Source organism: Haemophilus sp. HMSC61B11, assembly GCF_001838615.1.
In the GTDB taxonomy this organism is placed as follows: Bacteria; Pseudomonadota; Gammaproteobacteria; order Enterobacterales; family Pasteurellaceae; genus Haemophilus_D; species Haemophilus_D parainfluenzae_AD.
The window spans coordinates 328,045-385,715 of sequence record NZ_KV837957.1 but is presented as its reverse complement, the minus strand read 5'-3'; the positions used below and the strand labels follow the sequence as shown (position 1 = coordinate 385,715).

At 40.2% G+C, this 57,671-nt stretch carries 51 protein-coding genes (2 of these 51 only partly in view); 32 read left to right on the top strand and 19 right to left on the bottom strand.

The annotated features are described in order from the left end of the window. Together lepA and grcA are read right to left on the bottom strand one after the other, a co-directional pair. On the bottom strand, positions 1–1,711 hold the 5' portion of the coding sequence (gene lepA / locus HMPREF3263_RS03620; RefSeq protein WP_070852987.1) for a translation elongation factor 4. The gene continues 86 nt to the left of window position 1, outside the view; the window shows 1,711 of its 1,797 coding nt (coding positions 1–1,711); the start codon lies at positions 1,709–1,711; its stop codon lies beyond the left edge, outside the window. Between the two features lie 168 nt (positions 1,712–1,879). Further along, entirely contained in the window at positions 1,880–2,263 is a 384-nt protein-coding gene (gene grcA / locus HMPREF3263_RS03615) for an autonomous glycyl radical cofactor GrcA (protein WP_005697846.1), read from the bottom strand. A gap of 250 nt (positions 2,264–2,513) precedes the next feature. Between grcA and ung the strand changes: the two genes are divergently transcribed. Next, a complete protein-coding gene (ung, locus tag HMPREF3263_RS03610; protein ID WP_256337386.1) occupies positions 2,514–3,188 on the top strand; it encodes a uracil-DNA glycosylase in 675 nt (224 codons plus the stop codon). On the opposite strand, the gene tadA is transcribed toward ung, so the two are convergent. The 6 genes from tadA to ampD all read right to left on the bottom strand — a co-directional run bounded on the left by tadA (position 3,185) and on the right by ampD (position 7,827). Next, positions 3,185–3,703, bottom strand: coding sequence for a tRNA adenosine(34) deaminase TadA (gene tadA, locus HMPREF3263_RS03605; protein ID WP_111304820.1), 519 nt, complete (start codon positions 3,701–3,703; stop codon positions 3,185–3,187). The genes ung and tadA overlap by 4 nt on opposite strands. 9 nt (positions 3,704–3,712) lie before the next feature. Then, a complete protein-coding gene (locus HMPREF3263_RS03600; protein ID WP_005697830.1) occupies positions 3,713–4,564 on the bottom strand; it encodes a thymidylate synthase in 852 nt (283 codons plus the stop codon). A gap of 10 nt (positions 4,565–4,574) precedes the next feature. Next, positions 4,575–5,384, bottom strand: a complete 810-nt coding sequence (gene lgt / locus HMPREF3263_RS03595) for a prolipoprotein diacylglyceryl transferase (protein ID WP_005697817.1) — start codon at positions 5,382–5,384, stop codon at positions 4,575–4,577. Positions 5,385–5,392: 8 nt separating this feature from the next. After that, on the bottom strand, positions 5,393–6,187 hold the full coding sequence (locus HMPREF3263_RS03590; protein WP_005697877.1) for a sulfite exporter TauE/SafE family protein: 795 nt from the start codon (positions 6,185–6,187) through the stop codon (positions 5,393–5,395). Beyond that, entirely contained in the window at positions 6,187–6,780 is a 594-nt protein-coding gene (gene rppH, locus HMPREF3263_RS03585; RefSeq protein WP_005697825.1) for an RNA pyrophosphohydrolase, read from the bottom strand. Before rppH ends, HMPREF3263_RS03590 begins: the two co-directional genes overlap by 1 nt. A gap of 483 nt (positions 6,781–7,263) precedes the next feature. Continuing rightward, positions 7,264–7,827: a 1,6-anhydro-N-acetylmuramyl-L-alanine amidase AmpD gene (ampD, locus tag HMPREF3263_RS03580; protein ID WP_005695512.1), complete on the bottom strand. Its 564-nt coding sequence runs from the start codon at positions 7,825–7,827 to the stop codon at positions 7,264–7,266. A 142-nt stretch (positions 7,828–7,969) separates the two neighbouring features. Between ampD and ppdD the strand changes: the two genes are divergently transcribed. The 8 genes from ppdD (at position 7,970) to rhlB (ending at position 14,238) form a co-directional block, all read left to right on the top strand. Continuing rightward, the gene (gene ppdD / locus HMPREF3263_RS03575) at positions 7,970–8,413 is read left to right on the top strand and encodes a prepilin peptidase-dependent pilin (RefSeq protein WP_005697917.1); all 444 of its coding nucleotides are present in this window, start codon (positions 7,970–7,972) and stop codon (positions 8,411–8,413) included. A 6-nt stretch (positions 8,414–8,419) separates the two neighbouring features. After that, positions 8,420–9,799 (top strand): GspE/PulE family protein, encoded by a 1,380-nt coding sequence (locus HMPREF3263_RS03570; RefSeq protein ID WP_005697930.1) that lies wholly within the window; start codon positions 8,420–8,422, stop codon positions 9,797–9,799. A gap of 8 nt (positions 9,800–9,807) precedes the next feature. Further along, positions 9,808–11,031 carry a type II secretion system F family protein gene (locus HMPREF3263_RS03565; protein WP_005697852.1) on the top strand — a complete coding sequence of 408 codons (1,224 nt, stop codon included), beginning with the start codon at positions 9,808–9,810 and terminating at the stop codon, positions 11,029–11,031. Continuing rightward, positions 11,028–11,705 carry a prepilin peptidase gene (locus HMPREF3263_RS03560; RefSeq protein WP_049367123.1) on the top strand — a complete coding sequence of 226 codons (678 nt, stop codon included), beginning with the start codon at positions 11,028–11,030 and terminating at the stop codon, positions 11,703–11,705. The genes HMPREF3263_RS03565 and HMPREF3263_RS03560 overlap by 4 nt, the downstream gene beginning before the upstream one ends. Positions 11,706–11,791: 86 nt before the next feature. Further along, a complete protein-coding gene (gene coaE, locus HMPREF3263_RS03555; RefSeq protein WP_070852974.1) occupies positions 11,792–12,412 on the top strand; it encodes a dephospho-CoA kinase in 621 nt (206 codons plus the stop codon). Continuing rightward, positions 12,405–12,611 carry a DNA gyrase inhibitor YacG gene (yacG, locus tag HMPREF3263_RS03550; RefSeq protein ID WP_005697875.1) on the top strand — a complete coding sequence of 69 codons (207 nt, stop codon included), beginning with the start codon at positions 12,405–12,407 and terminating at the stop codon, positions 12,609–12,611. The genes coaE and yacG overlap by 8 nt, the downstream gene beginning before the upstream one ends. Beyond that, entirely contained in the window at positions 12,608–12,889 is a 282-nt protein-coding gene (locus HMPREF3263_RS03545) for a GNAT family N-acetyltransferase (protein WP_005697815.1), read from the top strand. The genes yacG and HMPREF3263_RS03545 overlap by 4 nt, the downstream gene beginning before the upstream one ends. Positions 12,890–12,978: 89 nt before the next feature. Then, the gene (gene rhlB / locus HMPREF3263_RS03540) at positions 12,979–14,238 is read left to right on the top strand and encodes an ATP-dependent RNA helicase RhlB (protein WP_005697880.1); all 1,260 of its coding nucleotides are present in this window, start codon (positions 12,979–12,981) and stop codon (positions 14,236–14,238) included. Positions 14,239–14,278: 40 nt separating this feature from the next. On the opposite strand, the gene mreD is transcribed toward rhlB, so the two are convergent. From mreD to HMPREF3263_RS03520, 4 genes are all read right to left on the bottom strand, one after another. Beyond that, entirely contained in the window at positions 14,279–14,767 is a 489-nt protein-coding gene (gene mreD / locus HMPREF3263_RS03535) for a rod shape-determining protein MreD (RefSeq protein ID WP_005697811.1), read from the bottom strand. Beyond that, positions 14,767–15,831, bottom strand: coding sequence for a rod shape-determining protein MreC (gene mreC, locus HMPREF3263_RS03530; RefSeq protein ID WP_005697884.1), 1,065 nt, complete (start codon positions 15,829–15,831; stop codon positions 14,767–14,769). Before mreC ends, mreD begins: the two co-directional genes overlap by 1 nt. An 85-nt stretch (positions 15,832–15,916) precedes the next feature. After that, positions 15,917–16,972 (bottom strand): rod shape-determining protein, encoded by a 1,056-nt coding sequence (locus HMPREF3263_RS03525; protein ID WP_005695498.1) that lies wholly within the window; start codon positions 16,970–16,972, stop codon positions 15,917–15,919. A gap of 171 nt (positions 16,973–17,143) precedes the next feature. After that, entirely contained in the window at positions 17,144–18,934 is a 1,791-nt protein-coding gene (locus HMPREF3263_RS03520) for an ABC transporter ATP-binding protein/permease (RefSeq protein WP_070852973.1), read from the bottom strand. A gap of 165 nt (positions 18,935–19,099) precedes the next feature. Between HMPREF3263_RS03520 and HMPREF3263_RS03515 the strand changes: the two genes are divergently transcribed. The 10 genes from HMPREF3263_RS03515 (at position 19,100) to lipA (ending at position 28,998) form a co-directional block, all read left to right on the top strand. Continuing rightward, the gene (locus HMPREF3263_RS03515) at positions 19,100–20,752 is read left to right on the top strand and encodes a putative transporter (RefSeq protein ID WP_070852972.1); all 1,653 of its coding nucleotides are present in this window, start codon (positions 19,100–19,102) and stop codon (positions 20,750–20,752) included. A 150-nt stretch (positions 20,753–20,902) separates the two neighbouring features. After that, positions 20,903–21,211, top strand: a complete 309-nt coding sequence (rsfS, locus tag HMPREF3263_RS03510) for a ribosome silencing factor (protein ID WP_005695495.1) — start codon at positions 20,903–20,905, stop codon at positions 21,209–21,211. A 39-nt stretch (positions 21,212–21,250) separates the two neighbouring features. Next, positions 21,251–21,718, top strand: coding sequence for a 23S rRNA (pseudouridine(1915)-N(3))-methyltransferase RlmH (rlmH, locus tag HMPREF3263_RS03505; protein ID WP_065243032.1), 468 nt, complete (start codon positions 21,251–21,253; stop codon positions 21,716–21,718). 15 nt (positions 21,719–21,733) lie between these two features. After that, the gene (mrdA, locus tag HMPREF3263_RS03500; RefSeq protein WP_070852971.1) at positions 21,734–23,710 is read left to right on the top strand and encodes a penicillin-binding protein 2; all 1,977 of its coding nucleotides are present in this window, start codon (positions 21,734–21,736) and stop codon (positions 23,708–23,710) included. Further along, the gene (gene rodA, locus HMPREF3263_RS03495; RefSeq protein WP_005697821.1) at positions 23,710–24,825 is read left to right on the top strand and encodes a rod shape-determining protein RodA; all 1,116 of its coding nucleotides are present in this window, start codon (positions 23,710–23,712) and stop codon (positions 24,823–24,825) included. Before mrdA ends, rodA begins: the two co-directional genes overlap by 1 nt. Positions 24,826–24,878: 53 nt before the next feature. Further along, complete coding sequence (locus HMPREF3263_RS03490; RefSeq protein ID WP_070852970.1) at positions 24,879–25,739, top strand: septal ring lytic transglycosylase RlpA family protein; 861 nt, start codon at positions 24,879–24,881, stop codon at positions 25,737–25,739. A gap of 18 nt (positions 25,740–25,757) precedes the next feature. Then, positions 25,758–26,945 carry a D-alanyl-D-alanine carboxypeptidase family protein gene (locus HMPREF3263_RS03485; protein ID WP_005697865.1) on the top strand — a complete coding sequence of 396 codons (1,188 nt, stop codon included), beginning with the start codon at positions 25,758–25,760 and terminating at the stop codon, positions 26,943–26,945. A 107-nt stretch (positions 26,946–27,052) separates the two neighbouring features. Beyond that, on the top strand, positions 27,053–27,331 hold the full coding sequence (ybeD, locus tag HMPREF3263_RS03480; RefSeq protein ID WP_005697916.1) for a DUF493 family protein YbeD: 279 nt from the start codon (positions 27,053–27,055) through the stop codon (positions 27,329–27,331). Position 27,332: 1 nt separating this feature from the next. Next, on the top strand, positions 27,333–27,974 hold the full coding sequence (gene lipB / locus HMPREF3263_RS03475; protein WP_005697810.1) for a lipoyl(octanoyl) transferase LipB: 642 nt from the start codon (positions 27,333–27,335) through the stop codon (positions 27,972–27,974). A 61-nt stretch (positions 27,975–28,035) separates the two neighbouring features. Continuing rightward, positions 28,036–28,998: a lipoyl synthase gene (gene lipA / locus HMPREF3263_RS03470; RefSeq protein ID WP_005697928.1), complete on the top strand. Its 963-nt coding sequence runs from the start codon at positions 28,036–28,038 to the stop codon at positions 28,996–28,998. A 70-nt stretch (positions 28,999–29,068) separates the two neighbouring features. Here lipA and HMPREF3263_RS03465 read toward each other — a convergent pair whose 3' ends face one another. The 4 genes from HMPREF3263_RS03465 to galE form a co-directional block, all read right to left on the bottom strand. Then, the gene (locus HMPREF3263_RS03465) at positions 29,069–31,093 is read right to left on the bottom strand and encodes a hypothetical protein (protein WP_070852969.1); all 2,025 of its coding nucleotides are present in this window, start codon (positions 31,091–31,093) and stop codon (positions 29,069–29,071) included. 97 nt (positions 31,094–31,190) lie between these two features. Then, positions 31,191–31,835 carry an adenylate kinase gene (gene adk / locus HMPREF3263_RS03460; RefSeq protein WP_005695482.1) on the bottom strand — a complete coding sequence of 215 codons (645 nt, stop codon included), beginning with the start codon at positions 31,833–31,835 and terminating at the stop codon, positions 31,191–31,193. 98 nt (positions 31,836–31,933) lie between these two features. Next, entirely contained in the window at positions 31,934–33,208 is a 1,275-nt protein-coding gene (locus tag HMPREF3263_RS03455) for an MFS transporter (RefSeq protein WP_070852968.1), read from the bottom strand. Positions 33,209–33,288: 80 nt separating this feature from the next. Beyond that, complete coding sequence (gene galE / locus HMPREF3263_RS03450; protein WP_070852967.1) at positions 33,289–34,305, bottom strand: UDP-glucose 4-epimerase GalE; 1,017 nt, start codon at positions 34,303–34,305, stop codon at positions 33,289–33,291. A 205-nt stretch (positions 34,306–34,510) separates the two neighbouring features. Here galE and HMPREF3263_RS03445 point away from each other — a divergent pair, with 205 nt between their 5' ends. Then, positions 34,511–37,744: a S8 family serine peptidase gene (locus HMPREF3263_RS03445; protein ID WP_070852966.1), complete on the top strand. Its 3,234-nt coding sequence runs from the start codon at positions 34,511–34,513 to the stop codon at positions 37,742–37,744. Positions 37,745–37,910: 166 nt separating this feature from the next. Here HMPREF3263_RS03445 and HMPREF3263_RS03440 read toward each other — a convergent pair whose 3' ends face one another. Together HMPREF3263_RS03440 and HMPREF3263_RS03435 are read right to left on the bottom strand one after the other, a co-directional pair. Then, a complete protein-coding gene (locus HMPREF3263_RS03440; protein ID WP_070852965.1) occupies positions 37,911–38,384 on the bottom strand; it encodes a hypothetical protein in 474 nt (157 codons plus the stop codon). Between the two features lie 231 nt (positions 38,385–38,615). Beyond that, positions 38,616–39,146, bottom strand: a complete 531-nt coding sequence (locus tag HMPREF3263_RS03435) for an inorganic diphosphatase (protein ID WP_005695476.1) — start codon at positions 39,144–39,146, stop codon at positions 38,616–38,618. 204 nt (positions 39,147–39,350) lie between these two features. Here HMPREF3263_RS03435 and HMPREF3263_RS03430 point away from each other — a divergent pair, with 204 nt between their 5' ends. The 7 genes from HMPREF3263_RS03430 (at position 39,351) to queA (ending at position 52,995) form a co-directional block, all read left to right on the top strand. Continuing rightward, positions 39,351–40,667, top strand: coding sequence for an NCS2 family permease (locus HMPREF3263_RS03430; protein WP_005700018.1), 1,317 nt, complete (start codon positions 39,351–39,353; stop codon positions 40,665–40,667). A 180-nt stretch (positions 40,668–40,847) separates the two neighbouring features. Continuing rightward, positions 40,848–42,227 (top strand): prephenate-dependent tRNA uridine(34) hydroxylase TrhP, encoded by a 1,380-nt coding sequence (gene yegQ, locus HMPREF3263_RS03425; RefSeq protein WP_005695474.1) that lies wholly within the window; start codon positions 40,848–40,850, stop codon positions 42,225–42,227. A 414-nt stretch (positions 42,228–42,641) separates the two neighbouring features. Further along, positions 42,642–45,518: an SNF2-related protein gene (locus tag HMPREF3263_RS03420; protein WP_005697818.1), complete on the top strand. Its 2,877-nt coding sequence runs from the start codon at positions 42,642–42,644 to the stop codon at positions 45,516–45,518. Further along, entirely contained in the window at positions 45,519–47,117 is a 1,599-nt protein-coding gene (locus HMPREF3263_RS03415) for a TIGR04141 family sporadically distributed protein (RefSeq protein ID WP_005697858.1), read from the top strand. After that, a complete protein-coding gene (locus tag HMPREF3263_RS03410) occupies positions 47,117–48,838 on the top strand; it encodes a site-specific DNA-methyltransferase (protein WP_005697934.1) in 1,722 nt (573 codons plus the stop codon). The genes HMPREF3263_RS03415 and HMPREF3263_RS03410 overlap by 1 nt, the downstream gene beginning before the upstream one ends. Positions 48,839–48,990: 152 nt before the next feature. After that, positions 48,991–51,702: a DEAD/DEAH box helicase family protein gene (locus HMPREF3263_RS03405; protein ID WP_005697868.1), complete on the top strand. Its 2,712-nt coding sequence runs from the start codon at positions 48,991–48,993 to the stop codon at positions 51,700–51,702. 201 nt (positions 51,703–51,903) lie between these two features. Further along, positions 51,904–52,995, top strand: coding sequence for a tRNA preQ1(34) S-adenosylmethionine ribosyltransferase-isomerase QueA (gene queA / locus HMPREF3263_RS03400; RefSeq protein ID WP_070852964.1), 1,092 nt, complete (start codon positions 51,904–51,906; stop codon positions 52,993–52,995). Between the two features lie 32 nt (positions 52,996–53,027). On the opposite strand, the gene HMPREF3263_RS03395 is transcribed toward queA, so the two are convergent. Then, positions 53,028–54,167 (bottom strand): pyridoxal phosphate-dependent aminotransferase, encoded by a 1,140-nt coding sequence (locus HMPREF3263_RS03395; protein WP_005697906.1) that lies wholly within the window; start codon positions 54,165–54,167, stop codon positions 53,028–53,030. Positions 54,168–54,375: 208 nt separating this feature from the next. Between HMPREF3263_RS03395 and tgt the strand changes: the two genes are divergently transcribed. The 5 genes from tgt to secD form a co-directional block, all read left to right on the top strand. Beyond that, on the top strand, positions 54,376–55,524 hold the full coding sequence (tgt, locus tag HMPREF3263_RS03390; RefSeq protein WP_070776101.1) for a tRNA guanosine(34) transglycosylase Tgt: 1,149 nt from the start codon (positions 54,376–54,378) through the stop codon (positions 55,522–55,524). Positions 55,525–55,588: 64 nt separating this feature from the next. Beyond that, complete coding sequence (locus tag HMPREF3263_RS03385; protein WP_070852963.1) at positions 55,589–56,101, top strand: hemerythrin domain-containing protein; 513 nt, start codon at positions 55,589–55,591, stop codon at positions 56,099–56,101. 3 nt (positions 56,102–56,104) lie between these two features. Further along, positions 56,105–56,332, top strand: a complete 228-nt coding sequence (locus HMPREF3263_RS03380; protein ID WP_070852962.1) for a sulfurtransferase TusA family protein — start codon at positions 56,105–56,107, stop codon at positions 56,330–56,332. Positions 56,333–56,434: 102 nt separating this feature from the next. After that, positions 56,435–56,725 (top strand): preprotein translocase subunit YajC, encoded by a 291-nt coding sequence (gene yajC / locus HMPREF3263_RS03375; RefSeq protein ID WP_005695468.1) that lies wholly within the window; start codon positions 56,435–56,437, stop codon positions 56,723–56,725. A 23-nt stretch (positions 56,726–56,748) separates the two neighbouring features. Further along, positions 56,749–57,671, top strand: the beginning of a protein-coding gene (secD, locus tag HMPREF3263_RS03370) for a protein translocase subunit SecD (RefSeq protein WP_070852961.1). 928 nt of this gene lie beyond the right edge of the window; the window shows 923 of its 1,851 coding nt (coding positions 1–923); its start codon is at positions 56,749–56,751; its stop codon lies beyond the right edge, outside the window.

Below are 57,671 nucleotides of genomic sequence, written 5' to 3'. Positions count from 1 at the left end.
CTTCTTTCTGTTTCTGTAAGAGTTTTTTCTTACGGCTCACGTCACCACCATAACATTTTGCTAATACGTTTTTACGCAATTGTTTTACGGTTGAACGCGCAATAATGTGGTTACCAATCGCGGCTTGAATCGCGATATCAAATTGTTGACGTGGAATCAGTTCACGCATTTTTTCAACTAATTCACGACCACGGTAAGGTGCATTATCTTTATGAACAATTAACGCTAACGCATCAACACGATCACCATTGATCATGATATCCACGCGTACCATGTCTGCTGCTTGGAAACGTTTGAAACCATAATCCAAAGACGCATAACCACGCGATGTTGATTTTAAGCGATCGAAGAAATCTAATACTACTTCACCCATTGGAATTTCATAAGTCAACGCAATTTGGTTACCGTGATACACCATATTGGTTTGTACGCCACGTTTTTCCACGCAAAGGGTAATGACATTTCCTAAGAATTCTTGTGGCACGAGCATATTACACTCTGCAATTGGCTCACGAATTTCCGCAATATTATTTAACGGTGGCAGTTTCGATGGGCTATCAACATAAACGACTTCACCATTGGTCATTTCGACTTCATAAATTACAGTTGGTGCGGTGGTAATCAAATCAAGATCATATTCACGCTCTAAACGCTCTTGAATGATCTCCATGTGTAAAAGCCCCAAGAAGCCACAGCGGAAACCAAAACCTAAAGCCGTCGAATTTTCTGGCTCATAGAAAAGCGACGCATCGTTTAAGCTTAATTTACCTAACGCATCACGGAAAGCTTCATAATCGTCTGAACTAACTGGGAATAAACCAGCATAAACCTGCGGTTTTACTTTCTTAAAGCCTGGCAATATATGGCTTGCAGGATTGTGTTGATGGGTTAAGGTATCCCCTACTGGTGCACCTAAAATATCTTTAATCGCACAAACAACCCAACCTACTTCTCCAGTATTTAATACCGTCGTATCCACTTGTTTTGGCGTGAAAATCCCTAAACGATCAACGTTGTAAGCCTGTCCAGTAGACATTACTTTGATTTTATCGCCTTTACGCAATACGCCATTTTTAATACGAACTAATGACACCACGCCTAAATAATTATCGAACCAGGAGTCAATAATCAAGGCTTGTAACGGTGCTTCAGGATCACCTTCTGGCGCAGGAATTTTCGCAACAATTTCTTCTAATACATCTTCAATACCCACACCGGTTTTCGCCGAACAACGTACCGCTTCCATCGCATCAATACCCACGATGTCTTCAATTTCTTCTGCAACACGTTCAGGATCCGCTGCCGGTAAGTCGATTTTATTCAAAATCGGCACGACTTCTAAATCCATTTCAATGGCCGTATAGCAGTTTGCCAAGGTTTGGGCTTCTACGCCCTGTCCTGCATCCACAACTAACAATGCCCCTTCACAAGCCGCAAGAGAACGCGATACTTCATAAGAGAAGTCCACGTGTCCTGGTGTATCGATAAAGTTTAATTGGTAAGTTTCACCGTCTTTCGCTTGATAATTTAAGGTTACACTTTGCGCTTTAATGGTAATGCCACGCTCGCGCTCAAGATCCATGGAATCCAACACTTGCGCTTCCATTTCACGATCCGAAAGTCCCCCACAGGTCTGAATTAATCGGTCAGAAAGGGTCGATTTACCGTGGTCAATATGGGCAATAATAGAAAAGTTGCGAATATTCTTCATAAATAGATTAGTTTTCTCAAAAATCATTAAATTTAACTGGCGGATTGTACCTGAAAAGCGCGGAAATCGCTAGGGATGAAAGGGAAAAGTGCGGTCAAATTTTCAAACCTTTTAGATAAAACAAAACCCCGAATTACTTCGGGGTTTCTTTTTTCATTCAAACTGAAATTATAGACTTTCAGTGAAAGTACGAGTAATAACGTCGCGTTGTTGTTCTGGCGTTAAAGAGTTGAAACGTACTGCGTAACCAGAAACACGGATAGTTAATTGTGGGTATTTATCCGGGTTGTTTACTGCATCTTCTAATGTTTCACGACGTAATACGTTCACGTTTAAGTGTTGACCACCTTCAACTTTAACAGTTGGTGCTACGTTTACCGGTAATTCACGGTATTCGATTTGGCCTAATTCGCTTACTGCTACTACTTGGTCTTCTGCGAATTCAGCTTTTGCACATAAACAACGAGCTTCATTTTTTTCGCTGTCTAATAACCAGAATGAGTTTAAAAGATTGTCATTTGCTGCTTGAGTAATTTGAATACCTTTGATCATAAAGTGCCTCCTAATTTGGCGGTTGTATATTTATTAAACTGTGCAAATTTTATCAAACTATTTGAAGAATTCAATTAATTTTGACCTAAAACAGGTTCTTTTTTCTGACTAATTTTTAAAAATTGATCTAGATTAATATTTCTCTCGAAATAAGGCCTCAATACACCTTCTAATTTAACAAGATATTAACATCACTCTTAGGTAAAGCCTTTCTAAGCAATTTCATTTATAATATGTCAAAGCTTATCCAATAAGGAAATACAGAATGAAAACCTGGACAGATGTGATCGGTCAAGAGAAAGAAAAACCTTACTTTAAACATATTCTACAACAAGTTCATCAAGAGAGACTCGCGAGGAAAACCATTTACCCACCGCAAGACGAAGTGTTTAATGCCTTTAAATATACGGCATTTGATGAGGTGAAAGTCGTCATTTTAGGGCAAGATCCCTATCATGGCCCAAATCAAGCGCACGGTTTAGCTTTTTCGGTAAAACCCGAAGTGGCCATTCCGCCCTCTCTGCTGAATATGTATAAAGAATTGACTAATGATATTCCTGGTTTTCAAATGCCAAATCATGGCTACTTGGTGAAATGGGCGGAGCAAGGTGTACTACTGCTTAACACCGTACTAACTGTAGAGCGCGGCATGGCACATTCGCACGCTAAATTTGGTTGGGAAGTTTTTACAGACCAAGTAATTGCAGCACTTAATGAACACCGTGAAAAAGTAGTATTTTTACTTTGGGGAAGTCATGCACAGAAAAAAGGGCAATTTATTGATCGCAATCGTCATTATGTTTTAACTGCCCCGCACCCTTCCCCACTTTCTGCACATCGTGGTTTTTTAGGATGTCATCATTTTTCTAAAACTAACGAATATTTAAAACAACATGGTTTAACTGAAATTGATTGGCAAGTTTAAGATTGTGGCTCTACATCAAGCGGGAGATTCTTTTCCCGCTTTTCTTCCTTTTTCTGCTCTCGTCTTTTCTTGAAAAAATCACTCAATTTCTGACCGCACTTTTCTGCCAACACGCCAGACGTAATTTCTAACGTGTGATTCATTTTATAATCATCAAAGAAGTGAAAGCGAGAACCTACAGCCCCCGTTTTATAATCTGATGCACCGAAGACTAAACGTTTAATTCGACTATGCAAAATCGCGCCCGCACACATAGTACAAGGCTCAAGGGTGACATAGAGTGTGGTATTGAGAAGGCGATAATTTTGAATATTTTGCGCTGCGTTACGCAATGCGACAATTTCAGCATGAGCGGTCGGATCATTTTCAATGATAGATAAATTCCAGCCTTCACCGAGAATATTTCCTTCATCGTCCACTAACACCGCCCCGACAGGAATCTCGCCGAGTGCTTCTGCACGATCGGCAAGCATCAGGGCGTGTTGCATAAATTTCTCGTCTAAATCTGACCGCACGTTGAATGCCTAAACTGAGAAAGGATATTTGATTGGTTCGTGAGATTGATAACCCACCACCTTGAAATCATCCATCGTCACCCAAGTTTCAAGATCTTCAAGGGTTTTAATATCAGGATTAATTTCTAATTGTGGTGAATGGAATGGTTCACGTTTTAATTGCACATCACGCATTAACTCTAGTTGGTCTTCATAAATATGCGCATTTACAATTTTATGATATGCCTTACCCGGTTTATTGCCGGTAATTTGCGCCATCAAAGCAAGGAAAGTAAAGACCTGAATTTGATTGAAGTTTAAGCCAAGTGGCACATCACAAGAACGCTGATAGCTGGTTAAGTGCAATGTATCGCCCACTAAGGAAAATGTGTGAGTGTGCATACAAGGACGCAAACAGCCTAGGTCAAATTCGCCAGGATTGAAGAAAGTCAGAATTTCACCGCGATCATCAATACCTCGACTTAAATTGTTTACAATTTTACGAAGTTGATCGATGGTTTCGCCATTCGGTTTACGCCATGCTCTGCCTTGCACACCATAAACACGGCCCATGTCATCGGTGCCTTTACGATGTGGATTGGCAAGCCAAGCTGCATTTTCATTAGCATTTGCATCCCATGTTTTGGTGCCAAGCTTGCGGAAATCCGCGGCGTTATCATAACCACGGATATAACCTAAAAACTCCGCAATTGCCGCTTTCCAATAACTTTTTCGCGTGGTAATTAAGGGGAATTGATTATTAGCAACATCATATTCTAAATCCGCATTAATCACTGTAAGGCAACGCTTGCCAGTACGCTCGTTAGCAACCCACTCACCTTCATTTACAATGCGTCGACAAAGATCTAAGTATTGTTTCATAAAAAACTCCTTACTGATAAACCGCACTTTTCGCGCGATTGTATGCCCATGCTATAATTAATCCACCGCCAATAATCATAGGTAAGCAAAGAGCCTGGCCACGTGTCATGATGCCTAAGAAAGATTCCACTTCAGGCTCACGAACATATTCAACGATAAAACGGAAAATCCCGTAACCAACCAGGAATAATCCAGCCACTGAGCCCACAGGACGAGGCTTTTTAATGAAGACATTCAGAATAATAAACAACACGAAACCTTCTAAGAACGCCTCATAAAGCTGTGAAGGATGGCGAGGTAATAACAATGGATCATTCGGGAAAATCATAGCCCAAGGGACATCCGTTTCTCGTCCCCAAAGTTCTAAATTGATGAAGTTACCAATTCGTCCCATCCCTAAACCAAATGGAATCAAGGGCGCCACGAAATCTGCTGTTTGCCAAAAACTTCTTTTTTGAGAATAAGAGGTCCAAATCATTGAGATAATCACCCCAATTAATCCACCATGGAATGACATTCCTCCTTCCCAAACACGGAATAAATACAACGGATCTTGAACAAAATGATCGAAGTTATAGAAAAAGACATCACCAATGCGACCACCTAAGAATACGCCCATAAAGCCATTAAAAAGTAACGTATCCACTTGATCCACAGTCCAACCACTATTAGGTTGATTGGCACGACGAACAGCTAACCAGCGGGCAAAAATAAAGCCTAATAGATACATTAAGCCATACCAACGCAGCCCAATATTACTATCACCGAAAGTGAAAATAGTCGGATCAAAATGTGGAAGCATCAAAAATTCTGAATTCATAACATTCCTTATTTCATAAACATATCAACTGCGATCGCAACTAATAGTAAGGCAAAGCCTTTTTTCAAGGTTGGGACTGGGAGTTTCGAGGTCGCGGTTGCCCCTAATTTAGAAGTGAAAAATGAAGTACCTGTAATACCAAGCACGGCAGGCAAATAAACATAGCCTAGGGAATAATCTGGCATGGAAGGATTGCCCCAGCCACTCACCATAAAACTCAACATGCCTGATAAACCAAGAAGCGCCCCACAAAAAGCGGAAGAACCGATGGCTTTTTTCATATCAATACCGCGGGAATTTAAAAATGGCACGATAAAACCACCGCCACCTACGCCCGCTGCGCTAGATGCCATCCCAATTAAAATACCCCCAATAACAGAAGCTTGCGTTGTTAAAGGTTTGGTTTTCCCTGTGTTTTTCTTAATAGAAATCACCATTTTTACCGCTAAATATACGACTAAACAGGCAAAGATTTTGGCTGATACATCACGATCAAGCTTGCCAATAAACAAACCAGAGATAAAGACCGAAATCATGACCATCGGTGCCAATACTTTCACTGCACTCCACTCTATATTGCCTAGTTTATGATGACGCTGTGCAGAAGAGAAGCCGGTAATGACAATGGTCGCAAATGAAGTTCCTAATGCCGTGGACATCAGCAAGGGTTCAGGTACGCCTACCATCGGCAATAAATAAACCAAGGTAGGGACGATTATTAACCCACCACCAATGCCAAATAATCCGGCAAGAAAACCAACAACAGACCCGACAAGTAAACAAAGTAGAATAAAAGTGAGCATTATTGCCCCCTTGATTTATAAGATGAACGTTTTTGATATTTAGAAAAACCATTTTTACGCGGCGCATGATAAGGTTTATTTGTCTCATGCTCTTGCGTATTTTCAAGCAATGTTTTTTCGTTGCCAAATATCACTTGAGCAAACTCTTTCATCGCTTTGCGATAAACATCTTTCTTAAAGGACACAACCTGACGTACGGGATACCAAAAACTCACCCAACGCCAACCATCAAATTCCGGTGATTTTGTTGTGTTCATATTAATATTTTTTTCATCACCCACTAATTGCAACAAAAACCAACGTTGTTTTTGCCCAATACACACGGGTTTGCTGTCATAACGCAGCAATCTTTTTGGCAGCTTGTAACGCAACCAATGTTTAGACGCGTAAAGCACCTTTACATCTTTGGGTTGCAAACCAACCTCTTCATATAATTCACGATACATGGCTTGTTCGGCACTTTCGTTATCATTGATTCCGCCTTGCGGGAATTGCCACGAATTCTGCCCGTATCGTTTAGCCCAAAGCACCTGCCCTTTGCGATTACAAATGACAATGCCTACATTTGGACGGTAGCCATCAAAATCGATCACTATCGTTCACCTTAAATTCTATACAAAAATAATTTGCAGATTGTTTCATAAATTCGCTTTTTTATCAACCGAATGGGCATATTTACCCTGTTGTGGATAAGTTTGTGGGTAACACTTGGATAGTCTAAATTTAACTGTGTATAAAGATCAAAAACTGCTTTTCATTCTTCACTTTTTTCATTTTTGCATAACATTTAATCAAAAATTTCTCGAAAAAATGACCGCACTTTTTCTCATCAAAGTGCGGTCAAAAATTCAGCCATTTTTTAATTTAAACATCTCTTGTTTGATGAAAAAATAACAGCTGTGAGTTATTCAATATTTCTGTGGATAAAATTGTGATTGAGCAAATGGCGAGTTTTGTATAACTCTTCTTAGCATTTTACCATCAATTTGTGAGAAGAAATTTTATCTTTAATTTCATTAAGATAACGCTTATTCACAGAAATCCTCTTATTCACATTCAAGTAAAAATTTTAGTGGTTATTTTTCATCCAAGCCTTTTTTGACTAACGCTAAATAGCGTTCCCATTCAAAATATTGACCAGGATCGATCTTACGACCAGGCGAAATATCGCAATGCCCAACGATACGATCGAGCGTTATTTTCGGGTACGCCTGCATGATATCTCGTGTTAATTCAGCAAGTGCTTGATATTGCTCCGCTGTAAAAGGTTGTTCATTACTGCCCTCTAGCTCAATCCCAATCGCAAAATCATTACATTTATCGCGTCCTTCAAAGCAAGAAAGCCCTGCATGCCATGCTCTGTCATCGAAACTGACATATTGTGTCACCTTACCATCCCGTTCAATTAAACAATGGGCAGACACGCGAAATTGATAAATTTCCTCAAAATAGGGATGGATGGTTGGATCGAGTTTACCTTGGAAAAAATCATCTACATATCCCCCACCAAATTGTTCTGGCGGCAAACTGATGTAATGAATGACGAGTAATGAAATATCCTCTACATCAGGACGTTCATCAAAATGTGGTGAAATCACTTTTCTTGCCTGGCTTAACCAGCCATTTTTTATCTTATTCATCTGTTTTTCTGCGATTAAATTTTATTTTTGCGATCGAGATCGCAAAAGAAGTGCGGTCAGTTTCACTTTCATTTTTCCCTTTTACACAATGTTGCAGCCAATCCTGGCATTTTTTTATTCAACCAAAAGGAAATTTAATTTAATGAAACTGACTTTTTCTAAACCTTTACATAAAGGTTTTACGTTAATTGAATTGATGATCGTGATTGCGATTATTGCTATTCTCGCGACGATCGCCATTCCGTCTTATCAAAATTATACCAAAAAAGCGGCTATCTCCGAATTGTTACAAGCTTCGGCACCTTATAAATCTGATGTGGAGTTATGTGTCTATAGCACCAATGCCCCGACAAACTGTTCTGGTGGTTCAAATGGCATTGCAGCAGACATCACTACTGCAAAAGGTTATGTTAAATCCATTACCACGAAATCGGGTGTGATTACGGTAACAGGAAATGGTGCATTAGATGGGATCAGTTATTCTTTAACGGCGACAGGCTCAACCTCATCAGGTGTTACCTGGACAACCGCTTGCCCAAGCAATGCGGATTTATTCCCTGCGGGTTTCTGCTCTCCTACCAAATAGCGAAACATGGCCTATCAAGCAATCGCAAAAAATGGCGAGATTTATCATATCTCGCCACAATATTGGCAACAAAACCAACAGCAACAAGCTTTACTGTTGCGTTACTTTGCTCTCCCTCTTAAAGAAGACGAACACCATTTATGGCTTGCGGTGGATTCGCTAAATAATCTTGCCGCTTGTGAAACCTTTGCTTTTTTAAGTGGAAAATTAGTTGAACCGATTTTATTTGAAACGACTCAACTCAAACAACTTTTACAATCCCTTGCCCCTAAAGCCAATCAAATAGAAGACCAAACAACGTTTTATCATCATTCTGAAGACGAAAACGCTGCTAATTTATCTAATGAAGATGAACCCGTTATTCAATTATTAAATAGTATTTTTGAAACAGCCCTACAAAAAAATGCCTCCGATATTCATTTAGAAACTCAGCCAAGTGGACTCTTAATTCGTTTACGTATTGATGGCGTACTACAGCCACAGCCGGTAATCAGTAAAGCGTTCGCCAATCGTGTGATTTCTCGTTTAAAACTCTTAGCTAAACTGGATATCAGTGAAACTCGGCTACCACAAGATGGCCGCTTTCAATTCAAAACCACGTTCTCCGATATTTTAGATTTCCGCCTTTCTACCTTGCCCACACATTGGGGAGAAAAAGCGGTATTACGATTACAACAAAATAAACCAGTTCAGTTAAGTTTTGCTGAACTTGGCATGACACAAAAGCAACAAATCCAATTTCAACACGCGCTCAGCCAACCTCAAGGTTTAATTCTTGTAACTGGACCAACAGGAAGTGGAAAAAGTATCTCGCTTTATACCGCACTTCAATGGCTCAACACATCAGATAAACACATTATGACGGCAGAGGATCCTGTTGAAATTGAATTAGAAGGCATCATTCAAACTCAAGTAAATCCGCAAATCGGTTTAGATTTTAGTCGATTACTTCGTACATTTTTACGACAAGACCCCGACATTATAATGCTTGGTGAAATTCGAGACGAAGAAAGTGCATTAATGGCATTAAGAGCCGCTCAAACCGGCCATCTAGTACTTTCTACCTTACATACCAACGATGCCATCTCAGCCATTTCACGCTTACAACAATTAGGCATTCAATCTCACGAAATTGAAAATAGTCTCTTATTAGTTATCGCACAGCGATTGGTACGTAAACATTGCTTAAAGTGCGGTCAACATTTTAATGATTCTTGTGATTGTCATCAGGGATACCGAGGTCGAATTGGGGTATATCAATTTTTACAATGCGAAGACAACCGTTACCAAACCGATTTTGACTCACTTTATCAAAGTGCGTTAGAAAAAGTAAAAGATAACATTACTGATCTCGCCGAAATTCAACGTGTGTTAGGTAAAAAATAGGTATCACCATGGCAAAGCAAAAACTCTTTTATTTCCAAGCCTATGATCAGCGACAACAATGGCAAAAAGGCAGTCTTGTTGCACAATCTAAACAAGCCGCGCAATTTCTGTTAATTGCGAAAGGTTTTAGTCGAATTCGCTTGCAACAAGATTGGCAACTTAATCAAAAACCTAAAAATGCAGAAATCAGTGCTTTATTGAATCAATTGGCTACTCTGCTCAGCTCTGCCATTCCATTAAAAAATGCATTGCACATTTTGCAAGATAACTGCACGCAATTGGGATTGCATCAGTGGCTTGCCGCCTTAATTGAATTAATTGAAAGTGGTCTTCCGTTTTCACAAAGCTTGGAAATACAAGGAAAGTATTTAAATTTTCAAGAAATTCAGCTCATTCAAGTGGGAGAAATGACAGGAAAACTGGCGGAGGTATGCACTAAAATCGCAGAACGTCGAACGCAATCATTAACGCTTCAACGCAAATTACAAAAAATTATGCTTTATCCTGCCATAGTATTAGGTATTTCACTATCACTTACGTTGATTTTACTACTTTTCGTTGTACCGCAGTTTGCGGAAATGTATGGCGAAAATTCAGCTGAGTTACCTACATTAACCGCCGTATTATTAGCAATGTCTCAATTCTTACAACATCATTTTATCGCCTTGATGATTGCCTGCATTTTCGCTCTTTTTATGCTGAAGATGGCATTAAAACATTCTCTTTGGCTGAATCAAAAAAAGAATGCACTGATTAATCGCATGCCAATTTGGGGCAATATCATTTGCCTTTCTCGCCTAATCAGTTTTAGCCATAACCTGCAATTAATGCTTCAATCCGGTGTAGCCTTAACGCCTGCGTTAAATAGTTTTCTTCCCAAACAGCAAACTTGGCAAACACAACGTACCTTAAAAGGCGATATTCTGCTACAACAAGAAGTGCGGTCAATTTTACAGTGGGTTTCTCAAGGTTATCCATTTTCAGAAAGTGTCAGTAGCCATCTTTTCCCAATGGAAGCGCAGCAAATGCTACAAATTGGCGAAAAAAGTGGAAAACTTGCGTTGATGTTGCGCCATATTGCTGACAACTATCAAGAAAAGCTTAATCATCAAATTGATTTACTTTCCCAACTTTTAGAGCCATTAATGATGCTCATTATTGGTAGTTTAATTGGTATCATAATGATGGGGATGTATCTGCCAATTTTTAATATGGGTTCGGTAATCCAATGATGACATTCGCCTTTTTCTTATTGGGTGGTTTAGCGGGCATCTTTGCTTGGTTTTATATTGATCGTTTTATTCCTAACCTTCAACAAGAAATTTATCAGAACTATGTCGAACTTTATCCCGAAAACAGGCCTATTTTCCATAGCGAAAAAGCATTGATTCAATCTCAAAAGTGTGGTCATATTTTTCGTTATTTTTTAGGATTCGGACTCTGTTTTGCTGTACTCGATTATTTTCTTCAGGATGAATTGTTTACTTTATGGCTCGCGATTACGCTTAGTCTCATCTTTGTTATCAGTTGGCTAGACTGGCATTATCAACTGATTTCACCAACACCTTGCCTATTTTTATTTTTCCTGGGGCTATTCGGCGCACATCAAGAATTTTCAATTCTGACGCTTTCTCAAAGTTTAGAAAGTGCGGTTAGTTTTTTCAGTGTTTTTTATATCATCTATCATTTGTCTAAATGGTTTTATAAGAAGGAAGCGTTAGGTCGTGGGGATTATTGGCTCGCTTTGGGAATCGGCACTTATCTCACCATCGAATACTTACCACTTTTCTTATTCATTGCCTGTCTATTAGGCATAATAGTCTATTGGATTTCTCGTAAACCTGTTTTACCTTTTGCGCCCTTTCTTTGCATATCGTTAATCGTCACCAGTGCAATAACCTTATAAATGTAATATATTGGCAACATTGGAAAATATTATATTTAAAGGATAGATGCGAAACATCCCCTCTAAATCAAGTAGCAAGGAATCTTATGACTTATATTGTGGGCCTCACTGGCGGCATCGGTAGTGGAAAAAGCACAATTGCAAATCTTTTTGTTGAACTTGGTGTCCCTATTGTTGATGCCGATATTGTGGCAAGAGAAGTGGTTGAAAAAGGCTCGCCGCTACTTGCTCAAATTGCTGAGCACTTTGGAAAATCGATTTTGACTGAAGAAGGCGAATTAAATCGAGCTGAGCTACGAAAAAAAGTATTTGCAGACGAAAATGAGAAAAACTGGCTCAATCATTTATTACATCCTGCTATTCGAGAAAGAATGTTAGCACAGTTAAATGCTCAGACCGCTCCTTATACCTTGTTTGTCGTTCCACTGCTTATTGAAAACAAGCTCACCACGCTTTGCGATCGCATACTTGTTATCGATGTTAAACCTGAAACTCAACTCGCTCGTGCGTCGTCAAGAGATCATAATAATCTTCAGCAAATTCAAGCTATTATGAATGCACAAGTCAGCCGTGAAGAAAGATTAAAATGGGCGGATGATATCATTTCCAATGATGCAAAATTGCCTGAAAACTTACCGCACTTGAAACAAAAAGTGCTAGAATTACATCAATTTTATTTAAATGAATCGAGAAAGAAAAATGTCTGATGAAATTTTTGAAGTCCCTTGCCCTAAATGCCAAAAGCCCGTACCTTGGACACAGGAAAGTCAATTTCGCCCTTTTTGCAGCAAACGTTGCCAACTTATTGATTTAGGGGAATGGGCTGAAGAGGAAAAAGCCATTCCAAGTGACACAGCAGATTTCACCATGGATCCCAATCTCAGTGATGAATGGAGTATCAAATGAGTCTTCAGCATCACGATAATGGTAAACAGGGCGAGTTTTTCTTACTCGATGATCAAGGCAAGAAAATCGCGAAACTCACCTATTTTTGTGAAACACCCGATACCATTAATGCCAATCACACATTTGTTGATGATTCTCTTCGTGGACAAGGTGTAGCGGACAAACTCTATCAAGCCTTAATTCATTTTATCCAAGCTAAAAAGCTGACACTGCTCCCAACTTGTAGCTATATTGCAAGAAAATGGGAGCGAACCCAATCAGCTCAATCACAAGCTTAATCTTATTAATAAGCTCGTCATTTTTAAGGATATTTTTCCGACTTCGTGCTATCCTTAGTCCCATTTATTTCTGAGAACCATTATTTATCATGCAAGAAAATTATTTAAGTCAGCAGCAGTTTGCTGATCTTCCATTACATCCTATCGTAAAAAAAGCCTTACAAGACAAGGGGTTTGAATACTGTACCCCTATTCAAGCGTTATCATTGCCTATTACCTTGCAAGGAAAAGATGTTGCCGGCCAAGCACAAACCGGCACGGGTAAAACCATGGCATTTTTAACGGCAACTTTTCACCACTTATTAACGCATCAACCTGATTTTGCCACCAATCAACCTCGCGCATTAATTCTTGCACCAACCCGTGAACTGGCTGTGCAAATTAATCATGATGCTGAGTTATTAGCGAAAACAAGTGGATTACGAACCGCACTTGCTTATGGTGGTGATGGCTATGATAAACAGCTCAAAGCTATCGAGGCCGGTGTAGATATTTTAATTGGTACCACGGGCCGTGTGATTGACTACGTGAAACAAGGGATTATCCGTTTAGATGATATCCAAGTCGTAGTATTGGACGAAGCGGATCGTATGTTCGATTTAGGTTTCATTCGTGATATTCGTTATTTATTACGTAAATGCCCTTCTCCACAAGAACGCCTCACAATGTTATTTTCTGCAACGCTCTCTTACAAAGTGCGAGAACTTGCCTTTGAAGATATGAACTCACCGGAATATATTGAAATTGAACCAGAACAAAAAACGGGGCATCGAATTAAAGAGGAACTGTTCTATCCCTCAAATGAAGACAAAATCCCCCTCTTACTAACGTTAATGGAGGAGGAATGGCCAGAGCGTTGTATTGTTTTTGCGAACACTAAACATAAATGTGAAGAAATTTGGGGCTATTTAGCAGCAGATGGCCATCGTGTTGGATTACTCACGGGGGATGTGGCACAGAAAAAACGTCTTTCATTGCTTAAACAATTTACAGATGGTGAGCTCGATATTCTCGTGGCAACTGATGTTGCAGCGCGTGGATTGCATATTTCAGACGTGACTCATGTCTTTAACTTTGATTTACCCGATGATCGAGAAGATTACGTTCACCGTATTGGTCGTACTGGTCGAGCTGGTGAAAGTGGTGTGTCTATCAGCTTTGCTTGTGAAGAATATGCGATGAATTTACCGGCAATTGAAGAATACATTGGTCATTCTATTCCCGTCAGTCAATATGACCCGAATTCATTGATTTGTGATATTCCAAAACCTTATCGTTTAAAGCACCATTCTACGCCCCAAACGAGAAATACTTCGACGAGAAAAACAAACTATCGTCGTAAAAACTAAAAAGAAAAGCTGATGAACTTCTTCATCAGCTTTTTTATGATTAATGCAATCCAACTCTTCGACGCGCAGTACGCATTAATAAGAATACCCAAGGCCATAATACGCCAGATGCAACAGCACCAAAGATTTCCTGCCAATTAAAAAATGCACCATGCAAAGAAAATTCGACTAAGAAAATAGCCACTCGAATGACAAAAACGAAAAGAAGCACTAATAAGCTTTGAAACCACAAGGAAAGGTTACGCAACATTAAGTAATATTTAGAAACAAAATAGAAGGTAATAGAAAGTACCAGCGCATGCACGCCTAAAATAGAGCCTAGCACAATATCCCATAAAACTCCGAGTAAAAATGCCAAACCAATGCTTACTCTATCAGGTAAAGCAAGGGTCCAGTAAAGCAAGACTAAAATCAACCAAGAAGGTTTAAAGGCTTGAAAGCCAGCTGGCCATGGCGCTAACTCCATCACTAATGCCACAACAAAAAAGCATAAAATGGCCGCCCATTGAAAAATAAAACGCCCTTGCATTAGTCTTCATCCCTATGTTCTTGTTGATCTGGAGAAACCGGTTCCTCTTGTTGAGGCATTGTGGTCGGAATTTCAGGATCCACTATTTCTTTTCCTGTATGTGGTTGAGAGCTATCCGATTGCTCATCCATAATTTTGGTTTTTCTCACAGAATGTTTTGCTTCATGAGCTTGGCTTTCCAAACGCTGCTGTACAAGACGACGCACTTCTTCCGGTGACATAGATTTGACTTTCGACATATCAAGATTGCTCGGCCAAAGTAAAAGCAGATAACGTAAACGATCTAACTCAGCCAAAGGTTTAGCCTTCACCGTTGCAAAGTAATTTGAGCCATCACGAGACACACTTTGTACGACTGCCACAGGATAGCCTTCTACAAAACGTCCGCCCAAACCCGAAGTTACTAATAAATCGCCTTTTTCAATATCTACGGAACGAGGCACATTATCTAAGGTAAGCTCATCAGAGTGTCCTGTACCACTCGCAATCACACGAACATCATTACGTAAAACTTGTACTGGAATTGAATGAGTCACATCCGTTAAAAGCAATACTCGGCTCGTATTTTCGCCCACAGATATAATCTGTCCAATCATCCCTTTTTCATCAATCACTGGTTGACCGACATAAGCGCCATCACGTTCCCCTTGATTGATCACCACTTGCTGACGATAAACGTCAGTTTCAGCGGTAAGCACTTCTGCAATCTTTTTATATTCATCCGTGCGTAAAGGCGAATTAAGAAGTAAACGAAGACGTTGGTTTTCTACCTTGAGTTGATCCAATAATAAAAGATCGGCATTTTTCTCACGCAACTGCTCACGCAATACTTTATTTTCAATAAGCAGTTTATTGGTATCCACCAAGTTGCTTGATACACCATCTAGAACTGTTCTTGGCCCATTCGCAAGGTAATATAAGCCTCCGACAGCCGTCTCCATGACACTACGCGCCTTCGTCATTGATGAGGTTTGCCCATCAACTAAAATGAGTGTCATCGAAGCAATCACCGCTAATGTGAGTCGGATACCTAATGGTGGTGCTTTACCAAAAATGGGTTTCATTCACTGTCCTAGGGTTGAAAGGAAAAGTGCGGTCAAAAAATTAGACGAATTAAAACGCCGATTTTTCTAACCGCACTTTTAGAGATTAAATTTCGTCGCTAAAAATATCGCCACCGTGCATATCGATCATTTCGATTGCTTCACCACCACCACGAGCTACGCAAGTTAATGGTTCTTCTGCGATGATTGCCGGTACGCCACATTCTTTTGATAACAATACATCAATATTGCGTAATAAAGCACCACCACCAGTTAATACCATGCCGCGTTCGAAAATATCTGCGGCGTGTTCCGGTTGGCATTCTTCAAGCGCTGTACGCACCGCTGCAACAATGCCATTTAATGGTTGTTGAAGGGCTTCTTGTACATCACGAGAGGTTAATTTGAACGAACGAGGCGCACCTTCAGCAAGATTGTGACCGTGCACTTCCATTTCTAAAATTTCATCGCCTTCTTGAATGTAGGCTGTACCAATTTCGTGTTTGATACGCTCTGCAGTTGGCTCACCAATCACAGAGCCAAAAGTGCGACGAACATAAGAGATGATCGCTTCATCAAAACGGTCACCACCAATACGTACAGAAGATGAATACACAATACCGTTTAAAGAAATCACCGCCACTTCAGTGGTACCACCACCGATATCAATCACCATTGAACCGATCGCTGTAGAAACAGGCAAGTTCGCACCGATTGCAGCCGCCATTGGCTCTTCAATTAAATACACTTCACGAGCACCAGCACCTAATGCAGATTCTTTGATCGCACGACGTTCAACTTGAGTCGCACCAGCCGGTACACAAACAAGCACGCGCGGGCTAGGACGCATAAAGTTACCGCTATGTACTTGTTTAATAAAATATTGCAACATTTTTTCAGTCACAGAGAAATCGGCAATTACACCATCTTTCATCGGACGAATTGCCACAATGCTTTTTGGTGTACGGCCAAGCATTTGTTTTGCTTCTTTACCTACTGCTGCAATGCTTTTATATGCGCCCATACGATCTTGACGAATTGCCACCACTGAAGGCTCATCAAGTACGATACCTTGGCCTTTCACGTAAATTAATGTATTTGCTGTACCTAGATCGATAGAAAGATCGTTTGAAAATAAACCACGAATTTTTTTGAATAACATAAGAATTCCGTCATTAGTTTGGTGAAAAATTACTCATTTCTGAGCATAGAAAAAAATTGTGCTAAATGTACCAAAAAATCGAGCTTGATAACAGGATTTTTTGCCTTGATCCTCTACACTTACCTCGCTATTTTTTCTAACAAGGTAAGTGCGGTCAATTTTAGTGGCGTTTTATGCCTGATTTCGGTCAGTGAATTGCCACTTACCGTTACCTAAAATCATCAGTTGTTGCTGATGGAAAGCCTGCAAGGTTGAACGATGTCCCACGCTAATAACGGTTGTATAAGGTAAGCGTTCTTTTAATAGACGATACATCGTATCTTCTAAGCCTTCATCCATACTCGCTGTGGCTTCGTCCAGGAATGCGACGTTCGGTTTGTGTAATAGCAAACGAGCAAAAGCCAAACGTTGTTGCTCACCAAGTGATAGAATACGTGTCCAATCTTGCTCTTGCTCTAAACGATCTTGTAAATGCCCTAAAGACACTTGTTTTAACACCTCAATCATCTCATCACGATTAAAGTCCTTTTCTTCATTCGGATAAGCCAACGCAGTCAATAAACTACCCTGTGGTAAATAAGGTTTTTGCGATAAGAAAAGTTGGTGAGTTGGACAATACACATCCCCTTCAGAATACGCCCAAAGCCCTGCTACTGTTCTCAATAACGTGGTTTTACCCACGCCTGAATTACCTTGAATTAATAAGGTTGAACCTTGTGGCAGCATCAAATTTAAATTCTCAATTAAGGTTTTTCCAAATGGATTACTGATGCTTAAATCCTTAAAGATCACGTCAGTTTCATGTTCGTGTAAATAGGAGGTAGATTGACGATTAGCCATATCAATCGCATAACCAAAGCCGGTCAAACGATCCAATGTGGCTTTGTATCCGGCAAAACCATCGTAAGAATTACGGAAGAATGAAAGATTGGAATGCAACTTACCAAATACTTGTAGCGTTTGCATAAGATCACCAAGTTTAATTTGCTTCTCAAAATAGCGACCGACTTGAATAAGCAAAGGAAACACAACAGAAACTTGGCTAACCACTAGGTTAAAACCAGAGAATTTTAAAGTTCGATAAACAATATCCCACATATTATTGATCACCGAGCCGAATTGTTTATAAAGTTGGCTACTCTCGACTTTCTCCCCCGCATAAAAGGCCACACTTTCCGCATATTCCTTGATACGAATTAAAGAATAACGATAGTTAGCGTTTAAACGTTCGTTGACGAAATTCAACATAATTAACGGACGTCCCAAACGGAATGCTATCGCGGTAGTAATAATCACATAAGCGAAGACCAAGAACACCATCATGCGTGGAATTTCAGTACCCAATACCATCATTGGTCCCGCTAATCCCCACAATAAGATCGTATAAGAAATCATCGAGGTGACAGCATCAATCACACCTGTGCTTAAGGAAAGTGAGGTTCTCACATAAGATTGCACATCTTGTTGAATACGTTGATCGGGGTTATCTAAGTTAGCGGAAACATACTGTGTTTTATAATACGCACGATTATCCATCCATTTATCGACTAACTGACTATTCAACCATTCAATCCAATTAATAGAAAAGCGTTGTTCTAAATAATAGCTAAGTAATGCCGTCATGACAGAGCTTGTCGCAATCACACAAAACAGCACCATTTGATCCCAAAACACCGGTTCATTAAATTCCTGTAAGGACGTGTACATATTGTTGTACCATTCGGAATGCACCAAGCTAATACGCACACTGACCAATGTCATCGCCACAATTAACAAGAAAAATAGCAAAGGTTTAATACTTCGGCGTGGTGAAAGATAACCACCAGCAAATTGCCAAAATTGTTTCCCCCAGTGGGTAAAACGGACTAATAAGAAAATACCAAAGCTAAACACGACAGCCGTCATCGCTAATGTTTTTGCTATCCATAAAAGCGAATTAATGGCCTCTTGAGCGTAATCCATAATCAACCTATAAAATCAAAAAAGTGCGGTCATTTTAGGCGGTGTTTATTTTTAAGCAAGAAAAAATGTGATGGAGATAACATTTTTTGACTTTGTCACAAGCGGGTAAGAAATCTAATTGATATAATCCAAAATAGTTAAATTTTTAATAAATTAGAGGTCGGTATGAGTGAAACTGCGATTACCATTAGTTTGCTTGCCCTCGTTGCCGTGATTGGCCTATGGATCGGGCATTTTAAAATTAAAGGTGTAGGTCTGGGTATTGGGGGCGTGCTATTTGGTGGGATTTTAGTTGCCCATTTTACCACCCAATATGGCATTAAATTAGATAGCCATACATTACATTTCGTGCAAGAGTTCGGCTTAATTCTGTTTGTTTATACGATTGGTATTCAAGTGGGGCCGGGCTTTTTTGCTTCCTTACGAAAATCAGGCTTAACCTTAAATGGGTTAGGCATTTTAATCGTTGCACTTGGTGCAGTGGTGACAATTCTCATTTATAAGCTGGCGGATATTCCTCTTGATGTCGCGCTTGGTATTTACTCTGGTGCTGTCACCAATACGCCATCTCTCGGTGCGGGTCAGCAAATTCTTTCTGAATTAGGGATGTCGCAAACGACGTCTAATATGGGGATGGCCTATGCGATGGCCTATCCTTTTGGGATTTGTGGCATTTTGCTTTCTATGTGGCTTATTCGTCTTTTCTTTAAAATTAAAGTGGATGAAGAAGCAGCAAATTTTGAAAAAGAAACAGGTAACGATAAAGAAGCGCTCAAAAGCCTATCTCTAAGAGTCACCAATACCAATCTCAACGGCATCCATTTGATTGAAATTCCAGGTTTTGATGATGAAGATGTCGTCTGCTCTCGATTGAAACGAGGTGAGCTTGTTATTGTGCCAAAAGCGGATACCAATGTTCAGCTTGATGATATTTTACATTTAGTTGGTAACCCTGAAGGCTTGAAAAAAATGCATCTGATTATCGGGGAAGAAGTTGATGTTCCAGTCGCAAGCTTAAGTGGAGAAATTCGTTCTGAGCGAGTGGTCGTGACAAATGAAAAAGTGCTCGGAAAACAAATTCGTCATCTCGGCATTCATCAAAAATACGGTGTAGTCATTTCACGTTTAAACCGAGCAGGTGTCGAATTAGTACCAACTGCACATACTACCCTTCAATTTGGTGATGTATTACACATGGTGGGTAAAACTGATATTCTCAACCAAGCCATTTCAGTGATCGGGAACGCCAAACAGAAACTGTTACAAGTACAAATGTTGCCAGTATTTATTGGGATTGGCTTAGGGGTATTACTCGGTTCCATTCCTTTCTATATTCCAGGCTTCCCTGTGGCATTGAAATTAGGGCTAGCGGGCGGGCCATTAGTCGTCGCATTGATCTTGGCTCGAATTGGCTCTATCGGAAAACTCTACTGGTTTATGCCGCCAAGTGCTAACTTGGCGTTGCGCGAAATTGGTATTGTGCTCTTCCTTGCTGTAGTTGGTTTAAAATCTGGTGGTAGCTTTGTTGACACACTCACTCATGGTTCTGGTCTTGAATGGATGGGATATGGTATTTTTATTACGCTTATTCCATTAATCATTGTCGGTGTAATTGCTCGATTATATGCGAAATTAAATTATCTTTCTCTTTGTGGTCTGTTGGCGGGTTCGATGACGGATCCTCCAGCACTCGCTTTCGCCAATGAACTGAAAGAAGGAAGCGGCGCTGCCGCACTCTCCTATGCGACAGTCTATCCGCTCACAATGTTCTTGCGAATTATTTCACCGCAATTATTAGCCATTCTATTATGGGTTTAACTCCTTCAAACTTGGGGCAGAATGGCTGCCCCAATATTTACGTTAAGCACCATGAAAACCATAAAACAATTCAAATAAAATCTGCCCTAAGCCTATCCCTTTCCCTCATTCAATGATAGAATTCATCGCTTTATTTAGATAGGAAAAGAAATGTCATTAGTTGAATTTGTAATTGATAAACTCGATGATTTAAAAGGCACTGAAATTGTGCATTTTGATGTAAAAGGCAAATCATCGATTACTGAAAATATGATTATTTGTACCGGTACATCTAGCCGCCAAGTCTCTGCGATGGCCGATAACCTTATTGCGGAATGTAAAAAAGCCGGTTATGAAACCTTTGGTGAAGAAGGTCGTAATACAGCGGATTGGATCGTGGTTGATCTCGGTCAAACCATCGTTCACATTATGCAGCGCGATGCACGTGAAATGTATCAATTAGAAAAACTTTGGGCATAAAGTGCGGTCAATTTTGACGGTCTTTTAAAAGGGAAAAGGATGAAAATCACATTAATTGCAGTGGGCACCAAAATGCCGGCCTGGGTTACCACCGGATTTGAAGAATACCAACGTCGTTTTCCTAAAGACATGCCTTTTGAACTCATTGAAATCCCTGCAGGAAAGCGTGGAAAAAATGCAGATATTAAACGCATCTTAGAGCAAGAAGGCAAAGCGATGCTCGTTGCTTGCGGAAAAGGCAAAGTGGTCACATTAGATATCCCAGGCAAACCTTGGACAACACCACAACTTGCTGAGCAATTAGAAGGTTGGAAAAATGATGGTCGTGATGTGTGCTTGCTTATTGGTGGACCCGAGGGCTTATCTCCTGAATGCAAAGCAGCAGCAGAACAAAGTTGGTCACTTTCACCACTTACACTGCCCCATCCATTAGTGCGTGTTGTCGTGGCAGAAAGTTTATACCGCGCGTGGTCACTGACGACAAACCACCCTTATCACAGAGAATAACGTATTACATTACCGATGAATTTAAAAAAATTCTTTTCTGCACCAACCAATGAACCGATCCGCGATAAAAAAGCGGAGCGGAACTTGTTTGCGCGTCGAACATTGGTCGCGTTCATCGGTATTTTAGCCCTAAGTGGTGTGCTATTTGCTAATATTTACCATCTCCAAGTGGTGAATTACGACATGTACCAAACTCGCTCAAATGGTAACCGTATTAAATTACTTCCGCTTCCTCCTACTCGAGGATTAATTTACGACCGTTACGGCGAGTTACTGGCAGAAAACCTCACTTTTTTCGGTTTATATATCGTGCCGGAAAAAACAGAAAATTTAGACCGCACTTTTGAAGAATTGCGCAATGTTGTGGGACTCACTGATGAAGACATTGAGCATTTCAAAAAAGAGCGTCGTCGTGGTACACGCTATACGCCGATTTTACTCAAACCAAGCTTAACGGAAGAACAAATTGCCCGTTTTGCAGTAAACCAGTATAAATATCCAAGCCTTGATGTACGTCCTTATTTCAAACGAAATTACCTGTATGGCGAAGCCATGACTCATATTTTGGGTTATGTTGGACGCATTAATGACCGAGATGTTGAGCGCCTAAAAAAAGAAGAAAAATTTGCTAACTATTCCGGTTCTACGGACATGGGGAAACTGGGTATTGAACGTTATTACGAAGAACAACTCCATGGTACAACTGGTTTCGAAGAGGTTGAAATTAATAACCGTGGTAAAGTTATTCGTAAACTACGTGAACAACCCGCCACCGCGGGGAAAAGTATTCATCTGACTATCGATTTTACTCTTCAACGCTACATTATGTCGCTCCTTTCAGGTCAAAAAGGCGCTGTTGTTGTGCTTGATCCGAAAGATAATAGTGTATTAGCGATGGTTTCAACACCAAGCTACGATAATAATTTATTCGTCGATGGTATTTCTTCTAGTGATTATAAACGTTTACTCGAAGACCCTACTCGACCGCTTTATAGTCGTGCGACACAAGGTGTCTATCCACCAGCCTCTACGGTAAAACCATTCGTTGCTGTTGCGGCATTAACTGAAGGGGTGATTACACCTAACACCACGATTTTTGACCCAGGCTACTGGACATTGCCAAACTCAACAAAACGTTTCCGAGATTGGAAAAAAACGGGGCATGGTTATACGGATTTAAACAAAGCTATTACTGAATCATCGGATACCTTCTTCTATCAAACCGCCTTTAATTTAGGGATTGATCGTTTCTCCATGTGGATGAAACGTTTTGGGTTTGGTATGCCGACAGGGATCGAAATTCAAGAAGAAGCCACGGCTAATATGCCGAGTAAAGAATGGAAACAAAAACGTTATAAAAAACCTTGGGTACAAGGCGATACAATCTCAGTGGGTATTGGGCAGGGGTATTGGACAGCGACACCATTACAAGTGGCAAAAGCCACCTCGATAGTGGTCAATAACGGTAAAATTCATACGCCACATTTAATGAAATCAATTGAAGGTGCCACCATTGAGCCGTATCAAGACCCACTTTTATATGAAGATATTACCGATCCGAAACAAGCTTATTGGGATGCGGCTAAGCGCGGTATGTTCAATGTGGTAAATTCAGGTGCAGGAACTGGACGAAAAGCCTTTATCGGCACGAATTATCATGTAGCCGGGAAATCTGGTACGGCACAAGTGTTTAGCTTAAAGGAAAACCAAAAATATAATGCGGCTGGGTTGAAAAAAGAACTACATGACCATGCTTGGTTCACGGCTTATGCACCTTATGAAGATCCGAAATTAGTTGTGACGATTATTTTAGAAAACGCGGGGGGAGGGTCAAGTAATGCAGCACCAATTGCACGTCAAATTATGGATTTCTATTTGAATAAACGTTTGCCACAAATTGAACGTCAAGAAAATACTGAAAAAGAGAAAAAGACAGACCAAACTGATTTAGATGCGCCCGCACTAGAATCTCAACCAAGTGAGAATGAATAATGGAAGAAAAAGTGCCTTTATGCTTGCGATTATGGCAACGCTTACATATTGATTTTTTATTATTTATTGGATTAGTCGCTATTACAGCTTATGGCATGCTTGTGCTTTATAGCGCATCTGGCGCCAGTGAGGTGATGTTCCAAAATCGTATTATTCAGGTCATATTAGGTTTTGCCGTGATGATGATTATGGCGCAACTTCCCCCTAAATTTTATCAGCGACTCGCCCCTTACTTATATTTGGTGGGTTTTATCATGCTGATTTTAGTTGATGCTATCGGTACAACCAGTAAAGGGGCTCAACGTTGGCTAGATCTGGGATTTATTCGCTTTCAGCCTTCTGAAATTGTGAAACTCGCAGTACCATTAATGGTGGCGGTATATTTAGGTAACCGTCCATTACCACCGAAAATGAGCGAAACCTTTATTGCTATCGCCATGATTATTGTGCCAACTTTACTTGTAGCTATTCAACCAGACTTAGGCACGTCAATTCTGGTTAGTGCATCAGGCCTATTCGTGGTATTCTTAGCCGGGATGAGTTGGTGGCTAATTCTTGCTGCAGTAGTTGGCTTAGCGGCATTTATTCCGATCATGTGGATGTATTTAATGCATGACTACCAACGCATGCGTGTATTAACCTTACTTGACCCCGAAAAAGATCCTTTGGGGGCAGGTTATCACATTTTGCAATCCAAAATTGCCATCGGTTCAGGCGGTATATCTGGCAAGGGATGGATGCAAGGGACACAATCCCAATTAGAATTTTTGCCTGAACCACACACTGATTTTATTTTTGCCGTGATGAGTGAAGAACATGGAATGGTCGGTTTTCTTATTCTCATGGCAATTTATTTGTTTATTATTATCCGTGGCTTAATAATTGCGGTAAATGCAGAAACCTCTTTCGGGCGTATTCTTGCTGGCGCGACCACACTGATATTCTTCGTTTATGTCTTCGTGAATATTGGTATGGTGAGCGGCATTTTGCCTGTTGTAGGGGTACCTTTACCTCTCTTTAGCTACGGCGGTACTTCATATGTGGCCATTATGGCGAGCTTTGGTTTGGTGATGTCTATTCATACTCATAAACCTCGCTTTATGAAAGGGAACTAATTTCCCTTTTGGCTTTCTTATGAAGAGCACCGATAATCTAGAAAGTAATAAGTATGACATTAAAAAACATCTTAAAAACGACCGCACTTTTCACCTTGATAAGCAGCTCAAGTTTCTCTGCTTTTGCCGATACTCAAAAAATGTATGGTATTCAAGGGGATTCGCTATCGATTACCACGACCGTTCAAGCCCCACAAAGCTATGAGGTGAATGGTAAAACATACACTACACAAGGTGATGAGGCGAAGCCCTATTCAAAAGAAGGGACAGCCAGCTATTACCACCATAAATTTAATGGTCGTAAAACAGCTAATGGTGAACGCTATAATTCGGCACTTTTCACCGCTGCACATAAAACGTTACCTTTAAACTCTTATGCAGTTGTCACAAACTTGCATAACAATCGTAAAGTGATTGTACGAATTAATGATCGTGGTCCGTTTAGTGAGAAACGTATCATTGATTTATCCCATTCTGCGGCAAAAGAACTAGGTCTTATTGCTCGTGGTACAGGACAAGTAAGAATTGAAGCGTTACATGTGGATCATAAAGGTCAAATTTCAGGTGCAGGAGCAAAAACACTCGCCAAGCATGCTAAAACGCAAGAAGCCAGTGACCGTTTAGTTATCAATAAAAATAACGAAAAAAAAAATCAAAACTTAGAAAACACAAATGATGCAAAAACTGTCTTCAAGCTAAAACTACTCGCTCTGTCGTCAAAAAATCAAGCAGAAAGCATCATCACAAAACTCGCACTAGACGACATAAAAACTGAAATTAATCAAAATGGGCAAAACTACGAAATCCATTTTGGTCCATTAACGGAGCAAGCGGATATTAATCAATTAAAAACAAAACTACAAAAAACGATCAATGGACAACCCGTAATCGTTTATACTTATAAAAACCAATAAGCTATTAAAGGAAATGCTATGTTAAAACAATCTGCAAAATTGAAAAAAATTGTACTATGCTCGGGATTAATGGCAGCATCAACATTTGCTGCATCTGAAGACATTCAATATGGTATCGCAGTACCGGAAGTGAATGCGCAAACTTATGTTTTAATGGATTACAATTCTGGTGCGGTACTGGCATCACTTAACCCTGATCAGCGCCAATACCCTGCTTCATTAACGAAAATGATGACCAGCTATGTGGTTGGTGCGGCATTAAAACAAGGTAAAATCCATAATGAAGATATGGTGACGATTAGTGAAAGCGCTTGGGGGAGAAATTTCCCTGATTCCTCAAAAATGTTCTTAAATTTAAATCAACAAGTATCTGTAGGTGATTTAAACAAAGGTATTATTATTGTTTCAGGCAATGATGCTTGTGTAGCTGTAGCTGAACATATTTCAGGTACAGTGGCTAACTTCGTTGATACCATGAATAAATACGTTCAACAATTTGGCTTAAAAAATACCAACTTCACTACGCCACACGGTTTAGATGATCCAAACCAATATTCAACTGCACGTGATATGGCCATTATTGGTGCGCACATTATTCGTGATTTACCGGAAGAATATAAAATCTACGCGGAAAAAGACTTTACTTTCAACAAAATCAAACAACCTAATCGCAATGGTTTATTATGGGATAAAACCATTAACGTTGATGGTATGAAAACTGGTCACACAAGCCAAGCAGGTTATAACCTTGTCGCATCAGCAACAAGTCCAAACAATATGCGTTTGATTTCTGTTGTCATGGGCGTGCCTACTTATAAAGGCCGTGAAGTTGAAAGTAAAAAACTCTTACAATGGGGTTTTGCTAACTTTGAAACCTTAAAAACCTACAAAGCCAATGAAGAAATTTCAAAACAATCGGTTTACTACGGTGATAAAGGTGAGGTAAAAGTTGGTGTATTACAAGATGGATTTATTACCGTGCCAAAAGGTAAACAAGCTGACTTAAAAGCACGTTACGAATTAGATAACAAATACTTACAAGCACCTCTAGCAAAAGGCCAAGTGGTGGGTAAAATCGTTTATCAATTAGACGGTAAAGATGTCGCTACCGTGAATCTTCAAGCATTAGAAGATGTACAAGAAGGCGGCTTCTTAGGTAAAGGTTGGGACTGGTTAGTGTTAACGGTTAAAGGATTATTTGACTAAACACCTTGAAAATTAACCGCACTTCCCCATTTATATCACATCAATAAATTCGTAAGGTGTGTGAATTTAACTGATTCACGCACCTTACTCTTAAATAAGGATGCAAAATGACAACCGAAAATGATTATGAAAAACTAAAAGAATTAATGGAGTTTCCTGCTGCAATGACATTTAAAGTGGCTGGCGTTAACCGTGAAAATTTGGCTCAAGATCTAATCGCTGTGGTACAAAAATACTTACCGGGTGATTATATTCCAAAGGAAAAACGTAGCAGCAAAGGTACCTATAATTCTGTATCAATTGATATTGTGGCGCAAAACTTTGAGCAAGTAGAAACCCTTTACAAAGAACTCGCAAAAGTTGAAGGCGTCAAAATGGTTATCTAAGATGAGCAATACTGATTTAGTTGTCTGTCAATTAGGATTACAAGATTATCAAGAAATCTGGCATAAAATGCAGGAGTTCACGGATAATCGAAATGCAGAAACCACCGATGAAATTTGGTTAGTTGAGCATCATCCTGTCTTCACGCAAGGCCAAGCTGGCAAACCGGAACACTTATTACAACACACTAATATTCCTGTTGTACAATCGGATCGTGGTGGTCAAATTACCTATCATGGTCCTGGTCAGCAGGTCATGTATGTGCTCATTGATATTAAACGTCATGAACATTTAAATGTTCGCCAATTAGTGACCGCACTTGAACAATCCGTTGTAAAAACCCTAGCAGACTATGGCATTGAAGGTTATCCCAAACCTGATGCACCAGGCGTATATATCGACGGCAAAAAAATCTGTTCATTAGGTTTACGTATCCGCAAAGGCTGTTCTTTCCATGGTTTAGCGTTTAATATCAATATGGATCTCAATCCCTTCCATTGCATTAATCCTTGTGGCTATGCAGGACTTGAAATGTGTCAACTTGCTGACTTTATCGGTAAAGAAGAGGCGACACTTGACAAGGTTTCCCCCAAATTAATTAAACACTTTGCCGAACTTTTGGGCTATAATGTTACAAATTTATAACATTCACTTTTATAACACATAAAAAATGCCTGAATCAGGCATTTTTCTTTAGGAAAGAACAATGTCAACGCCTTTTAAAATGGAACGCGGCGTAAAATACCGCGATGCAGCCAAAACATCAATCATCCCTGTTAAAAACATCGATCCTAATCAAGAATTATTGAAAAAGCCGGAATGGATGAAAATCAAATTGCCATCTAGCTCATTAAAGATCGAGACCATCAAAAACGGGATGCGTCGTCATGGCCTACATTCTGTCTGCGAAGAAGCGTCTTGTCCAAATTTACACGAGTGCTTTAACCATGGTACGGCAACCTTTATGATTCTGGGGGCAATTTGTACTCGTCGTTGCCCTTTCTGTGACGTTGCACATGGTAAACCATTACCGCCCGATCCGGATGAACCACGTAAATTAGCTGAAACTATCCAAGATATGAAGTTGAAATATGTGGTGATTACCTCTGTAGACCGCGATGATTTACCTGATCGTGGTGCAGGTCATTTTGCTGAATGTGTAAAAGAAGTGCGTGCATTAAACCCTGGCATCAAAATTGAGATTTTGGTTCCGGATTTCCGTGGACGTATTACTCAAGCCTTAGAAAAATTAAAAGACAATCCACCAGATGTGTTCAACCACAACTTGGAAAATGTACCACGTTTATATAAAGAAATTCGTCCAGGTGCCGATTATCAATGGTCTTTAAAATTGCTTCATGATTTCAAAGAAATGTTCCCAAACATTCCAACTAAATCAGGCTTAATGGTGGGATTAGGTGAAACCAACGAAGAAATTCTTGAAGTAATGGAAGACTTACGTGCGAATGGCGTCACCATGCTTACACTGGGCCAATATCTCCAACCAAGTCGCCATCACTTACCGGTTGCGCGCTATGTGCCACCAGCTGAGTTCGATGAATTCCGTGATAAAGCCAATGCAATGGGCTTTGAACACGCGGCCTGTGGTCCATTTGTTCGCTCTTCTTACCATGCTGATTTGCAAGCAAGTGGTGGATTAGTGAAGTAATTAAAACAGCTAAAAAAATGACCGCACTTTTAATCTCAAGTGCGGTCATTTTTTATATTATCTTTTACAGCTAGTCAGTCGCTTCCGGCTTTCCTTCCTCGCCCTCATCAGTCTCCATCATGCTTTCTTGACGAAGATCTTCAAGCGTACGACCATTAATTAAGTAGCCATTTTCTGTTTTTTCCACTCTAGAAACGTAATTATCACCTTCTTCTACAAATTCTCGGTGAAGTTTCCCATCATGTTTCACAAAGCTACTTAAATATTGCCAAAAGTATGAATTTTCCTTAATTGCCAAGGCTTTTTCATTTTGATCATCAAACAACATTTTACTTAATGTCAGATTAAATGTGCCTTCAATATTATCTGGAATCATGTCTGATGAATCATCTTCTGGCACTTGAGGCACAATACCACTCACTTCCAATTTAACAGAATAAGCATTAGTCTCTGGATAAGTATTTAGATTTAAATTCAACGTTGCATTATCAACAATTAAATCAAGCTCTTTCCATGAATTTTTGATGTATTTATCAAATGTTGCTGACGTTAAATGCGTGCTACATAAAGCCCCATAAAATGGTGCTGAGCAAAATCTTGCTGATAAATGTGCTTTACTATGGTTAATTTTAAATGGTGCATCAACCGCTAATTTTTCAAATTGAAAGCCTGCACTTGGATAACTGGCTTTATTCGCAGACAATGTGATATGTTCATTATATTGATCATTGTCTAACGTTTCCGTCTTATCACTGGCTGATACGTCATCAAGCACTAAATCAGCCATATTAAATGATTTTAATGCTGCCTCAATATTGGTTTTACCACTAAACTCTTTCACCCATTTATCTTTGGCATTCAAGAAATCTTTATTGTCTTTTGCCGGAGCCTCTTTCTCAGCAAACGCATCTAATAAAAACGGGACAAATGCCAATTCGTTTGCCACGTTGTAATCCTCTAACTGAATATTAACTTTACCGCCTTTAGCTTCCCATTTACGCTCTTCATCAGCTGGGGTTTGCTTCACACTTTTAACATTTAATTTGAAATCCACATTGGCTTTGGTTAAATCCGTATTTGCCAACTTAAGTTCAAGACCAGCATTTTGTAAGTTAAAGTAAGGTTGATTATTTTTAGGAACATTGACAGAAAGCACGGATAACGAACCATCGAAACGATCGTTTTGTGTAAAAATTTTCGTTAACAAATTGACGCCGTCTTTAATGTCTAGTGAGCCATCACTTAATTTTTTAAATTCATGATGAAAATTGACCGCACTTGGCACGCCATTTTGCTTAATCAATAAATTCAAACCACCGGCTGTCGCTTGGTTTTCTTCCGTTGTGCGGGTTTTATTGGCAATGCGCAAAATATCACTGCTGAATTTTGTGCTCAGATCACGTTTATCTGCCTCACCTGGTTTTACATCAAAATGGTAAGTCGCATTTTTAAGATAAATATGTGTATTTTCGCCATTTAACAACGCTAATTCAGCATTTTTTGCCGTTAATTCTATACTTGATAGGTCATACTGATTTACACCGACTGGCACAAGGCGAGCTTCACCTTCAATTTGTTCCAGTTTAGTGTCTTTATCGTAATTAAAACCACTAAGGGTTGTTTTTAGCTCAACTTCTTTATTCTTTAAGAAATTAAGACCGATAGAAAGGTTTTGGGACTTATTCGCAAAATCACGGAATTCCGTCAAAATATCAGACTGTAAATAATCCCCTACTGGCGAAAATTTACTATTAATTGTATTTTTATCAATTGTGATATTTAATGTTTTATTTAATTGGCGGATTAATTGATCAGATAACTGAGACTCCGCTGTAATGAAGAAAGGCAGCGCGGTGAGCTTGGTTGAAATCACATTTGTACTTTTCGCATCGCTATCTTTTACACTAAAGATCAACTCACGAATAAAAAAGTTTTTTGACGTTTGCGTCACATTCAATGTCGCTTGATTATCCAAAGAATAAGGGAAATTTTTTAACACCTGATCGATTTTATGATTGGTGTAAAATTGTGCGCCAATCCCAAGTGCCACTGCGATAGCCGAAATCGTCAATGCTATTGTTCTTTTCTTGCTCATAATGTCCCCAAATACGATCTCAATTTACGATCTCAAAATCCGTTTGAAAAATTAACCGCACTTTAATCTTCAAAGTGCGGTCAGTTTCCAGTCTATTTTAACCTAAGATTTTATCTAACTCTTGGCTTACAGCTTCCACTTTTTGAGTACCATCTAAACGGAAATATTGCGTATTACCTGCTTTTGCTTCAGCTTGGTAATAATCAATTAATGGGCTGGTTTGTTTGTGGTAAACCGCTAAACGATCTAACACAGTTTCGGGTTTATCATCGGCACGGATAATTAAATCTTCACCCGTTACATCATCCTTACCTTCCACTTTTGGTGGGTTGTAAACGATGTGATAAGAACGGCCAGACGCTTGGTGTACACGACGACCACTCATACGTTCAACGATCACTTCATCCGGTACATCAAACTCTAAAACGTAATCAATTTTCACGCCAGAATCTTTTAACGCATCCGCTTGTGGAATCGTACGTGGGAAACCATCTAATAAGAAACCATTTGCACAATCTGGTTGAGAAATACGATCTTTTACTAACGCCACGGTTAATTCATCCGGTACTAATTTCCCTTCATCCATTAATGCTTTTGCTTGTTTACCTAATTCTGTCCCTGCTTTAATCGCTGCACGGAACATATCCCCTGTTGAAATTTGTGGGATACCAAACTTGTTCATAATAAATTGTGCTTGAGTGCCTTTTCCTGCACCAGGTGCACCTAAAAGAATAATTTTCATACGAATCTCCAATAAATAATAGACCTGTTTAAAATACCGTTAAAGCCTTGTTTGGTCAAATGATTTTGCTGTTAATTTTGACTGCACTTTATTTTATTTTAAGCTTTTTCATTTCCTTTTTCATTCCATGGTGCCACCCAGAATAAACAAATCATTCCTGGGATAGCGAGGAATAAACAAATCCAGAAAAAATGATAGTAGCCTACTGCTTTAACCAAGTAACCCGATAACATACCAAGCCCTTTACTCGGTAAAGCGGAAAGACTGGTAAATAAGGCTAACTGAGTAGCAGTATAAAGCGGATTGGTTTCACGGGCCATAAAGGCGACAAAGGCGGCTGTGCCTAGACCGACACCGATATATTCACCCGCAATCACGAAACCTAATTTCCAAAGTTCTGCGGCACCAATTTGGTCAAAATGCCCAAATGCCGCTAACCAAATAAATCCACCAATAGTGATTAATTGGATAAAACCAAATACCCATAATGCACGATTAATCCCTAAGCGCAACATTATCACGCCCCCCACGAGACCAGCAGAGATACTCGCCCAAAGTGAAGTACTTTTTACCACCAACGCAATATGTTCTTTTTCAAAGCCCATGTCATAGACGAATTTCGTTTGTAACGTAGTGGCAAATGAATCACCAAATTTATACAAGAACAAAAAGAGTAAAAAACCGATCGCTTGGGCGACACCTTTGCGTTGGAAGAACTCTTTCAAGGGTATCCAAAACACCATATAGAAAGGTTGATCACGATCGACCTGTGCAATCTGCGGTTCTTTTGCTAAAAAGAGCGTCATAAATATGCCCGCTAGCATACAAAGTGCAGTCAATAAAAAGACAGTTTCCCATGGATAAATCGTCGCTAAATAAAGCGAGAGTCCCCCAGGAATTAAGCCTGCAACGCGATAAGCATTAATGTGGATGGTGTTCCCCAATCCTAATTCATTATCCGTTAAAATCTCACGACGGTAAGCATCGAGCACAATATCTTGTGTCGCTGAGAAAAAAGCAATGAATGTGGCAATTTTAGCCACCGTACTTAATTCTGCCACCGGATCAAACTGACTTATCGCATAAAGGGAAATCAGCAAAACCACTTGAGAAATCAATAACCAACTACGGCGACGCCCTAAAAAATGCGGGAAATAGCGGTCTAATAATGGCGCCCATAAAAACTTCAAACCATATGGCACCATCACTCCTGTCAATGCACCGATTAATTCAACGGAAAGCCCTTTATCTGTCAGCCATACCGGCAACATTTGCAATAACACAAAAAGTGGTAAACCTGAGCTAAATCCAGTGAAGACACAGATCAGCATTTTGCGGGTAAATATTTGACTAGAAAGGGATTGTTCTGACATAAAGTGCGGTTATTTTTGAGCGTGTTTTATCTGATTAAAATATTAAGGGCGGAATGATGCTCCGCCCAACAATGATGAGATTAATCTCTATATCCTTTTGGATTATTTTTTTGCCAATTCCAGGTGTCTTTCATCATTTGCTCAAGACCACGTTCTGCTGTCCAATTTAACTCTTTTGCTGCAAGACTTGGATCGGAATAGCATGTTGCAATATCGCCTGGACGACGTGCAACAAGACGATATGGAATTTTAATATTGTTCGCTTGTTCAAACGCTTTCACCATATCAAGCACAGAATAACCGGTACCTGTACCTAAGTTATAAATGTGTAACCCTGCGTCATTTTCGTGGCGATTTAATGCTTTTAAGTGACCAATCGCCAAATCCACCACGTGGATATAATCACGAACACCTGTGCCGTCATGAGTATCATAATCGCTACCAAACACGGAAAGTTGCGGTAATTTACCGATCGCAACTTGGCTGATGTAAGGCAATAGGTTATTTGGGATACCGTTTGGATCTTCACCAATCAAGCCACTTGCATGCGCACCCACTGGGTTAAAATAACGTAAAATCGTCATGCTAAATTGCGGTTCAGCTTTCGCAACATCGGCAAGAATTTGTTCCACCATGTATTTAGAGGTACCGTAAGGGTTGGTTGTACCGCCCACTTTGCAATCTTCTGTAATTGGAATAATTTCCGGATCACCATAAACCGTTGCTGATGAACTAAATACAAAGTTCCATACACCTGTTTTTTTCATTTCTTGAATGAGAACAATCGTACCTGCAACATTATTCATATAGTATTCAGCGGGTTTCTGAACACTTTCACCCACGGCTTTTAAACCCGCAAAATGGATTACCGATTGAATGCTGTTTTCAGCAAAGATTTTTTGTAATAAAGCACGATCCAAAATATCGCCTTCATAAAATTTCACGTCTTTGCCCGTGATTTCTTTGACGCGTTCTAAAGATTTTGGCGATGAATTGCATAAATTATCCAATACCACGACATCTTTATTTGCATTTAATAATTCCACTACGGTGTGTGAACCGATATAGCCAGCACCACCCGTTACTAAAATAGCCATGAGTTACTCCTTAATTATTTTTGTTCGCGAATTATAACATTGATTTCTACGATACATAAATTTATCCCCTCTTTTGACCGCACTTTGGTGTGATCGTTGTCACAGAATAAACATTTTTCTCTGGAATTTTGATTTGAGTCATTGAAGCGCTTCGCGATGAGGCGAATAATAGTCTCTTAAAATCAAAAAGATAAAGGAAGACAATATGAAACCTCAAACACTTCAAAAAACCGCACTCGCATTACTCGTTGGTTGGTATGCTACTAATGCAGCCGCTTATTCTGAACAAGGCCAAGCCGGTAATACCAAAAGCTGGGAAAGCGCTGAATACCTCAAAGACTGGGGCTTAACCTCAATGAATGCCTCCACAGCCTATGCCCTAGGCTTTAATGGTTCAGGCGTGAAAATCGGTGTGATGGATTCGGGGGTACTATTAAACCACCCTGAATTTCAAGATGGTCGAATCCACGTTGTAAAAACAGAAGGGACTTATAGTAAAGATAGCATGCGTTATCCCGATGCATCGGTGGGAAATGGTCCAATAAATAAAAATGAGCCGGTAAAAAACGGCAAACGCAATTTCGATAAAACAGATAATGGCATCTTCACTAAAGGTGAAGCCTTCAATATTGACGGGGCATGGCATAAATATACCAATGATGCTCATGGCACCCATGTTGGCGGGACAATGGCGGCAACGCGTGACGGCAATGAAATGCACGGTGTAGCATTCGGTGCCAATCTGTATTCTGCCAATACCGGTGGTAACGACAACATGACCTATGGTCCAAATCAAGACTATAGTTTCTTCTTGCAAGGATACTCTGCCCTAGCCGATGCCGAAGCAAAAGTGATTAATAACAGTTGGGGTTCAAACCGTCGTGTCAATTCATCCTTTGCTGGTGCGTTAGGCTATAAACCAAAATATGATTGGCGTAATGTGCCTGAATATGGCGTGCAATATTATGATGTTCCAAAAGCACCTGAGCCAATTTCCAGTCCTGCGGCACATATTTATTTAAGTAACTTAGGTGAAGCTAAAAAAGCTTATTATCAATTTGTCACAAGTGGCGAGAAAAACTTTGTTGATGCGGCTTATGAAGTAGCCAAGAATAGAAAAGTGATTCAAGTTTTCACGGCGGGTAACCGCAGTATGATGGCGGAGTCCTTTACGCGTGCGATGTTGCCTTATTTCAGACCTGATGCAGAAAAATACTGGGTAAACGTTACTGGGCAAGTGGGAGGTGAAGGCTATCCAAATGACTCAAATGACGATGTGAGCGATGGAAAAGCAGGTGCAGATATTCAAGAATTTAACCTCGCCGGCCATTCAAAATGGTGGACGATTGCGGCACCATCCGCCAACATCTATTCCGCCTATATTCAATTACAAGACAACAACACTTATGGCGATCCTATCTACAAATCGGCTGGTGGTACTTCAATGGCTGCACCTCACGTAAGTGGTGCGTTAGGTGTCATCTTTTCTCGCTATCCATACATGACAACCGATCAAGCACGAGATGTCATGCTGACCACAGCAAGACAGACCACGCTTCGTAAAGGGCTTGAAGGTAAACCGTTAGAACGTTGGGAAACCGAACAAGGTGTACCGAGTAACGTTTGGGGTTGGGGGATTTTAGATCTTGGCAAAGCCATGTTTGGCCCAGGTCAATTCTTAGGAAACGTAAAAATCAACCTCAATCAAAATGATGTTTGGTCAAATGATATTAGCGATAAAGCCATCAAAGCACGTCAAGTCGAAGATCAAGCTGAAGCGGCTACTTGGACAACACGCAAAGCTGAATTACAAGCGTTAATGCAAAATCGTGCAGGCGCGACAGCAGAAGAAAAAGCTGAATATCAAGTAGGTTTAGCGCGTGAAGTGGCTCGTAATGAACGTGCCGCACAAGGTTATGTTGGCGCCTTAACTAAAAATGGTTCTGGCACCTTAACCCTCACCGGTAATAACAGCTTCACCGGTGAAATTACTGTGAATGAAGGTCAGCTTTCAGGGTTAAATCAATCCCTTGGTTCGGCACAACAAGTCATCGTAAAACAAGGTGCAACATTGGAAGTGTTACCGAAAGCGGAAGTCACTAAACCAAGTGAGAATGGATTTGTTACTGAAACCTTAACCAGCACCGCGAAAACAGTCACTGCTACAGTGGAAAAAGGTGGTCGTTTCTTACTGAATAATGGTATTGCTAACGTCAATGCCACCTTTGCAGACGGTTCTGTTTTAGTGCCAAATAAATTTGATGAAGAAATTCTGCCTCAATTACAAAAAGATCCACAAAGAGCGGTATCTGTGCAAGGTACTGGCTCATTTGTGGGGGCTGAAAATGCGGTAGTTGAAACACCTCGCAATTATGATTTCTTTGCGGTTAAAAATGAAAGTAATGCAAATACGTTGAAAGTAACCGTTCAGAAAAAAGCCCTTTCATCTGCAGCAACGACTGAAAATGAAGTGGCTATCGCTAATGCCTTAGATGCAGCAACAAACAGTACGGCTTACCAAAGCCTTATTTGGGGAACAAAAGAGAATGCTCGACAAGCTTTTGCTCGTTTAAGCTATGATGAAGATCTCGCGGCTCAACAACACAATGTGTTAAATGGCTTATTGCTTCGTCAGCAACTTGCCCAACCAGGTGCAGTAAGAGCGCAACTTAATACCGGCACACAAATTTGGACAAGTGGCACCTTCACTCACTTCAACACGGATAGTTTAAGCAGCCACGCATACAATCAACTTGTGGGTATTGATGCAACCATTGATACAAACAAACATTTAGGTGTATTTGTTGGTTCAACACAAAATAGCCACAAAATTGACCGCACTTCGAAAGATCGTGCTGTGCATTTAGGCTTAACAGCTGAACATCGTTTCAACGTGTTAACACCGAAAATTGGCTTTATTCAAAGCTGGGGTAAACATGAACAACGCGCTGAATTTGCACAAGGAGTGAAAAGCCATAGCCAAACACAAAATGTCTTTGCTGAACTTGCTTACACTGGCTTAAAAGGCGAACATTTTGCGATTGAACCTTATGCAGGCGTAAGCTATATGCATATCAAAAATAAAGGTGTGACAAAAGGCGAAGTGCAGTTAACAGACAACAATCGTGATTTAATCGTCACCTCTGCAGGTTTACGTCCATCCATTCCATTTGCAATCGGTGGCGTTCAATTAAACTTATTAGGTGATGTAGCTTATCATCGTTTCCACAAAGATAAAGCCGCTGAAGGTAGCTTGGTTATCAATAATCAAGGTGTAGCAAATCTTTATGGTAAAGAATTGAAAAATGTCGTCACGACAGGTGTTGCATTACAAGCGCAGTTCACACCAGCATTTAGCGTAAAAGTCGGCTATCAAGGTGCTTATAACCACGATACGAAAGCGAATAATGTTAATGCAGAATTACGTTTCTCATTTTAACGATATTCAATAAGACAAAAGTGCGGTCAGTTTTTGAGAAGTTTTAAAAATTGACTGCACTTTGTATTAGATACTTTTAGTTATATTCATTTCAAATATCTAAAAGCTTAGCCCTACAATGCTCAATTCTAAGAGATATATTTCTTAAATATCCAATCATTAAAATTCAATTTAATACTTCCACATATATTTCATCCTCAAACTTCTCAATACTAGAAATATCTAAAATGCACTCACCAATCCTTTTAACATGAAAACTGAATATAGAACTAAAACCAAACTCATTACTTTTAAAACACAAAAACAAGACACAAGGCTTATTAGGAAAGACTTTATTCCATTTAGCCTTGAAAGCATTAACAAAACAAAATGATTCTTTCTTAACATTCTTATGGATATAATCTTCAATATATATTTTATTAATAGAAAACTCATACCCAGAGAAATCTAAAAATTGCTCTCTAATATTATCAATAGTTATATCATTACTATACTCATCACTCCATAACCAACTAAAAAAAACACATTTATTTATCTCAACAAACCCCTTATCTAATATGCAAGATAATTCTGTAGATAAATTTTCATGACTACAAACATCATTAAAAGAATCTCTCATTTTTGGATTCATATAAATCATTTTTCTTCCCCAAATAATTTAAACCTTTATCTATAATCAGGTTATTCAATATTCCTTGTATATAAAAAAAGGTTTACTAACACATTGATATGATTCTTTGCTTTTATTTTCACAACAGAGAATATCACATAAGTATTCTCTGAACCCACTCCAACATTCGCATTTTTAATACTAGTAGATAAATAAAAAAGGCATCAATCTGATGCCTTTTAAATTCACTAACATGAAAAATTAACGTTCATTCCAACGTTTGATTGATTCACGAATCACTTCTTTCGCTTCTTCTACATCACCCCAGTGAGTTACTTTCGTTGAACCTGGTTTTTTCAATGCTTTGTAGTTATTGAAGTGGAATTCAATTTGTTTGATTAATTGCGCTGGTACATCTGCAAGGCTATTGTATGCATTGCCGGTATCGCGATCATCTGCTGGCACACAAACGATTTTATCGTCCACTTCGCCATCATCAACGAATTTCATTACACCGATTACTTTTGCTTCAAGGAATACACCAGTTGCAAGTGGTTGGCGAGTTAATAATAAAACGTCTAACTCATCGCCATCTTCGTCTAAAGTTTGTGGAATGAAACCATAGTTAGTTGGTTTTGCGAAGATCGCTGGCTCAACACGGTCTAATTGGAACGCTGCAACTTTACGGTTCCATTCGATTTTGTGGCAGCTACCTTCTGGAATTTCATTTACCACATTGATAATGCCGGCATCTACATCGCCTGGCGTTAAAATTTGATTAAAATCAGCCATTGTTTTTCCTTTTTTTGATTACGTTAAAAACTTTCAGAGTATAGCAGTTTTTAGTCGATAAAAAAATATGCGAAAAACATCCTCAAAACTGACCGCACTTTCCCGCCAGACTGACAAAAAAAACGATTGCGCAAACGTTTACTTTTAAATAAATTGCTATAAAATAGCACGTCTTTTTTTTTGATTATTAACCTAGGGGACTTTATGTCAAGTTTAGAAAAAACCTTTGAACTCAGCAAACGCGGTTCAACGGTTCGTCAAGAAATCATCGCGGGTTTAACCACCTTCTTGGCCATGGTGTATTCCGTGATTGTTGTGCCTAAAATGCTTGGTGATGCAGGCTTTCCGGCTGAATCAGTGTTTATCGCAACCTGTTTAGTCGCGGGTCTTGGTTCGATTTTAATCGGCTTTTGGGCAAATGCGCCAATGGCGATCGGCTGTGCCATTTCATTAACTGCTTTCACTGCATTTAGCTTAGTGATCGGTCAACATGTTTCTATTCCTGTGGCATTAGGTGCTGTATTTCTTATGGGTTTGGTGTTCACCTTAATTTCGGCAACAGGTATTCGTTCATGGATTTTACGTAATCTACCGTCAAGCATTGCACACGGTGCGGGGATCGGGATCGGCTTATTCTTACTTTTAATCGCCGCAAATGGCGTAGGCTTAGTGGTCGGCAACCAAGCGGGTTTACCGGTTAAATTAGGTGATTTCACTTCGTTCCCTGTGATGATGTCTTTAATTGGCCTTGCATTCATTATCGGCTTGGAAAAAATGAAAGTGAAAGGCGGGATTTTGTGGGTCATCATCGCCATTACTATCGTAGGTTTAATCTTCGATCCAAACGTCACATTCAATGGCCAAATCTTCAAAATGCCAACCTTTGGTGAAAACTCACTTTTCTTACAATTAGATTTACAAGGCGCATTACAACCAGCTATTTTACCGATTGTTTTTGCGTTAGTGATGACTGCTGTATTTGATGCAACAGGTACTATTCGTGCCGTTGCAGGACAAGCGGACTTATTAGATAAAGACGGACAAATCATCAACGGTGGTAAAGCCTTAACCTCTGACTCTGTAAGTAGCTTATTCTCAGGTTTATTCGGTACTGCACCAGCCGCCGTTTATATCGAATCTGCAGCAGGGACAGCCGCAGGCGGTAAAACGGGTATCACCGCTATCGTCGTCGGCGTATTGTTCTTATTAATGTTATTCTTCCAACCACTTGCATTCTTAGTGCCTGGTTACGCAACTGCGCCGGCGTTAATGTATGTGGGCTTATTAATGCTAAGCAATGTAAGCAAATTAGACTTCGATGATTTCGTCGGCGCAATGAGCGGCTTAGTTTGTGCAGTATTCATCGTGTTAACGGCAAACATCGTAACCGGTATCATGCTTGGATTTGCGGCATTAGTGATTGGTCGTATCGTGAGTGGCGATGTGAAAAAACTCAACATCGGCACCATTATTATCGCCATTGTCCTTGTCGCATTCTATGCTGGCGGCTGGGCGATTTAATTAAATACAATCTTGATAAGGCGAACGAATGGTTCGCCTTTTTTATTTCTAGCCTTAAAAAACAATCGAAAAACTAACCGCACTTTTACTTTACAAATCCCTAAATCCGCCTAAAATACAGGCCTTTAATACGGCTTGCCAAAAGCAAGCTACTGACCTGAAATCAGACAAGAGAACATTATGACAACCCCATTTAAACCTGAATTACTCTCCCCTGCGGGCTCCCTTAAAAATATGCGCTACGCCTTTGCTTATGGCGCGGATGCCGTTTATGCAGGCCAACCACGTTACAGCTTACGTGTACGAAACAATGAATTTAATCACGCCAATTTAAAAATCGGGATTGATGAAGCCCATGCACTTGGCAAAAAATTCTATGTAGTGGTGAACATTGCACCACACAACTCTAAACTCAAAACCTTTATCAAAGATTTACAACCTGTCATCGACATGGGCCCTGATGCCTTAATTATGTCTGACCCAGGCTTAATTATGTTGGTGCGTGAAAACTTCCCAGATATTGATATTCACCTTTCTGTACAAGCGAATGCGGTAAACTGGGCAACGGTAAAATTCTGGAAGCAAATGGGGTTAACTCGTGTAATTTTATCGCGCGAATTATCCATTGAAGAGATCGCTGAAATTCGCCAACATGTGCCAGATATCGAACTCGAAATTTTCGTACACGGTGCGTTGTGCATGGCGTATTCTGGCCGTTGCTTACTTTCTGGCTATATCAACAAACGTGACCCAAACCAAGGTACTTGCACGAATGCTTGCCGTTGGGAATACAAAATGGAAGAAGGCACTACGGATGAAGTGGGCAACATCGTGCCAAAAATCGATCCTGCTCAACAAATCGAAGTGAAAAATGTGGCGCCAACCTTGGGCGAAGGTGCGGTAACGGATAAAGTCTTCCTTTACACCGAATCACAAAAGCCTGATGAGCAAATGACCGCTTTTGAAGATGAGCACGGCACGTACTTTATGAACTCAAAAGATCTGCGTGCAGTACAACACGTGGAAAAATTGACCGCACTGGGTGTACATTCTTTAAAAATCGAAGGCCGTACTAAATCATTTTATTACTGCGCAAGAACCGCACAAGTTTACCGCAAAGCCATTGATGATGCAGCCGCGGGCAAACCATTTGATGAAAGCTTAATGGATACGTTGGAATCCCTTGCTCATCGTGGTTATACCGAAGGATTCTTACGTCGCCATACGCACGATGAATACCAAAATTACGAATATGGCTACTCTATTTCTGAACGCCAACAATTTGTCGGTGAATTTACCGGTAAACGTAACGAACAAGGTATGGCTGAAGTGGCAGTGAAAAATAAATTCTTGCTTGGTGATGAAGTGGAAATGATGACCCCACAAGGCAACATCGTCTTTAAGATTGAAAAAATGCTCAATCGCAAAAACGAAAATGTGGAAGCCGCACTTGGCGATGGACACTTTGTCTTTTTAGATGTGCCACAAGACATCCAACTTGATTATGCGTTGCTAATGCGTAACTTGGTCAACACCAACACACGCAATCCACACAATTGATTTGTTAAAAAATTGTTGCATTTGTTAAAGGATGTACTATAATACATCCCATACCTGATTTGTTAATTCAACAACTCATAGTATGACTCCAAATATTTTGCCCTTTCACCTTTTTGAAAGGGCTTTTTTTATGTCTAAAAAACACTCAAAATCATATAAAATACTCCACTTTAAAATCAATTAACTTCATATTATTTATGAAAAAATATATAAAAAATCATTCTTGACATTAAAATGAGATTAGGGGTAAATTAAACAAAAGTAATTAAAGTGTTCATAAATATAAAGGATGATTTTATGTTTACCACTTCCCTCCTATACTGTACCTACTCAACTCAAGATGAAGTTCAAATTTTGTCTAAGAGATAAATCATACTTACACTTTAAAAAATATATTTGGAGCATCCTAAATATATGTATCTACATCAACTGACTCCTCATCAATCCAAATATTACGCCTGGCTTTTAACCCGTCAAGCCGAGGGCGGAAGTATGGACTCGTTAGCAACAACATTGGTTGATGCCCAAGTCGATTTAAATCCGCATCAAATTGATGCAGCCTTGTTTGCCTGCAAAAATCCTTTGTCAAAAGGTGTAATTTTGGCAGATGAAGTGGGTTTAGGAAAAACCATCGAAGCGGGCTTGGTGATATTGCAGCATTGGGCTGAGCGCAAACGTAAAATCCTGATTGTCACCCCAGCCAACTTGCGCAAACAATGGCATCAGGAGCTACAAGAAAAATTTGGCTTGCAGGGCACAATTTTGGAGGCTAAAAGTTACAATGCCATAAAAAAAGCAGGTAAAAACCCTTTTCGTCAAGAAAATCCCGTTATCTGCTCCTATCAATTTGCTAAATCTAAAGCGGATGATATTAAGCAAATTGGATGGGATTTGGTTGTATTAGATGAAGCTCATCGTCTGCGCAATGTTTATAAGAAAAACAATGTTATCGGTAAAACTTTAAAAGAAGCTTTGGAAAACGTATCCAGCAAAGTCCTATTAACAGCTACTCCTTTGCAAAATTCTCTGCTTGAACTTTACGGCTTGGTCAGCATGATAGATGACCGTGTTTTTGGTGACTTAGATAGTTTTCGTGCTCAATTCGGTGCAAAGGCCACAGAACAGACCTTATCCCATCTGCGCCAGCGACTCAGCCCTGTTTGCCAACGTACCTTACGCCGCCAAGTACAGGCTTATGTTCCCTATACTCAGCGCCTTGCCATCCTGCAAAAATTTACGCCATCCGATCAAGAACGAGAATTTTCTCATTTGGTTGCTGAATATCTGCGCCGTCCAAATTTGCAAGCAATGCCAGAAGGGCAACGACAGCTTATTTCCCTAGTATTGTGGAAACTTTTAGCCTCTAGTAGCCGTGCTATTGCTGGTGCGCTGGATACTATGACCAAACGCCTACAAGGCGTATTGGCAGAATCAACCACGCAAGACCTAGTCGAAACTCTGGACGAAGATTATGAAAGCTTAGATGAAACTGCAGAAGAATGGGAGGAAGAAAACGAATCGAACATTCTGACTGCTGATGAATACCAAGCGATTGCCGATGAAATTGAAGAGCTCAAACATTTTAAACAACTTGCTGAAAACATCCGAGAAGACGCAAAAAGCCGTGCATTATTGACCGCACTTTCCACAGCTTTTGCCAAATTGAAAGAACTTGGTGCGAAGCAAAAAGCCATTATTTTTACCGAATCCAAACGCACCCAAGCCTATCTCTTAGAATGTCTTGCCCAAACCGACTACGCAGGCGAGCATGGTGACGGTATCGTGTTATTCAATGGTACAAACAGTGACCCACAAGCCCAAAAAATCTATAAAGACTGGCTCAAACGGCATGAAGGCAGCGATAAAATTACCGGTTCCAAAACTGCCGATACCCGTGCCGCTTTGGTAGAGCATTTCAAAGAGCGTGGCACCATCATGATTGCCACTGAAGCAGGTGCAGAAGGCATTAACCTACAATTCTGCTCACTCATTATCAATTACGATCTGCCTTGGAATCCACAGCGTGTCGAACAGCGCATCGGACGCTGTCACCGATATGGGCAAAAACATGATGTCGTTGTAGTGAATTTTGTTGATGAAACCAATGAAGCTGACCAACGTGTTTACGAATTGCTTGAGCAAAAATTTAAGCTTTTTAATGGTGTATTCGGTGCCAGTGACGAAGTATTGGGGGCAATCGGTAGCGGCGTAGATATCGAACGGCGAATTGCTGAAATCTACCGCCAATGCCGCCACTCAGAAGACATCAAAACTGCCTTTGATAGCCTGCAAAGTGAGCTATCAGAGGAAATCAACCAGAACATGATGAAAGCCCGTCAAACCCTGCTGGAAAATTTTGATGAAGAAGTCCGCGAAAGACTACGTATTCGTGCTGAAGAAAGCCAAGTAGCACTCAACAAATACGAAAAAATCTTAATGGAGTTAACCCGAAGCGAACTTGGTGACAGTTCAGACTTCTATGATGGTGGTTTTATACTCAATAAGCTACCTGAAAATCTTTCAGACGACCTTGATATTCCAACAGGACGATACGAACTGCCGCGAAAAAGTGGCGAAGCCTATCTCTACCGCATTACCCATCCCTTGGCACAAGCCATCATCGATCGCGCCAAAAAACGCGATTGTCCACCAGTACGTCTAATTTTTGATTATCAAGAGCATAACGGCAGGATCAGTACACTCGAACCCTATCGCGGACGAAGCGGACAACTGATTGCCAAACTCATCAGCATTAGCGCACTGGGTGATACGGAGCAGCACATACTGATTGCAGCCGTAACCGAAAACGGTGAAGTTCTACAAGCGGATGACCCAGAAAAACTTCTGCGCCTGCCTGCACAAATTGCCGAAACCACAATAAAAACCGGATTTCAGACGGACTTATCCGACGATATGGCTGAACGCCGCCAAACACTATTAAACCAAGCCACCAAACGTAATTTGGGTTATTTTGAGGAGGAAGTGCAAAAACTGGACGACTGGGCGGACGACCTCAAGCAAAACCTCGAACAGGACATTAAAGAAACCGATCGTGAAATCAAAGAAGTCCGCCGCACCGCCGCTACTTCCGCTACGTTGGAAGAAAAACTAAGCTGGCAGAAAAAGCAGCGCGAATTAGAAAATAAACGCAGCCGCCAACGCCGAGAACTTTTTGATAAACAGGATGAAATCGAAGCAAAGCGCAACAAACTGATTGAAGATTTGGAAGAAAGTTTGAAACAGAAGGTGGAAGAGGAAGAATTGTTTTTTATTGAATGGGAGATTAACTAAATGAAAAAGAAAACATATAGTCTTTCAATTTTTTTATTAAAGGAATCCATAAAACAAGAAGATGCAGCTATTCAAGGTGCTGCTCACTTGAAAAAAACAGTATTTAATGTAGAAGATAAAGAATTTTGTTTGTATTCCAAGCAAAACCCTTCTCACAAACCCTCATGGGTAAGCCTGTTTACATCTCATACAACCGATGATTTAAGTCATCTATTTAGTTCTGGTTGTGCGGCAGTTCTTTTGTCAAAAAATAATGATAGATACTTGGCTCTTACTTTTGGGTATGGTCGTCATTTACTGAATCCTGATTGCTTTGAAGAAAATTTTGGTTTACGGGTTGTCTTGAATGCAGTAGATCCAGCAAAGCTAAGAAGTGTAGATGTTCATACTTTAGAATCTATACCCGTACATAAAAGAAACCAAGCAAGTATTTCAACCAATTTTGCTGATTTTGGTTTGGATGTTGAACAAGACTTGATGTATGCAGCAACAGGTTCTCCAAAAGATACAAATTTTTGTAAAACGCTTTCAGGGAAAGACGCTCTTAAAATTTCATTACCATTTCAGCTAAATGATCTTCCCACTCTTCTAGATAAGGCAATGACCTTATTTAATTCCGAGTCCTACAAGCAAAGTTTCCCTTGGATAGATAGATTATCTGAGGTCAGAAGTAAGGCACTTAAAAATGATTTGGATATAAAGCTAGTCGAAAAAATCAATCAAAATGATTTTTCCAAAACATGGCTTACCATTCCTGAGGTTATCAATTGGGAAAGTGTTTCTGGTTTTCGATATCAAAAAGCCAAAAGAGGTGAGCTTAGTGATGACATAAGTTGGGAAGGTTATTTGGCTTATGCAAGCGAAGACAGTAAAGATATTACAATTGAGGGTTTTAAGGAACAATATATTCATTGCATCAATGCAGCAAATGAACAGCCTGCATATACATGGAAAGTTTACCAATGCATTTACTGTGAGCTTGAATTAAATGGTGATTCTTATTCCTTAACGAATGGTAAATGGTACAAAATAGATAATGATTTTTTGGCAAATTTAGACAAAAATATCCAAGATATTCCTATATCTACAATTTCATTACCTGACTATATGGAAAAATCCGAAGAACAGTACAATAAAAAGGTTGCTGATAGTGATACTAATCGATTTGTTCTAATGGATAAGAAAAATATATCCTATGGCGGCGGAAGCAGTAGAATAGAACTGTGTGATATTTACAGCAACGATAAGAAGCTAATTCATGTTAAGCGCTATGGAGGTTCAAGCGTTTTAAGCCATTTGTTTTCACAAGGCTTGGTTTCTACTCAACTGATTTTATCTGATGGAAATTTTCGCTCATTGGTTAATAAAAAACTGCCTAAGTCCCATAAATTACCCGCTAAAAACGAAAAACCAAAGGCGAATGAGTTTGAGGTTGTGTATGTAATAGCCAGCAATGATAAGAAGACAACGGCTCTTGATTTACCCTTATTTAGTAAAATAAATTTGCGTAGTTGCTATAACCGTCTTCAATTGATGGGTGTTGCTACTAGCCTTTGTATTGTACCTGTAGTAAATGACTTAAAAGCGGATGTATCGTAATGAAAAAACAAAAACTCGAACTCACCTGGATAGGCAAACATAAACGTCCGAAGTTAGAAGCGCGGATTTTGCTCGAAGACTCCGAAAAGTCGTATCACGCCAAAGTGCGGTCGGAATCGGCGGCGTTTGATAACCGATTGATTTTCGGCGACAACCTGCTTGCACTTAAAGCTTTAGAGCAGGAATTTACGGGTAAGGTGAAATGTGTGTTCATCGACCCGCCGTACAACACAGGCAGTGCGTTTGCCCATTACGACGACGGGCTGGAGCATTCTATTTGGCTGGGGCTGATGCGCGATCGTTTGGAGATTATCAAACGCCTGCTTTCAGACGACGGTTCGCTGTGGATTACCATTGACGATAACGAAGCACATTATTTGAAAGTATTGTGTGATGAAGTATTTGGTCGGGGAAATTTTGTAGCGAATGTGATTTGGCAGAAAGTTTATAGTGAAAGAATGGATGCTAAAGGATTTAGTACATCACATGATCATCTGCTAATTTATCAAAAGTCAGAAAAATTCAAACCGCTTCCATTAGCTAAGGAACAGAAATCCGCACAATTTAATTTTTTTGATGAAAACGTTGGAAAGTATTATCGAAGAAGGTCACTTAGAAAAGAAGGTTCCGAATCATTAAGACAAGATAGACCATCAATGTGGTATCCAATTAAGGCTCCAGATGGTTCTGAAATTTTTCCAGTTAAACCTGATGGTGTTGAAGGTCGTTGGAGATGGAAAAAAGAAAATGTTTCAGAAAAATCTAATCAGCTTGAGTTTGTAAACAAAGATGGAAAATGGGAAATCTATGTTAAGCAATATCAAGAAGAAAACCCTACTAGACCTCCAGCAACACTTTGGCCAACTGATGAAGTTGGTCATAATCATGAAGCAAAACTAGAAGTTCGAGCTTTTAATTCTGAAGATGTTTTTGATACTCCAAAGCCAGAACGTCTAATTGAGCGTGTTTTACAAATCGCAACCACCCCAGGCGACCTTGTCCTTGATTCCTTCGCTGGCAGCGGTACGACTGGTGCAGTTGCCCATAAAATGGGGCGGCGTTGGATTATGGTGGAGCTCGGCGAGCATTGCCATACGCATATTATCCCGCGCCTGCAAAAAGTCATCGATGGCGAAGACCAAGGTGGAATTTCCAAAGCGGTGAATTGGCAAGGAGGCGGCGGATTCCGCTATTTCCGCCTTGCGCCGACACTGATTGTCAATGACAAATGGGGCAATCAAATCATCAATCCCGACTACAATCCTGAAATGCTGGCAGAAGCCTTGGCGAAGTTGGAAGGCTTTACTTATATGCCGTCTGAAAGCCTTTGGTGGCAGCATGGTTATTCCAGCGAAAACGATTTTATCTACGTTACCACCCAAAGCCTATCTGTTGAACAGTTGCAAGTGCTTTCAGACGAGGTTGGAGTGAGTCGCAGCCTGCTAATCTGCTGCTCCGCTTGGCGTGGAATTACGGCAGATCAGGCGGCAGAGCGTTTCCCGAATCTTTCCTTAAAAAAAATCCCCAAAATGATTTTGAAACGCTGCGAATGGGGACACGATGATTACAGTTTGAACGTCGCCAATCTTCCGATGGCGGAAGAAGAACCTGAACCAAGGTCGTCTGAAAACCAACCCGCCGCAAAAACCAAATCCGTGAAACGCAAAAGTGCGGTCGAAAATCAGGGCGGATTGTTTGACGGAATGGATAGTAATGAATAATACCTGTGCAGGCAATATCTCAGGAAACCTCTTAAATCCTGAGTCTTTATTATGCCACTCCCCTAATCGGTAACTCAGCCCAACAAGCGTTTAAGTTACTTGAAAAGTTTGAGTAACGATTAATATAAAAGATTAAAACAAGAGATTAAATTATGAGCATCAAAACTCAAAATTACATTAACGGACGTTTATCTTTGCGTGCACCGCAAGCAGAAAGTTTGGCGAAGTTAAAGCAGGCGTTAGATGCTGCACCGGAAATGGCGCAGAAAGATCGTGATGTAACGGCGGTGTTGAATACCTTGAAAGCCAAATTCCCAACCTTGCAGGATTTTGAGCGTGAATTTCCGTCATTGTGCTTTGCTTTGGCAACGGGGGTGGGGAAAACCCGCCTAATGGGGGCTTTTATCGCTTATCTGCATTTGGCACACGGCATCAATAATTTTTTTGTACTGGCACCGAATCTGACGATTTATAACAAGCTGATTGCCGACTTTACACCGAATACGCCGAAATATGTGTTTAAAGGCATCAGTGAATTTGCAGTAAATCCACCCAAGCTGATTAGTGGCGACAACTATGAACAACAGAATTTGAGCATGGGAATGGATAATCTTTTTGGTGAGATTACCGTTAATGTGTTCAATATTTCCAAAATCAATAGCGAGGTGCGCGGCGGCAAAGAACCGAAAATCAAGCGGATGCGTGAAGTGCTGGGTGATAGTTATTTCAACTATCTGGCGAATCTGCCTGATTTAGTGTTGCTGATGGATGAATCACATCGCTATCGGGCGCAGGCGGGGATGCGGGCGATTAATGAATTAAATCCGCTTTTTGGCTTGGAGTTAACTGCCACGCCATTTGTGGAATCCACCAAAGCGCCTATTCCGTTCAAAAACGTGATTGTAGATTATCCGCTGGCTCGGGCAATGGACGATGGTTTTGTCAAAATGCCTGCGGTGGTTACGCAGCGCAATTTTGATGCGAAAAATTATACGCCCGAAGAAATTGAGAAAATCAAGTTAGAAGATGGCGTGCGTGTGCATGAAAACACCAAGGTCGAGCTTATGACTTATGCTCGGGAAAATAATGTTACCGTGGTGAAGCCTTTTATGCTGGTGATTGCCCGCGATACCACGCACGCGGCGCAATTATTGTCTTTACTGGAATCGGATAACTTTTATAACGGGCGTTATCAGGGCAAAGTGATTCAGGTGGATTCGAGTAAATCAGGTAAAGATGAAGAAGAAATGATTGAACGACTTTTGGCAGTGGAGAGCGTGGATGAGCCGACGGAAATCGTGATTCATGTCAATATGCTCAAAGAGGGCTGGGACGTTACCAATCTTTATACCATCGTACCGCTGCGCGCTGCCAATGCTAGAACACTGATCGAGCAATCTATCGGACGCGGTTTGCGTCTGCCTTACGGCAAACGTACGGGAGTGGAAGTGGTGGATAGATTGAACATTATCGCCCACGACCGCTTTCAGGAAATCATCGATGAGGCTAATAAAGGTGATTCGGTGTTGAAATTGAAACAGGTAATTTTGGATGCGCCGAGTGAGGATGATAAAAAGGTCAGCGTGCAGGTATATAGCGGTGTGGAAACGAAATTGGGATTGGCGGAAACGTCGTCTGAAAATACAAAACAAGGTATTTCAGAAACCAATTCTTCAGTCGATTATCAGCCTGTTTTTAAAACTGAAACCGAAAAACGCATTGCCCGAAAGGTAATGGAAGCTGCTGCAAAATATGCTTCCCGTCCAAGTGAGGCTCCAACTTCCCAAGCATTATTGACAGTGGAAATCCGCGAAAAAATCGTTCAAGAAGTTCAGACGGCATTACAACCGGCTCAAGGGGAATTGCTGGTGGATGAGCTGGATATAGCTGAGATTGTTGCTAAAACCACAGAAACAATGGTGAATCAAACCATCGATATTCCTAGAATTACAGTTGTACCCAGCGGGGAAGTTAGCACGGGATTTCATCCATTCAAACTCGATTTAAGCAGCTTGAATCTACAACCGAGTGAACGTGAAATCACTATTCACAACCTGCACACCAACGAACAAAGTAGCCTGTCTGCTGAATTGGGTATGAAGGAAAAACGCCCTGAAGACTATATTGTTTTTTCGCTGATGGATTTCGACGATATCGACTATTTCACGCAGGCTGACCTGCTTTACGATTTGGCGGGGCAGATGGTGACGCACCTGCGCACTTATTTATCCGAAGAGGAAGTTTTGAGTGTGCTGGATAAAGAACGTCGCCTGATTGCCCGTGAAATCCATGCTCAAATGATGGCGCATTTTTGGGAAAAAGCGGCAAGTTATGAAGCCCGCGTCAGCCAAGGATTTAGTACGCTCAAACCATGCAACTATACTGTTTCAGCTGATGAACCGATTCATTCCGTGCGACAAACACCAAAAGATGTCAGCCGTATTAAGCAAATGCTGTTTGGCAGCTTTTCCAAATGTCTGTATCCCTTACAAAAATTCGACTCTGATACTGAACGCCGTTTTGCTGTGATTCTGGAACGAGACGCGCAAAAATGGTTCAAACCTGCTCAAGGACAATTCCAGATCTACTGGAAATCAGGTTTGGATTCTAAAGAATATATCCCTGATTTTGTTGTAGAGACCGAAGATTCTATCTGGCTTGTTGAAACCAAAGCAGGCAAAGATTTAAAAGATCCTGAAGTTTTGGCAAAAGCTGATGCAGCTTTTGAATGGTGTAAACATGCTACGGATTATGCGTTGCAGCACAATGGGAAGTCTTGGCGTTATGTGCTGATTCCGCATGATGAAGTTGCCGAATCAAAAAAATTGCCGGATTTTTTAAGATTTGAGAAAAAGGAACTTTGAAAATAATTAAAACCATTAAATATTTACTTTAATAAGTAGTCGTTTTTTAGCGACTACTTATTTCAACTTGGCTAGATATAATTAACAAGATTAGTTTTTCTCTACTTTTAAACCAATTTAACTTCATCAACATTCCCCCTTGTATTTCCCCCTCATTCGCTCTAGACTATGCCCCATTTTTAGCTTTCATGATTTACAATTATGCGTGTTTCTGACTTTCATTTTGACTTACCTGATGAGCTGATTGCTCGTTACCCTAAAGAAGATCGCTCTTCTTGCCGTTTGCTACAGCTTAATGGCGAAAACGGAGAAATTTCTCACCGCACTTTTACCGATGTATTGGATTTAATCGACGAAGGTGATTTGTTGATTTTTAACAATACGCGCGTGATCCCTGCTCGTATGTTTGGTCGAAAAGCCAGTGGCGGGAAAATTGAAGTGTTAGTGGAACGTGTTTTAAGTGAACATCATTTTTTAGCGCATATTCGCTCATCAAAGGCCCCGAAAGAAGGCGCAGAATTATTTTTAGGCGAAGATAAACTGGGTGAAAATAATGGCGTAAAAGCCATTATGGTTGGTCGTCAAGATACGCTTTTTGAAGTGGAATTAGCGGATAAAAGTCGCAATGTGCTTGATGTGTTACAAGAAATCGGTCATATGCCTTTGCCACCTTATATTGATCGCCCAGATGAAGAAGCGGATCAAGAATGCTATCAAACCGTGTATAACAAAGTGCCTGGTGCAGTGGCTGCGCCAACGGCTGGCTTGCATTTTGATGATGAGCTTTTACAAAAATTACACGAAAAAGGCGTTAATTTTGAATTTGTGACTTTGCACGTGGGCGCAGGTACATTCCAGCCAGTACGTGTTGAAAATATTGAAGATCACATTATGCACGCGGAATATGTGGAGCTTTCTCAAGAAGTCTGCAATGCCATTATTGAAACGAAGAAAGCGGGTAAACGTGTCATTGCGGTAGGTACAACATCAGTACGTTCTGTTGAAACCGCTGCTCTATCGGCAGAAGAAAATGGCAACCCAGATTTAATTGAACCTTATTTTTCTGATACATCCATTTTTATTTACCCGGGTAAATCCTTCCGTGTGGTGGATGCGTTAATTACCAACTTCCACTTACCGGAAAGTACATTGATTATGTTAGTGTCTGCCTTTGCAGGCTTTAGCCACACTATGAACGCCTATAAAAGTGCGGTCGAAAATCACTACCGTTTTTTCAGTTATGGCGATGCGATGTTCATTACTAAAAATCCCAATGTGAAAGGGTTAGAATAAGAAAAATGGGTGGCCAAATACCACCCATTTTTTTAAACCCAACCTTTTGCTCTAAACGCTTTTAGTACTTTAACAAACACTTTCATCTCATCTGGTGTACCAAGCGTGAGACGATTCCATCCTTGGATAGGCAAAAACTCCCGACCAACCAAAATAGAATGCGCTTTCATGCGTTCTTGATAAGTTTTTACATCCCCCTTAATCTCATGGAAAATAAAGTTACCATTAGATGGTGCAAATTTTAAGCCTAGCTCTGTTAAGACATTTTGAACAATCTGGCGTGAAGCAGAATTACTTTGGAAACTCAATTTCGCAAAAGTTTTATCCTGTAAAGAGGCCACGGCAGCCACTGCGCCCGCAAGATTCGTGTTATCCAATGACATAAATTTTTCCACTTCGTCAACCACTTCTGGCTGAGCAAGTAAATACCCCACACGATAGCCTGCTAACGCATAAAACTTAGAGAAAGTCCGTGTCACTAATACATTTTTCAAGCCTTCTTTGACTAATGTCATACCTGTTTCAAAGGCTGGATCTTCCACAAAGTCTGCATAAGCTTCATCTAGCAGAAAATAGCTATTTTGAGAAAATGATTTAATCCAAGGGAAAAGTGTTTTAGCCGGCGTAATCATTGATGTTGGATTATTTGGGTTACATAAATAGAAAATCGTCACACCATCAAAGGCTTCTGCGGCGTTTTTTAACTTCGTTAAATCAAAAGAAAAGTCGTCTGCGAGCGGCACTTTCATCACTGGCACACCTAACGCTTTTGCATATAATTCTGCATAATTAAATGTTGGATCCGGCACCACGAGTTGAACCGCTTGTTTTGTATTTTGAGCCTTAACGATCAATGCTTGGACAGCAGCTTGAATATTTTCTGAAGAACCATTTCCCAATGAAATGAAACTTTCAGCAACATTGTGTTTAACGGCTAATTGTGTAATGACTGCTGCACGTTGATCATCTGGATAATATGAACCGATAGCTAAACTATTCACAATCGCTTGTTTTGCTTTTTCCGACATCCCTAGCGCATTCTCATTAAAATTGAGATGTAATACTTTCGTTGAAGTTGCTTTTGGCAACTGATTTTCCGCCATCAATTTTGGTGCCAATGCCACACCTAACGCTGTAGTGCCTGCTAATTTAAAAAGTGTTCTCCGTTGCATAATCGCCTCCCGATTCAAAATATAATTATTCACTTAAAATGCATTTTTATTCATATTACCATGAAAATTTACTTCTGCAAGAGATTTTTTGACTTATTAAATCACACCGCATAAAATGCTCTCTCACAAAGATTGTTAAGCCTGTGAAAACAAAACAGGCTTTTTTATTGTAAAAAATCTTCGAACTGTTTATTCGTTGAGGAAAAAAATGAAATATGAATTAGATAAAACCAGCGGCAGTGCACGTCGTGGTCGATTGGTGTTTGAACGTCCACAAGGCACGTTCAGCGTAGAAACCCCGGCATTTATGCCAGTGGGTACTTATGGCACCGTTAAAGGCATGACACCAGAAGAAGTGCGTGCGACAGGTGCTGAAATTTTATTAGGTAACACCTTCCATTTATGGCTTCGTCCTGGTCAAGAAGTGATGCGTAAACACGGTGATTTACACGACTTTATGCAATGGCATCGTCCAATTTTGACTGATAGTGGCGGTTTCCAAGTATTTAGTTTAGGTAAATTACGCAAAATTACCGAAGAAGGGGTGAAATTCCAAAACCCAATTAACGGTGAGCGTATTTTCCTTTCGCCTGAAAAATCCATGGAAATTCAATATGATTTAGGGTCTGACATCGTGATGATTTTCGATGAATGTACGCCTTATCCCGCGACTTTCGATTATGCGAAAAAATCCATGGAAATGTCTCTTCGTTGGGCAAAACGCAGCCGCGATCGCTTTGATGAATTAGGCAATAAGAATGCCCTATTCGGTATTATCCAAGGCGGCGTATTTGAAGAATTACGCAAAGTATCATTAGAAGGCTTAGTGAATATTGGCTTTGACGGTTATGCGGTGGGCGGTTTAGCGGTAGGCGAACCAAAAGAAGACATGCACCGTATTTTAGAATATATCTGCCCTCAAATCCCTGCAGACAAACCGCGTTATTTAATGGGCGTGGGTAAACCTGAAGATTTAGTGGAAGGCGTGCGTCGTGGTATTGATATGTTTGACTGTGTAATGCCAACCCGTAACGCTCGTAACGGTCATTTATTCGTGACAGATGGTATTGTCAAAATCCGTAATGCAAAATACCGCGATGATACGAGTCCATTAGATCCAGAATGTGATTGCTACACCTGTAAAAATTACACCAAAGCTTATTTATATCACTTAGATAAGTGTGGTGAAATTTTAGGTGCACGCTTAAATACCATTCACAATTTACGCTATTATCAACGTTTAATGGCGGAAATTCGTCAAGCGATTGAAGACGATCGTTTTGATGATTTTGTGGTGGAATTCTATGCTCGTATGGGCAAACCTGTTCCACCATTACAATTAGCGGATAACTCATAATTGCTGAAAGTGCGGTAGAAAAATGAAGCGTTTTTTGACCGCACTTTTTAACAAAGGAAACCTTATGCAAATCCTCGAACCTCAACAATTTGCCACTTGGAATGAACCGATTGATATGCTTTACGCCTGTCATAGCAAGGTGAAACGCTTTTGCAAGCAACTTACGATTCTTCCTGGCTACTTAGAAAAAAATGGCGTGAATCAAGCCGTATTAAATGATGTGAAAACCATTTTGCAGTATTTTAATCACGCGGCCCCCCTTCATCATGATGATGAAGAAAAAGACTTCTTCCCCGCTTTAATTGAAAAAGCGCCTCAAGCGAAAGAGTCGGTGGATGAATTAGAACGCCAACATGTGACTTTGCATGAAAATTGGGCAAAGCTTTCTGAGCAGCTAGAAGAATTAATTGCTGAGAAACGCACTGATGTAGATGAAAGGCTGATTACGCTCTTTGTAGCAAGCTATGATAGACATCTTGCTCTAGAAGAGCCGTTATTTGAGCTTGGTAAGCAACATTTATCAGCAGACCAACTGACCGCCATGGGCAAAATTATGTTTGCTCGTCGCCAAGCTTAAATCATGAAATATCAATTAGATTTGACCGCACTTTCCTGCCCCATTCCGCTTTTAACCGCGAAGAAGGCTTTAGCAAATTTAGAGTCAAATGATGAATTAGTTTTGCAATTAAATCGTCAAAGTGCGGTAGAAAATTTTGTTGTTTTTTGTGAAGAAAATCAATGTGAATTAGTGGATCAACATTGGCTTTCCGAGCAAATCTTCGAAGTTTGCTTGAAAAAAATCAATTAATCCAAAAATTCTAGGTGTTATTGCCTTCATCGGCTTTTACTGAATGCCGTTTTATGGTATTTTACGCACACTTTTAACTTTTCATTTTATAAGGAAAACACAATGGAAGCACAAAGCCCAATGTCCACGTTATTTATTTTCGTGATCTTCGGTTTAATTTTTTATTTTATGATTTACCGTCCACAAGCGAAACGTAACAAAGAACACAAAAAATTAATGTCTGAATTAGCGAAAGGCACTGAAGTATTAACCGCTGGTGGTTTGATTGGTAAAATCACCAAAGTAACCGAAGGTGCTGAAATTGTTATCGCTTTAAACGATACTACTGAGATCACGATTAACCGTAACTACATCGTTTCAGTATTACCGAAAGGTTCTGTAAAATCTCTCTAATTTAAATTCCTAAAGGGAAAACTATGTTAAATCGTTACCCATTATGGAAGAATCTAATGGTGATCCTTGTGGTCGCCATTGGTGCTTTATACTCTCTTCCAAATATCTATGGTGAAGATCCTGCGGTGCAAATTTCTGGTACTCGCGGACAACAAGCAGACACCACCGCATTAACTGAAGTACAAAACGTACTAAAAGAAAATAACCTTTCAACCAAATCTATCGTTCTTGAAAATGGCTCTATTCTTGCTCGTTTCAACAACACAGATGACCAACTTCTTGCCAAAGATAAAATTGCAGAAAAACTTGGCACTAACTACACCACTGCATTAAACCTTGCACCGGCAACACCGGCTTGGTTAAGTAGCATTGGTGCAAATCCAATGAAATGGGGTTTGGACTTACGTGGTGGGGTACGCTTCTTGATGGAAGTGGACATGAATTCTGCTTTGGCTAAACGTCAAGAACAGTTACAAGACACATTACGTGGCGAATTACGTAAAGAAAAAATTCAATTTACGTCAATTAAAAATGGTGACAAATTTGGTACCACAGTGACATTAGAAAACGCTGACCAAATGTCAAAAGCAGCACGTATTATTCGTCAGTTACACCCAACATTAGACGTGTCTGATATTGGTGATAACACTTTAAATCTTGCCCTTTCTGAAGCATCATTAACTGAATCACGTAACTTAGCGATCGAACAAAACTTAACAATTTTACGTAAACGTGTTGCTGAGTTAGGCGTAGCTGAAGCCGTTATCCAACGTCAAGGTGCAGAACGTATCGTTATCGAATTACCGGGTGTTCAAGATACGGCTCGTGCAAAAGAAATCTTAGGGGCAACCGCAACACTTGAATTCCGTATTGTGAATTCATTAGTGAACCCTGAGTCCGCTGCTCGTGGTATGTTGCCTTCTGATACAGAAATCAAATATGACCG

Excerpts from the sequence above, each read along its gene's own strand:
- grcA (WP_005697846.1), bottom strand. The coding sequence starts at position 2,263 with ATGATCAAAGGTATTCAAATTACTCAAGCAGCAAATGACAATCTTTTA.
- HMPREF3263_RS03600 (WP_005697830.1), bottom strand. The coding sequence starts at position 4,564 with ATGAAACAATACTTAGATCTTTGTCGACGCATTGTAAATGAAGGTGAG.
- lgt (WP_005697817.1), bottom strand. The coding sequence starts at position 5,384 with ATGAATTCAGAATTTTTGATGCTTCCACATTTTGATCCGACTATTTTC.
- HMPREF3263_RS03590 (WP_005697877.1), bottom strand. The coding sequence starts at position 6,187 with ATGCTCACTTTTATTCTACTTTGTTTACTTGTCGGGTCTGTTGTTGGT.
- ampD (WP_005695512.1), bottom strand. The coding sequence starts at position 7,827 with ATGAATAAGATAAAAAATGGCTGGTTAAGCCAGGCAAGAAAAGTGATT.
- ppdD (WP_005697917.1), top strand. The coding sequence starts at position 7,970 with ATGAAACTGACTTTTTCTAAACCTTTACATAAAGGTTTTACGTTAATT.
- HMPREF3263_RS03570 (WP_005697930.1), top strand. The coding sequence starts at position 8,420 with ATGGCCTATCAAGCAATCGCAAAAAATGGCGAGATTTATCATATCTCG.
- HMPREF3263_RS03565 (WP_005697852.1), top strand. The coding sequence starts at position 9,808 with ATGGCAAAGCAAAAACTCTTTTATTTCCAAGCCTATGATCAGCGACAA.
- HMPREF3263_RS03560 (WP_049367123.1), top strand. The coding sequence starts at position 11,028 with ATGATGACATTCGCCTTTTTCTTATTGGGTGGTTTAGCGGGCATCTTT.
- coaE (WP_070852974.1), top strand. The coding sequence starts at position 11,792 with ATGACTTATATTGTGGGCCTCACTGGCGGCATCGGTAGTGGAAAAAGC.
- yacG (WP_005697875.1), top strand. The coding sequence starts at position 12,405 with ATGTCTGATGAAATTTTTGAAGTCCCTTGCCCTAAATGCCAAAAGCCC.
- HMPREF3263_RS03545 (WP_005697815.1), top strand. The coding sequence starts at position 12,608 with ATGAGTCTTCAGCATCACGATAATGGTAAACAGGGCGAGTTTTTCTTA.
- rhlB (WP_005697880.1), top strand. The coding sequence starts at position 12,979 with ATGCAAGAAAATTATTTAAGTCAGCAGCAGTTTGCTGATCTTCCATTA.
- mreD (WP_005697811.1), bottom strand. The coding sequence starts at position 14,767 with ATGCAAGGGCGTTTTATTTTTCAATGGGCGGCCATTTTATGCTTTTTT.
- mreC (WP_005697884.1), bottom strand. The coding sequence starts at position 15,831 with ATGAAACCCATTTTTGGTAAAGCACCACCATTAGGTATCCGACTCACA.
- HMPREF3263_RS03525 (WP_005695498.1), bottom strand. The coding sequence starts at position 16,972 with ATGTTATTCAAAAAAATTCGTGGTTTATTTTCAAACGATCTTTCTATC.
- HMPREF3263_RS03520 (WP_070852973.1), bottom strand. The coding sequence starts at position 18,934 with ATGGATTACGCTCAAGAGGCCATTAATTCGCTTTTATGGATAGCAAAA.
- HMPREF3263_RS03515 (WP_070852972.1), top strand. The coding sequence starts at position 19,100 with ATGAGTGAAACTGCGATTACCATTAGTTTGCTTGCCCTCGTTGCCGTG.
- rsfS (WP_005695495.1), top strand. The coding sequence starts at position 20,903 with ATGTCATTAGTTGAATTTGTAATTGATAAACTCGATGATTTAAAAGGC.
- rlmH (WP_065243032.1), top strand. The coding sequence starts at position 21,251 with ATGAAAATCACATTAATTGCAGTGGGCACCAAAATGCCGGCCTGGGTT.
- mrdA (WP_070852971.1), top strand. The coding sequence starts at position 21,734 with ATGAATTTAAAAAAATTCTTTTCTGCACCAACCAATGAACCGATCCGC.
- rodA (WP_005697821.1), top strand. The coding sequence starts at position 23,710 with ATGGAAGAAAAAGTGCCTTTATGCTTGCGATTATGGCAACGCTTACAT.
- HMPREF3263_RS03490 (WP_070852970.1), top strand. The coding sequence starts at position 24,879 with ATGACATTAAAAAACATCTTAAAAACGACCGCACTTTTCACCTTGATA.
- HMPREF3263_RS03485 (WP_005697865.1), top strand. The coding sequence starts at position 25,758 with ATGTTAAAACAATCTGCAAAATTGAAAAAAATTGTACTATGCTCGGGA.
- ybeD (WP_005697916.1), top strand. The coding sequence starts at position 27,053 with ATGACAACCGAAAATGATTATGAAAAACTAAAAGAATTAATGGAGTTT.
- lipB (WP_005697810.1), top strand. The coding sequence starts at position 27,333 with ATGAGCAATACTGATTTAGTTGTCTGTCAATTAGGATTACAAGATTAT.
- lipA (WP_005697928.1), top strand. The coding sequence starts at position 28,036 with ATGTCAACGCCTTTTAAAATGGAACGCGGCGTAAAATACCGCGATGCA.
- HMPREF3263_RS03465 (WP_070852969.1), bottom strand. The coding sequence starts at position 31,093 with ATGAGCAAGAAAAGAACAATAGCATTGACGATTTCGGCTATCGCAGTG.
- adk (WP_005695482.1), bottom strand. The coding sequence starts at position 31,835 with ATGAAAATTATTCTTTTAGGTGCACCTGGTGCAGGAAAAGGCACTCAA.
- HMPREF3263_RS03455 (WP_070852968.1), bottom strand. The coding sequence starts at position 33,208 with ATGTCAGAACAATCCCTTTCTAGTCAAATATTTACCCGCAAAATGCTG.
- galE (WP_070852967.1), bottom strand. The coding sequence starts at position 34,305 with ATGGCTATTTTAGTAACGGGTGGTGCTGGCTATATCGGTTCACACACC.
- HMPREF3263_RS03445 (WP_070852966.1), top strand. The coding sequence starts at position 34,511 with ATGAAACCTCAAACACTTCAAAAAACCGCACTCGCATTACTCGTTGGT.
- HMPREF3263_RS03440 (WP_070852965.1), bottom strand. The coding sequence starts at position 38,384 with ATGATTTATATGAATCCAAAAATGAGAGATTCTTTTAATGATGTTTGT.
- HMPREF3263_RS03435 (WP_005695476.1), bottom strand. The coding sequence starts at position 39,146 with ATGGCTGATTTTAATCAAATTTTAACGCCAGGCGATGTAGATGCCGGC.
- HMPREF3263_RS03430 (WP_005700018.1), top strand. The coding sequence starts at position 39,351 with ATGTCAAGTTTAGAAAAAACCTTTGAACTCAGCAAACGCGGTTCAACG.
- yegQ (WP_005695474.1), top strand. The coding sequence starts at position 40,848 with ATGACAACCCCATTTAAACCTGAATTACTCTCCCCTGCGGGCTCCCTT.
- HMPREF3263_RS03420 (WP_005697818.1), top strand. The coding sequence starts at position 42,642 with ATGTATCTACATCAACTGACTCCTCATCAATCCAAATATTACGCCTGG.
- HMPREF3263_RS03415 (WP_005697858.1), top strand. The coding sequence starts at position 45,519 with ATGAAAAAGAAAACATATAGTCTTTCAATTTTTTTATTAAAGGAATCC.
- HMPREF3263_RS03410 (WP_005697934.1), top strand. The coding sequence starts at position 47,117 with ATGAAAAAACAAAAACTCGAACTCACCTGGATAGGCAAACATAAACGT.
- HMPREF3263_RS03405 (WP_005697868.1), top strand. The coding sequence starts at position 48,991 with ATGAGCATCAAAACTCAAAATTACATTAACGGACGTTTATCTTTGCGT.
- queA (WP_070852964.1), top strand. The coding sequence starts at position 51,904 with ATGCGTGTTTCTGACTTTCATTTTGACTTACCTGATGAGCTGATTGCT.
- HMPREF3263_RS03395 (WP_005697906.1), bottom strand. The coding sequence starts at position 54,167 with ATGCAACGGAGAACACTTTTTAAATTAGCAGGCACTACAGCGTTAGGT.
- tgt (WP_070776101.1), top strand. The coding sequence starts at position 54,376 with ATGAAATATGAATTAGATAAAACCAGCGGCAGTGCACGTCGTGGTCGA.
- HMPREF3263_RS03385 (WP_070852963.1), top strand. The coding sequence starts at position 55,589 with ATGCAAATCCTCGAACCTCAACAATTTGCCACTTGGAATGAACCGATT.
- HMPREF3263_RS03380 (WP_070852962.1), top strand. The coding sequence starts at position 56,105 with ATGAAATATCAATTAGATTTGACCGCACTTTCCTGCCCCATTCCGCTT.
- yajC (WP_005695468.1), top strand. The coding sequence starts at position 56,435 with ATGGAAGCACAAAGCCCAATGTCCACGTTATTTATTTTCGTGATCTTC.